A 57671-nucleotide genomic window follows, 5' to 3' on the forward strand; every position below is an offset into this window, starting at 1 on the left:
GCCGGCGTCGGCGAGTTCGCGCGCCGGCCCGATGCCGTCGGCGAGGTCCGCCTCGGTGGTCGGGCACATGACGATCGCGCAGCCGGCCGACCCGAGCGCGGCGATATCCGCCGGCGTCAGGTGCGTCGCATGCACCGCCGACAGCCGCGGCGAGAGCAGGCCGTGGCGCTCGAGCAGGCCGGCGGGCGTGACGCCGTGCGCGGCGAGGCAGGCGGCGTTCTCGGCCGGCTGCTCGGAGAGGTGCACGTGCAGCGGCTCATCCTCCGGCAGCGCACCGGCGATGACCGCGAGCTCGGACGGCGGGACCGCGCGGACCGAGTGGATGGCCGCGCCGAGCGTGAACAGCCCGGTGCCGGCGTCCTCCTCGGCGAGCGCTGCGCGCAGCGACTCGTGCCGGCGCAGCCATCCGGCGGCGTCGCCGTCGCTGAAGCGGGCCTGGGTCTCGTTGAGGTCGAGCTGCCGCCCGTCGGCGTCGAGGCCGCCGGAGAGGTAGCAGGTATCCAGGAGCACGAGGCGGATGCCGGCCGACGCCGCGGCCCGGGCGAGCGCCCGCTCCATGTCGTGGTCCGGGTAGCGTTCTCCGCCGGGGCGGTGGTGCAGGTAGTGGAACTCGCCGACGGCGGTCCACCCGGAGACGACCATCTCCGCGAACAGCGCGGTGGCGAGCTGCTCGTAGCCGTCCGGGTCCAGGGACTCGGCTGCGGCGTACATCTGCTCGCGCCAGGTCCAGAAGTCGCCGGCTCCCCCGGCCGCACCCTCGTGGGTGCGCCCGCGCAGGATGCGGTGGAAGGCGTGGGAGTGGGCGTTGACCGGCCCCGGGACCTCGACCGTCGCGCCGCTCACAGCAGGTCCCCCAGCGCATCGGCGAGGGCGGCCGTGCCGGTGGCGGCGTCATCGTCCTCGACGTACTCCTCCGGCGAGTGGCTGATACCGGAGGGGTTGCGGACGAACAGCATGCCGGTGGGCACCTCGGAGGCGAGGACGCCGGCGTCGTGCCCGGCGCCGGTGGCCAGGGCCGGGGTCCCCGGCACGGTGCGGGCCGCGGAGGCCGTCAGGGCCCGGGTCAGCGAGGCGTCGAAGTGCACGGTGGCCGACAGCGACTCCTCGGTCAGCTCGGCGGCGCAGCCCTCGAGGGCTGCGATCTGCTGCGCCTGCTCGAGGATCCGCGTCACGAGGGCGGCGGTGACCGCGTCGTCCGGGTGGCGGACGTCGATCCAGAGGTCGACGCGCGAGGCGATGACGTTGGTTCCGCCGGGCACGGGCTCGAGCCGGCCGACCGTGGCGCGGGCGCCCGGCTGGGCGGCGCCGATCGACCTGATCGCGAGGACCGCCTGCGAGGCGGCGATCATGGGGTCGGCGCGGTCGGTCATCAGCGTGGTGCCGGCGTGGTTGCCCTGCCCGGTGAAGGACAGGCGCCAGCGGCCGTGCCCGAGGATCGACGACGCGACGGCGACGGCGGGACCGCGCCCGGCGGCATCCGTGTAGTCCTCGGTGTTCAGGCCGCGGCCCTGTTCGACGTGCAGCTCGACGAAGTCCCCGATGCGGGACAGTGCCAGCTCGTCGCGGCCCATCGCGTCCGGGTCGAGCCCGTGGGCGCGGGAGGCGTCGGCGAAGGTCGTGCCGCGCTCGTCCGTCAGGTTCAGGGCGCGCACCGGGTCGATCGCCCCGGTCAGCAGGCGGGAGCCCAGGCAGGCCACGCCGAAGGCCGAGCCCTCCTCCTCGGGGAAGACGGCGATCGCGAACGCACGCTTGCGCGCCAGCGTGCCGGCGGCCTCGCGCATCTTCAGCACGTCGAAGGCCGCGAGGGCGGAGGCGACGCCGAGCGGGCCGTCGAACGGGCCGCCGCCGGGCACCGAGTCCAGGTGCGAACCGGTGACCAGCGCGCCGGCGCGCGGATCCGCACCGGCGGGGGCGCCGCCGTCGTGCCGGTCGGGAAGGTCCCACCAGGCCCAGATGATGCCGTTGGAGTCGCGCTCGACGGCGAGGCCGCGGGCCGTGGCCTCGGCGACGAACCACTCGCGCAGTTCGAGCTCGGCGGTCGAGTAGACGGGGCGCGAGTATCCGCCGCGGCGGGCGTCGCGGCCCGTGCCGGCGATCGCCGACATGAGGGAGTTGACGGTGGCGAAGCGCTGGGCCTCGCCCGTGAGGGGTTCTGTCATGTCGTTACCTTCCAACCATGAGGTAGGCGGCGGGCGTGGCGAGGATGAGGGTCAGGGCCACGCGCTGGGCCCAGATCACCACCATCTGCCACAGCTTGAGCGGGATGCGCGTGGCCAGGATGCAGGGCACGAGCGCGGAGAAGAAGATGATCGCCGAGACGCAGACCACGCCGATCACGAGGCGCAGCAGCTCCGACGGGTGCCCGGCCACGACGGTGGCCGGCAGGAACATCTCGGCGATCCCGACGGCGGAGGCCTTGGCCGCCAGCATGGGGTCCGGCAGCTGCAGGGCCCACGTGATCGGGAAGAAGACGTAGCCGAGCCAGTCGAAGACCGGGGTGTAGCGGGCCAGGACCAGGCCGATCAGGCCCACCGACAGGATCGACGGCAGGATCGCCATCGCCATCAGGACGCCGTCCTTGAAGTTGTCCCAGACGTTGCGGCCGAGGCCGGGCGCCTTGGCCAGCACGCCGCGGGCCTCGGACCAGGCGGCCGCGAAGCGACGCGTCGTCACCTGCTTCTCCGGCTTCGGCTCGGCGCCCTCGAAGCAGTCGTCGGGGATGCGGCTGAGCGGCGGGATCCGGACCGTGATCGCGGTGACCGCGAAGGTCACGGCGAACGTCAGCAGGAAGTACGGCAGCCACATGTGCATGAGGTCGAGCGTCTTGGCGACGATCAGCATGAACGTCACCGAAACCGTCGAGAACCCGGTGGCGATGATCGCCGCATCCCGGGCCGTGTAGCGGCCGGACTGGTAGACCCGGTTCGTGATCAGCAGCCCGAGCGAGTAGCTGCCCACGAAGGAGGCCACGGCGTCGATCGCCGAGCGCCCGGGGGTCCGCCACACCGGCCGCATGATCGGCTGCAGCATCACGCCGACGAACTCCATGAGGCCGTAGCCGACCAGGAGCGCCAGGAAGATCGCGCCGATCGGGACGATCAGCCCGACCGGGACCACCAGCTTGTCGAACAGGAACGGCCCCAGATCCGGCTCGAACAGCCACCCCGGGCCGACGCCGAAGACGAGCGCGAGGCCGGCCGCCAGGCCCACGATGTTCAGGAACGAGAACACCCGCTTCAGCGGCGACTCGCGCCAGCGGCCCGTCGCGAACGGGTACACGGTGCCCGCCGCGATGAGGGCGAGCGCCACGTACTTCACGGCCCCGCCCAGCAGCGTCGCCACGAGCGTGACCAGGTGGTCGAGCGGAATGGTCTTCGTCCAGGCGATGGTGACGGGGACGAAGAACATGAACAGGCCGATCGCGCTGTAGAGGAAGAAGCGCCAGAGGCCGCGCGTGGCCGCGGGGGCGGACGTCGTCGTCCGGGGTGTCTGCTCCATCGGGATCGCCCTACTCGGCCATCGGGACGCGGACGCCGCGCTCGGCGGCGACCTCGGCGGCCCGGTCGTAGCCGGCGTCGACGTGGCGGATGACGCCCATGCCCGGGTCGTTGGTCAGCAGGGCCTCGAGCTTGGCGGCGGCGAGCTCGGTGCCGTCGGCGACGGAGACCTGGCCGGCGTGGATGGAGCGGCCGATGCCGACGCCGCCGCCGTGGTGGATCGAGACCCATGTGGCGCCCGAGGAGGCGGCGGTCAGGGCGTTGAGCAGGGGCCAGTCGGCGATCGCGTCGGAGCCGTCGGCCATGGCCTCGGTCTCGCGGTACGGGCTGGCGACGGAGCCGGAGTCGAGGTGGTCGCGGCCGATCACGATCGGCGCGGAGACCTTGCCCTCGGCGACGAGGCGGTTGAACAGGAGGCCGGCCTTGGCGCGGTCGCCGTAGCCGAGCCAGCAGATGCGGGCCGGCAGGCCCTCGAACTCGACGCGCTCGGCGGCGGCGTCGAGCCACTTGTGCAGGTGGGCGTTCTCGGGGAAGAGCTCCTTGAGCGCCTCGTCGGTGACGCGGATGTCCTCCGGGTCGCCGGAGAGGGCCACCCAGCGGAACGGGCCGAGCCCCTCGCAGAACAGGGGGCGGATGTAGGCCGGGACGAAGCCGGGGAACTCGAAGGCGCGGTCGTAGCCGCCCTTGCGGGCCTCGTCGCGGATCGAGTTGCCGTAGTCGAACACCTCGGCGCCGGCGTCCTGGAACTCCACCATGGCCTTGACGTGCTTGGCCATGGACTCCTGCGACTTCGCGGTGAAGCCCTCCGGGTCGGCGGCGGAGGCGGTGTGCCATTCCTCGACGCTGATGCCCTCCGGCAGGTAGGACAGCGGATCGTGCGCGGAGGTCTGGTCGGTGACGACGTCGATCGTCAGCTCCCCGGCGGTGTGGCGGCGCAGCAGCTCGCCGAAGACCTCGGCGGCGTTGCCGACGTAGCCGACGGACCAGCCGCGGCGCTCGGCCTTGGCCTGGTTCACCTTGGCGATGGCGGCGTCGAGGTCCGTCTCGACCTCGTCCAAGTAGCGCTTGCCGACGCGGCGGCGCAGCCGGGTCTCGTCGACGTCGACGATGAGGCAGGCGCCGTCGTTCAGGGTGACGGCGAGCGGCTGGGCGCCGCCCATGCCGCCGCAGCCGCCGGTGAGCGTCAGCGTGCCGGCGAGCGGCCCCTCCTCGCCGGTGGACGCGGCGATGCGGCCCTCGGCCTGGAGCTTGCGGCCGACGGCGGCGAAGGTCTCGTACGTGCCCTGCAGGATGCCCTGGGTGCCGATGTAGATCCAGGACCCGGCCGTCATCTGGCCGTACATCATCAGCTCCTCGGCCTCGAGCTTGCGGAACTCGGGCCAGGTGGCCCAGTCGCCGACGAGGTTGGAGTTGGCGATCAGCACGCGCGGGGCCCACTTGTTGGTGGTGAACACGCCGACGGGCTTGCCGGACTGCACGAGCAGGGTCTCGTTGTCCTCGAGGTTCTCGAGCGTGCGGGTGATGGCGTCGTACGCCTCCCACGAGCGGGCGGCGCGGCCCGTGCCGCCGTAGACCACGAGGTCCTCCGGCCGCTCGGCGACCTCGGGGTCGAGGTTGTTCATCAGCATGCGCAGCGGCGCCTCGGTCTGCCACGACTTGGCGGTGATCTCCGTCCCGCGCGCGGCGCGGATGCTGCGGGAGGGGTCGTGCTGGGTGAAGGTGCTCATGCGGTGTTCTCCTTGGTCGCGGCGTCAGCGGCGCTGGCCGGGGTCTGTTCTGTCGTGAGTAGGTGTGCGGCCTCGTGCGCCACGCGGGCGCCGATCGAGGCGGTGATCTCTTCGGTGATGCGGTAGGTCGGAACGACGACGGACAGGGCCGCGACGACGCGGTCGTCCCCCGCCGTTCCCACCGTGACGGGCGCGGCGATCGCCGTGACGTCCTTCTCGACGCCGCGGTCGACGACGACGTAGCCGGCCGCCGGGGTGGCCCCGCGCAAGACGGCTCCGACGGCGGTCCGGTCCAGCGGGATGCTGCGACCGACCCAGGAGGCGTGGCGCACCGAGTGGGTGCCCTCCTCGACCGCGATGTAGATGCTGTGCTCCTCGGCGGTCCCGCCGGCGGCGGGGACGCTGAGGTACGCCGACTCCCCCGTTGTCGCGACGAGCCGGCGCAGCGGCTCGACCGCGAGCGAGACGAGCGATTCGTGGCTGAGCGCCTGGGCGCCCAGCTGGACGATGCGCATCCCCGGCCGGTAGCCGGCATCGTCCTGCCGGCGGACGAATCCGCTGGCCTCCAGGGTGCGCAGCAGGCGCAGGGCGGTGGAGGCGGAGAGGCCCGTCTCGCGGGCGGCCTCGGCAAGGCTGAGGTTCCCGGAGTCGCAGACGGCGCCGAGCAGCGCGAGCGCCCGATCAACGGTGCGGGTCCCGGATTCAGCCATGGTGCGTCCTCGTTCTCGTCGTGCGAAAGTGGTCCGTAGAACCGCCCGGTCTTGCCACCGGGCGAAATCTACGTTTCACTTATTGAAACGTGAATCTCGCCACTTGGCAAGACTTGGACGTCGACGCCCCACCCGAAAGGACCCATGATGACCGCATCGATCCCCCTGACTCCCGCACCGCTCTCCCCCGAGGACGTCGTGGCGGTCGCCCGTCACGGCGCGAAGATCGAGATCTCCGCAGAGTCCTCGGCCGCGATGTCCGCCTCGCGCCAGGTCATCGACGACCTCGCGCACGACACCCGCCCGCACTACGGCGTCTCCACCGGCTTCGGCGCCCTGGCCACCAAGCAGATCCCGGGCGAGCTGCGCGCCCAGCTGCAGCGCTCCCTCATCCGCTCCCACGCGGCCTCGTCGGGGGCCGAGGTCGACCGCGAGATCGTGCGCGGGCTCATGCTCAACCGCCTGCACACCATGGCCACCGGCCGCACGGGCGTCCGCCCCGAGGTCGCCCAGGCCTACGCCGCCGTGCTGAACGCGGGCATCACACCCGTCGTCGGCGAGTACGGGTCGCTCGGCTGCTCGGGGGACCTGGCACCGCTCTCGCACTGCGCTCTCGCCGTCATGGGCGAGGGGAAGGTGCGCAACGCCGCCGGCGAGCTCGTCGACGCCGCCGACGCGCTGTCCGCGGCCGGCATCACCCCGGTGGTCCTGGCCGAGAAGGAGGGCCTGGCCCTGATCAACGGCACCGACGGGATGCTCGGAATGCTCCTGCTCGCCGCCGAGGACCTGCACCGCCTCGTCTCGACGGCCGACCTGGCCGGCGCGATGAGCGTCGAGGGCCTGCTCGGCACGGACGGCGTCTTCGCCGAGGACCTGCACGCCCTGCGCCCGCAGCCCGGACAGCTCGATTCCGCGGCCAACATGCGCGCCGTCCTGGCCGGTTCGCCCCTCATCAAGGAGCAGAAGGACGGCGCCCACGCCTTCACCCGCGTCCAGGACGCGTACTCGCTGCGCTGCGCCCCGCAGGTCCACGGCGCCGTGCGCGCGACACTGGCGCACGCGGAGTCGGTCGCCGGGTACGAGCTCTCCTCCGCCGTCGACAACCCGGTGGTCACCGCGGACGGCCGCGTCGAGTCCAACGGCAACTTCCACGGCGCCCCGGTCGGCTACGTCCTCGACTTCCTGGCCATCGCGACGGCGGACCTCGCCTCGATCTCCGAGCGCCGCACCGACCGCTTCCTGGACAAGGCCCGCAGCCACGGCCTCAACGCCTTCCTCGCCGACGACCCGGGAGTCGACTCCGGCCACATGATCGCCCAGTACACGCAGGCCGGCATCGTCTCCGAGCTCAAGCGCCTGGCCAACCCGGCCTCCGTCGACTCGATCCCGAGCTCGGCCATGCAGGAGGACCACGTGTCCATGGGCTGGGCCGCCGGGATGAAGCTGCGCCGCAGCATCGACGGGCTCACGCGCGTTCTCGCGATCGAGCTGCTCACGAGCGCCCGCGCCCTCGACATGCGCGACGGCGGCGTCGCCACGAGCGGGTCCTCCCCGGTCATCACCGCGGTGCGGACCGCCATCCGCCAGGTGGTCGAGGGCCCGGGCACGGACCGCTACCTCGCGCCGGAGATCGAGGCGGTCCGCCGCCTCGTCGACGACGGGACCCTGCTGGCCGCGGCGAACTCGGCGGCGCCGGCACCCCTGATCTGACCGGAGGGCCTTCCGGCACCGCGTCGCGGATATACTCGGCGGTAGTTCATCTGATGAACGTCCCCGCATCCACGATCGGAAGACGACTCCGTTGCAGTTTCTCGCACGCCTGAGCCTCAAGAACCGCGCGGTGGTCGCGCTCCTCACCCTCGTGGTCGCCGCCGGCGGCCTGTTCTCGATGGCCTCCCTCAAGCAGGAGCTCATCCCCGACATCGAGTTCCCGCAGACCACGGTCATGACCACGTCGCCGGGCGCGAGCCCGGCGGTGGTGGACGAGCAGATCGCCCAGCCGCTCGCCGGCGCCTTCGAGAACGTCTCCGGGGTCGAGTCCGTGACGAGCTCGTCCTCGCCGTCGCTGGCGATGATCACCGTCGCCTCGGAGTACGGCGAGGACCAGTCGCGCATCGAGGCCGACCTGCGCAAGGCGATCGACTCGGTCGCCGAGGAGCTGCCGGAGGGGGCGGAGCCGCAACTGATGGCCGGGTCGGTCGCCGACATCCCGGCCGTCATGCTGACGGTCTCCTCCGAGGCGGGCGCCGAGGACCTCTCCCGCGAGCTGCACGACTCGTTCGTGCCGGAGCTGTCGCAGCTCGACGGCGTCCGGGAGGTCTCCGTCTCCGGCGGCGCGACCGAGCGCATCACCATCACCCCGGACGACGGCGCGCTCGCCGCCGCCGGCCTGTCCGCGCAGGCGTTCTCCGACGCGCTGGAGGCCAACGGCCAGGCCCTGCCCGCGGGCTCCGTGCTCATCGACGACGAGAACGTCTCGGTCACCGCCGGGCAGGCGGTCGAGACCCTCGACGCGCTGCGTTCCCTGCCGCTCATGCCCTCGGCGGAGTCCCCCGGGGCCCCGCCGGCGCCGGGCCCGGCCGTGACCATCGACGACGTCGCCGACGTGGCGATCGACACCGAGGCCGCCGAGTCCATCACGCGCACCAACGGCGAGCCCAGCATCTCGGTGACGATCACGAAGACGCCGGACGCCGACGTCGTGCGCCTCTCCCACGCGGTCTCCGAGGCGCTGCCGGGGGCCACCGCGGCGCTCGAGGCCGGCCTGGAGGCCGAGGCCGAGTCGACCGTCATCTTCGACCAGGCGCCCTTCGTCGAGGAGTCGATCGAGCACCTGGCGCTCGAGGGCGCGCTGGGGCTCCTGTTCGCCGTCGTGGTGATCATGCTGTTCCTCTTCTCGCTGCGGGCGACGATCGTCACCGCCATCTCCATCCCGCTCTCCGTGCTGGTCACGTTCGCGGGCCTCTACATCAGCAACTACACGCTGAACATGCTCACGCTCGGCGCGCTGACCATCTCGGTCGGCCGCGTGGTCGACGACTCGATCGTGGTCATCGAGAACATCAAGCGGCACCTCTCCTACGGCGAGCGGAAGTCGGCCGCGATCTTCACGGCCGTGCGCGAGGTGGCCGGCGCGATCACGTCCTCGACGCTGGCGACCGTCGTCGTGTTCCTGCCGATCGTGTTCGTCTCCGACGCCGTCGGCGAGCTGTTCCGGCCGTTCTCGCTCACCGTGACCATCGCGATGCTCTCCTCGCTGCTGGTCGCGCTGACCATCGTCCCGGTGCTCGCCTACTGGTTCATGAAGGCCCCGACGGGCGAGATCGACGCGGACGCGGTCCGCCGCGAGGCCGAGGCGAAGGAGTCCGGCTCGCGGCTCCAGCGCGCGTACGTCCCGCTGCTGCGCCGCACCCAGCGCCACCCCGTGATCACCTTGATCGCGGCGGTCGTCATCCTCATCGGCACCGGCGCCATGGTCCCGGCCCTGAAGGTCGACTTCCTCGGCAGCACCGGCTCGAACTCCGTCATGGTCAACCAGGACTTCGAGGCCTCCGCCTCCCTGGAGGCCATCTCCGACGAAGCCGAGGCGACCGAGCACGCCCTGCTCGGGGTCGACGGCGTCGAGTCCGTCCTGTTGACGGTCGGCGGCGACGGCTTCAGCCGCGACTCCTCGTCGGGGCTGTTCATGGTCACCACCGACGCCGGACGGGACCAGGCCGCGGTCCGCGACGCGCTCGAGGCATCGGTCTCCGACCTGGAATCGGCGGACGCGATCAGCTTCGGCGAGAGCACCTCGGTCGGGGCGACCACGGTAGACGTGGAGCTGACCTCCGGCGACGGCGAGGCCCTCGCCGAGGCGTCGGGCACCGTGCTCGACGCGCTCGAGGGGACGCCGCACGCGGACGCGCCGGTGTCCGACCTGGCGGCCACTCAGCCCTCGCTCGTGGTCGAGGTGGACCGCGGCGCCGCCGCCGAGGCGGGCCTGACGGAGATGCAGGTTGCCGGGCTAGTGGCCGCCGCGGGCAACGAGCGCTCGATCGGCGAGCTGCGCATCAGCGACCGCAACCTCTCCGTCTACGTCGCCGGCGGCGAGACCTACGGCTCGCCCGAGGAGCTGCGCGAGCTCCGGATCCCGACGGCGGCCGGCCTGCTCGCGCTCGACGACGTCGCCGACGTCGAGACCGTCGACGTGCAGGACACGATCACCCGCGCCGGCGCCGACCGGGTCGCCACGGTCTCCCTCTCCCCCGAGGAAGGCCAGTTGGGCGCCGTGACGGCGGAGATCACCGAGCGTCTGGAGTCCGCTGATCTGCCGGCCGACGTCGACTTCGAGATCGGCGGAGCCTCCGCCCAGCAGGCGGACTCCTTCCAGCAGCTGGGCCTGGCGATGCTCGCGGCGATCGCGATCGTCTACATCCTGCTGGTCGCGACCTTCAAGTCGCTCATGCAGCCGCTCATCCTGCTCATCTCGGTACCGTTCGCCGCGACGGGCGCAGTCCTGCTCATGCTGCTCACGGGGCGCCCGCTCGCGGTCGCCTCGCTGATCGGCATGCTGATGCTCATCGGCATCGTGGTGACGAACGCGATCGTGCTGATCGACCTGGTCAACCAGTACCGCCGCGACGGGCAGCCCCTCGCCGACGCCGTCGAGAACGGCGCCCGCCAGCGCCTGCGCCCGATCCTCATGACGGCGCTGGCGACGATCTGCGCGCTCCTGCCGATGGCGCTCGGCGTCACCGGATCGAGCGGGTTCATCTCCCGGGACCTGGCGATCGTGGTCATCGGCGGCCTGGTCTCCTCGACGGTGCTTACGCTGATCCTGGTCCCGGTGTTCTACCGCCTCTTCGAGGCGCGCAAGGAGCGCAGGCGCCCCGCCGCCGACCGCGAACCGGAGACCGGCCTGATCGACCTCATCGCCGCCGGCCAGCCGCTGCCGAGCCGCCGGGCGCTGCGCGCGCAGCGGGAGGGCGACGCGTAACGCGCGCGGGCCGTCGTCGCCCGCGGCGACGGCGTGGGCACGGGTAGTCTGTGGGCATGCCGTCCGTCGAATCCCTGGCCGCCTTCTCGCTGGCCTCGCTGCTGCTGATCCTGCTGCCCGGCCCGTCCGTCCTGTTCGTGATCGGCCGCTCGCTGGCGCACGGCCACCGCGGCGGGCTGCTCAGCGTCCTCGGCAACGAGCTCGGCGCCCTCCCGCTCCTCGTCGCGGTGGCCTTCGGCCTCGGTGCGATCGTGGCCGAATCGGTCCTGCTCTTCACGATCGTCAAGCTGCTCGGCGCCGCCTACCTCGTCTACCTCGGGATCCAGACCATCCGCCACCGCGGCGCGGGTCTCGGCCAGTCGGCCGGCGGCGCCGTCCACGAGGACGCGGCGCCCTGGGTGACGCTCCGTCAGGGGTTCGTCGTGGGCGTCTCCAACCCGAAGACCACCGTGTTCTTCGTGGCGGTGCTCCCCCAGTTCGTGAATTTCCACGCGGGCAGCGTCCCGCTCCAGATGCTCGTGCTCGGGCTCGCCTTCGTGGTCATCGCCCTGGTCTGCGACAGCACGTGGGCGATCGCCGCCGGCGCCGCGCGCCACTGGTTCGCCTCCTCGCCGAAGCGCCTGTCCGCCATCCGCGCCAGCGGCGGCGGGATGATGGTCGGCCTGGGCGGCGCGCTCGCCCTCACCGGCTCAAAGGCCTGAGACCGCGACGTCGTCCCACACGCGGCGCCACTTGTCCGCGAGCGAATCGATGGTCTCGTGGGCGTTCAGTCCGCTGGGCTGCGGCACCACCCACAGCACGACGCCGGGCGGCCACCCGACAAGCATCTTCGTGTCCTGGCGCCCCAACGTGGCCCGCGGCTGGCCGAACGCGGCGCGAAACGCGGTGATCCCCGCGATCGCGACGACGCGTGGCCGCAGCTGACTCACCCGTTCGACCAGGCGCCGCCCCGCCGCCTGCAGCTCATCGCGGGTGAGCTCGTCGGCCCGCACGGTCGCGCGCCCCACGAGGTTGGTCAGGCCGATGCCGCGCCCCAGCAGCTGGTCCTCGTCGCCGGCGGAGAGCCCGCGCGAGGCGTCGACCACGTCGTCGGTCAGGCCTGCGCGGTGCAGGGACGGCCAGAACCGGTTGCCGGGCCGGGCGAAGGGCGCGTTCACGGCCGCGGTCCACAGGCCGGGATTGATGCCGACGATCAGCAGGCGCAGGCCGGCGGGATCCGCCGGCAGGATGTCGTCGAGCACGTCCGGGGCGCCGGTGGCGAACCCGGCGAGCTCGTCCCGTCGCGGCCGTCGGCCGCCGAGGGGCGAGGGGCGGCGCGGCTTTCCCCGCGTCGATTCGGACATGGTTGGCCCCTCCGTTCCCTGTCATCCAGCTACGCCCTCATGGTAGCGGCGGTGGCCCCGCCGGCGTCGTCTGCCGTCAATTTCGCCTAGTACGGCTCGGCGCAATTAGTGAAAGCTGACGGCGGTTCTGGTTAGCCCAGAACCGCCTCCCGGGAGGCGACGAACGCGGCCACCGCTGCGTCGATGTCCTCGCGCGAATGCGCGGCGGAGAGCTGCACCCGGATGCGGGCGGTGTCCTTGGGCACGACCGGGAAGCTGAACGCGGTGACGAAGATGCCGCGCTCGAGCATCTCGGCGGCGATCCTCGAGGCCACGACGGCGTCGCCGAACATGACCGGGACGATCGCGTGCTCGCCGTCGAGGAGGTCGAAGCCGGCCCCGCCCATCTGCGCCCGGAAGTAGGCGGCGTTGTCGAAGAGGCGCGTGCGCAGCTCGCCCGACTCCTTCACGAGGTCCAGGGCGGTCATCGTCGCGGCCACGATCGACGGCGCCAGCGAGTTGGAGAACAGATACGGCCGCGCCTTCTGCCGCAGCATCGCCACGATCTCGCCGCGGCCGGAGACGTAGCCGCCCGACGCGCCGCCGAGGGCTTTACCGAACGTCCCCGTGTAGATGTCCACCCGCTCGGAGACGCCGGCGTGCTCGGGCGTCCCGGCACCGGTCTCCCCCATGAAGCCGACGGCGTGCGAGTCGTCCACCATGACCAGCGCGCCGTACTGCTCGGCGAGGTCGCAGATCCCCTCGAGCGGCGCCAGGTAGCCGTCCATGGAGAAGACGCCGTCGGTGACGACGACGGAGCGGCGGGGGCCGGCGCCGTCGTTCATCGCCGCGGCGGCCTGCAACTGGGCCTCGAGGTCGGCGAGGTCCTGGTTCTTGTAGCGGAAGCGGGACGCCTTCGACAGGCGGATGCCGTCGATGATCGAGGCGTGGTTCAGCGCGTCGGAGATGATCGCGTCGGCCGGGCCGAACAGCGACTCGAAGACGCCGCCGTTGGCGTCGAAACAGCTCGAGAAGAGGATGGTGTCCTCGGTGCCGAGGAACGCGGAGACCTTGGCCTCCAGCTCGAAGTGGGCGTCCTGCGCGCCGCAGATGAAGCGCACCGAGGCCATGCCGAAGCCGCGTTCGTCCAGCGCGGTCTTCGCCGCCTCGATGATCCGCGGGTCGTCGGCGAGGCCGAGGTAGTTGTTGGCGCAGAAGTTCACGACGTCGGCCGCCACCCCGCCCAGCGGGCCGGCCTTGATGCGGGCGGACTGGGGCGAGTCGATGTGGCGCTCGTGCTTGTATAGCCCGGCCGTCTCGATCTCTGCGAGTTCGGCGGCGAGCTGGTCTTTCAGATCGGTGTACATGTATCCCTCTTGAGTAGTTCTTAGACGTTGCGCCAGTCGAGGACGACCTTGCCGCTGAGGCCGTCGCGGGCGATGGCGAAGCCGCGCTCCCAGTCGGCGGCCGGCACGACGTCGGTCACCACCCCGGCGATCGACTCCCGCAGGCGCGGGTTGGAGTCGAGCATGGCGCTCATGGCGTACCAGGTCTCGTACATCTCGCGGCCGTAGATGCCCTTGAGCGTGAGCATGTGGGTGACGACCTTGCCCCAGTCGATGTCGATCGAGGCGCTGGGCAGCCCGAGCATCGCGATCTGGCCGCCGTGGTTCATGTTGTCGATCATCTCCGGCAGCGCGGACGGGTGCCCGGAGATCTCGAGCCCGACGTCGAAGCCCTCGACGAGTCCGAGCTCGTCCTGTGCGGCGGCGATGCGGGTGTCTGCGACGTTGATGGCCAGGTCTGCCCCGGCCGCGCGGGCCAGGTCGAGCCGCGGCTCCGAGACGTCGGTGATGACCACCCGGCGGGCCCCGGCGTGCTTGGCGACGCCGATGGCCATGAGCCCGATCGGCCCGGCGCCGGTGATCAGGACGTCCTCGCCGACGATCGGGAAGGACAACGCCGTGTGGACGGCGTTGCCGAAGGGGTCGAAGATCGCGCCCAGCTCCGGCGTGACGGCGTCGGACTTGTGGACCCACACGTTGGTCTCCGGGATCACGACGTACTCGGCGAAGGCCCCGTCGCGCTGGACGCCCACCGACGAGGTGTTGATGCACATCTGCCGGCGGCCGGCGCGGCAGTTCCGGCACATCCCGCACACCACGTGGCCCTCGCCGGAGACGCGGTCGCCAACGGCGACGTGCGTGGTCAGGTCGCCGACCTCGACGACCTCGCCGTAGAACTCGTGCCCGGGGATCATGGGGGCGGCGATCATGGCGGCCGCGGCGTCGTCGTACGCCTGGATGTGCAGGTCGGTGCCGCAGATGCCGGTGGTCATCACGCGGATCTTGACGTCGTGCGCGCCGGTGACCGGTTCGGGCCGGTCGACGAAGTCGAACCCGGCCTGCGGGCCGGATTTGTACAGTGCTTTCATCCTGGCTGTCGTCCTCACTCGAGCACGCCTGTGCGGCGCGCATCGTCACGATGTCGATTCAAGTGTTGCAGTGAAACGCACAGATCGACACATTAGAAATCCTGCTATCTCCTCAAGCGATGATTTAGCATCTACTTCATGGACCTGCATCAACTGCGCATTCTGCGCGAGCTCGGAGATCTCGGCTCCGTCAACGCCGTCGCCCGCGAGATGTTCGTCTCGCCCTCGGCGATCTCGCAGCATTTGTCGCAGCTGCAGCGGTCCGTCGACGTGCCGCTGACGAGAAAAGACGGACGGTCGCTCGCCCTGACCGACGAGGGCCGGGTCCTTGCTGATGCCGGTGCCGAGATCGCCGCGGTTCTGGCGAGAGCCCGCGGCGAGATCTCGGACGGCAGCGCCGCGCACAGGGCGCCCGTGCGCGTGGCCGGCTTCCACTCGATCGGACAGACCGTGTTCGCTCCCCTGCTCACGCAGGAGGAGCGGGACCTGCCGGAGCTGCACTTCTTCGACGAGGACGTCTCACAGCAGCAGTTCCCCGCCCTGGCCGCGCGGTACGACCTCGTGCTGGCGCACCGCATGCGGCACACGAGCCCGTGGCCCGAGGGCCAGGTGGCCGTCGTCCCCCTGGCCTTCGAACCGCTGGACATCGCCCTGCGCACCGACCACGAGCTGGCCCGGTTCGAGAGCCTCGACGCGTCCCAGGTCATCGCCGAACCGTGGGTCGTCTCGCGTTCGGGCTACTCCCCTGACGACGTGCTGCAGACCATCGCGGCCACCGCAGGGCGGGCGCCGACGGTCCGGCACCGGGTCAACGACTACGCCACGGTCGCCGCGCTGGTCCGGGCCGGCGGCTGCCTCGGCATCCTGCCGCGCTACACGACCCGCCATGCGATCCCGGAGACGGTGACGCTCCGGCCGATCCGCGGCCTCACCGCGGGCCGCCAGATCGACCTGCTGGTCCGCGCCGAGCACCTGCACCGCGCCTCGATCCGCGACGTCGTCGAGGCCATCCGCGACACGGTGCGCCGCATCGTCGCCGCCGCGCCGCCGTCCGAATCGCCCGGCTAGGCCAGCTCGCCCAGGAGCGTCGCGACCGCGTGTCGTCCGACGCCGTGCAGCGGTTCAGAGGGATCCTGCAGGATCGCGATCAGCGCGTAGTGCACGCCCCAGCCCCGCGCCCTGCGCCACAGCGCGTCCGCGGCCTCCGGTGCGACGCCGGCCGCGTCGTCGTACGCCGAGCGGAATTCCGCCCGCCCCGCGGGCGTGAAGTGCAGCCAGGCCATGCCGAGGTCGCCGGCCGGGTCGCCGCTGGTCAGATCCCCGAAGTCGACGACGGCCGCCAGCGTCCCGTCCGGGCCGAAGACCACGTTGTGCGGATGGGGGTCGCCGTGCAGCCACAGCGGGACGCCCGGGTGGACATCGGCGGCCAGACCGTCGGCGAAGATTCGGCGCAGGACCTCCACGCTGCCCGGACCGAAGCCCTCGCTGGCCGCAGGTGAGAACAGTCCATTGCCGAACTCGGCCAGCCGGTGCTCGACGGCGGCCTGGCGCAGCGCGAGACCGGTGCCCCGGAAGACGCTCGTCGGCGCGCGGCCGGCGGCCTCGGCGTGCATGGCGGCCAGGAACCGCCCCAGTTCGGCGGCGTACCCGTCGCGCTCGGCGGGCTCGGCGAGGGCCGCGCTCCGGCCGGGGAACCACGGCACGACGGCCCACTCGTACGGGTAGCCGTACCCGGGTCGCCCCGTCCGCAGGACGGCCGGCACCGGCAGGGGCAGGTTCGGCGCGAGTGCGGGCAGGTGCTCGATCTCGTGGCGGAGCAGCTCCGCGGCCGAGCGCCGGCGCGGCAGGCGGACCGCGTACTCCTCGCCGAGCCGGTAGACCACGTTGTCCCAGCCGGTGGCCGCACGCGCCGCCGGCAGGTGTGCGAGGTCGGGGTGCTGGCCCGCCAGCAGCAGACCGACGAGGTCGTCGGTGATCTCGACGTCGGCCGGCGGAAGACTCATCTCTCCACCCTAGTGGTTCCGCGCGTTGCGGCTCCTACTGCTCTACGACGACGCGGACCATGAGCGGGCGTCCGTCCGCCTCCTCCGGCACGTCGACGATGTGCTCGGTGCCGACGTAGTCCATGGTGCAGGCCTGGTTGCCGTAGTCGGAATCGAAGTACACCGTCAGCTCGTCGGCGGCGGTGGCTTCCACCCTTTCCAGCCGGGCCGGGCAACTCGAGCTGCCGAAGGTCTGGACGCGGATCTGCGAGTCCCCGACCCAGTCGGCGGGGCGGGGTTCGCCGTCGCCCGGCTGGCCGCCGGGTTCGGGCAGTCCTTCGGTGGGCAGGGCGCTCGGCCCGCCCGGCGATTCGGCGCCGGCGGAGGGGGACACGGGTGAGACCTGGGCGGACGACGGCGGTGCTCCGGTCGGTTCCGGGGCCGGGGCCGGCGAACGGGGCATCATCACGGTGAAGGCGAGGGCTATCAGCGCGCCCACCACGAACACGCCGACGGCGACGTACACGGCCACGACCCAGCGCGACCTGGCGTGCTTGCGCGTCTCCGGGCTGTATCCCATGCGGACATTGTCTCGCAATACGTCCCCGCAGGCGACACCTGTTCGCGGCGTATTGTTTCGAGCGCCCTTGGTTGGACCAGGTTCCTCGGGCTCCTCCCACTGGCGCCGAACACGCTCGGTGTCGCCACCTGGGACGGCACCGAGTACAGGTTCGTGCCGGCCGGGCGGAAGAACTGGAAGAGCGTCCTCGACGGGGTCATCTCCTCCTGGACCCCTCCGGATCCGGCACGGCGATGGCCGCCTGGAAGGAATCCAGGCGGCCATTCGAATCGGGGCGTCGTCCCGAGGCGTGCAGTGGGCGGGTCAGCCCTCGACGCCGAGCTTCTCCAGCACGATCTCGCGGACGCGGCCGGCGTCGGCCTGCCCGCGCGTTGCCTTCATGACCGGGCCGATCAGCGCGCCGACGGCCTGCAGCTTGCCGCCCTTGATCTTCTCGACGACACCGGGCATCTCGGCCATGGCGTCGTCGATGGCGGCACCCAGTGCGGAGTCGTCGTTCACGACGGCGAGGCCGCGCTTGTCGACGATCTCGCTCGGCGAGCCCTCACCGGCGATCACGTACTCGAGCACCTGACGGGCGATCTTGTCGTTGATCTTCTTGCCCTCGATCAGCGAGTTCAGCTCGATGATCGTCGCCGGGGTCGCCCCCAGCTCGGTCGGCTCGACGTCGGCGTTCTTGGCCAGGCGGGAGATCTCGCCCATCCACCACTTGCGGGCCACGGCCGCGGACGCGCCGGCGGCGATGGTCTCCTCGATGGCGTCCACCAGGCCGGCGTTGACGACGTCGCGGAACTCCGCGTCCGCGTAGCCCCAGTCGGCCTGCAGGCGCTTGCGGCGCTCGGCCGGCGGCTCCGGAAGTCGGGAACGCAGCTCCTCGATCCAGGCCTCGGTGGTGACGATCGGGACGAGGTCCGGCTCCGGGAAGTAGCGGTAGTCGTCGGCGTCGGACTTCGGGCGGCCCGACGTCGTCGTGCGCGTGTCCTCGTGCCAGTGCCGGGTCTCCTGGACGACCTTGTTCCCGGCGTTGAGCACGCCCGCCTGGCGGGAGATCTCGAAGCGCACGGCGTGGTCGACCGCGCGCAACGAGTTCACGTTCTTGGTCTCGGTGCGCGTGCCGAACTCGGTGGCGTCCTTGGCCATGAGGGAGACGTTGGCGTCGCAGCGGACGTTGCCGCGCTCCATGCGGGCGTCGGAGACGCCGAGGTTCTTCACGATCTCGCGGATCGCCGCGACGTACGCCTTGGCGAGCTCGGGGGCCCGCTTGCCGGCGCCGACGATCGGCTTCGTGACGATCTCGACCAGCGGGACGCCGGCGCGGTTGTAGTCCACCAGGGAGAAGTCGGCGCCCTGGATGCGGCCGGCCGCGCCGCCCATGTGGGTCAGCTTGCCGGCGTCCTCCTCCATGTGGGCGCGCTCGATCTCCACGCGGAAGACCTCGCCGTCCTCGAGCTCGATGTCGAGGTACCCGTCGAAGGCGATCGGGTCGTCGTACTGCGACGTCTGGAAGTTCTTCGGGGTGTCCGGGTAGAAGTAGTTCTTGCGGGCGAAGCCGCACGTCTCGGCGATCTGGCAGTTCAGCGCGAGGCCGATCAGGATCGCGTACTCGACGCCGGACTTGTTGACCACCGGGAGGACGCCCGGCAGGCCGAGGTCGACCTCGTTGACGTTGGTGTTCGGCTCGTCGCCGAAGGCGTTCGGTGCCGAGGAGAACATCTTCGTCTTGGTGTTCAGCTCGACGTGGACCTCGAACCCGAGGACCGGATCATAGGTGTCCAGCGCCTCGTCGTAGTCGACCAGGGTCTCGGTTGCAGCGCTCATTCAGGCAGCACCTTCCTCGATTGCGGCGGCCAGCTGAGGCGCCTGGTTGATCAGGGGCGACCCCCACTTGTCCTCGAGCAGTTTCTCCAGGGCCGCTCCGGCACGGTAGACGCGGGCGTCCTCGCGGGCCGGGGCCAGGAACTGGATGCCCACCGGCAGGCCCTCGGACAGGCCGCCCGGGACGGAGATGCCCGGGACGCCGGCGAGGTTGGCCGGGATGGTGGCGACGTCGTTGAGGTACATCGCCAGCGGGTCGTCGGACTTGGAGCCGAACTCGAAGGCGACGTTGGGGCTCGTCGGGGAGACCAGCACGTCGGCCTGTTCGAACGCGGCGTCGAAGTCCCGCTGCACGAGCGTGCGGACCTTCTGCGCCGAGCCGTAGTAGGCGTCGTAGTAGCCGGCCGAGAGGGCGTAGGTGCCCAGGATGATGCGGCGCTTGACCTCGTCGCCGAATCCGGCGGCGCGGGTCGAGCCCATGACGCGTTCGATGGTCATCGGCCCGTCCTCGGGCAGGACGCGCTTCCCGTAGCGGACGCCGTCGAACTTGGCGAGGTTGGAGGAGACCTCACTCGGCATGATCAGGTAGTAGGCGCCAAGCGCGTACTTGAAGTTCGGGCAGTGCACCTCGACGATCTCCGCGCCGGCGGCCTTCATGAGCTCGAGCGACTCGTCGAAGCGTGCCTGGACGCCGGCCTCGTAGCCCTCGCCGGTCAGCTCCTTGATGACGCCGACGCGCACGCCGGTCAGGTCGCCCGTGGCGCCCTTGCGCGCCGCTTCGGCGAGAGCCGGAACGGGGTCGGCCAGCGAGGTGGAGTCGCGCTCGTCGTGGCCGCCGATGAGCTCGTGCAGGATCGCGGAGTCGAGCACGGTGCGGGTGACCGGGCCGATCTGGTCCAGCGACGAGGCCATGGCGATCGCGCCGTAGCGCGAGACCGAGCCGTAGGTCGGCTTCACGCCGACGGTGCCGGTGACGGCGCCGGGCTGGCGGATCGAGCCGCCGGTGTCGGTGCCGAGGGCCAGCGGCGCCTCGAACGCGGCGACGGCGGCGGCGGACCCGCCCCCGGAGCCGCCCGGGATGCGGCCCAGGTCCCACGGGTTGCGGGTGTTGCCGTACGCGGAGTGCTCGGTGGAGGAGCCCATGGCGAACTCGTCCAGGTTGGTCTTGCCGAGCATCGGCAGCTTCGCGGCGCGGATCTTCTCGATCACGGTCGCATCGTACGGGCTCATCCACCCCTCGAGCATCTTCGAGCCCGCCGTGGTCGGCTGCCCCACGGTGACGATGAGGTCCTTCACCGCGATCGGAACGCCGGCCAGCGGGTGCAGGGCCTCGGCCTCGGCGCCGCCGGCCGCGCGGATGGCGTCGACCTCGGCGGCCACAGCGAGGGCCTCCTCGGCGTTGACGTGCAGGAAGGCGTTAACTCCGCGCTCGCCTCCGTCGACGGCCGCGATGCGGTCGAGGTGGGCCTGCACGGCCTCGACGGACGTGGTCTCGCCGGCGCGCAGCTTCTCGGCGAGCGCGGAGGCGGACAGTTCGATGATCTCGCTCATTGTTTACTCCCCATCCAGGATCGCCGGGACCTTGAAGCGGTTCTCGTCCGCGTCCGGTGCGTTCTGCAGTGCCTGTTCGGGCGTCAGGGTCTTGCCCACGACGTCCTCGCGCAGGACGTTCTGCAGCGGGATCGGGTGGCTGGTGGCCGGGACGTCGTCCCCGGCGGCTTCGCTGACGGCTGCGATGGAGTCGACGATCACGGCGAGTTCGCCGGTCATCTTGTCCAGCTCCGCATCGTTCATCTCGATGTGCGCAAGCCGGGCCAGGTGGACTACGTCCTCACGGCTGATGGCAGACATGTAGCTCCCAGAGTGGTTGGGTCGGTGGTTCGCGTTTCATTCTATTCCAGCGCCGGTCCGCTCGTTGCACGCGCCGGTCCGAGAAGCCGGCACGACGGCGGGGCGCGGCGTGCGCTCTAGCGGCGCCCGGCGCGGGCCTCGACCAGGGCGCGGGCGCGCGGCCGGTCCGTGGCGACGAAGGTCTCGGTGTCCGTGACGAGCGTCGGGACCGTCTCGTTGCCCTTGTTGATGCTGCGCACCCGGGCGGCGGCGTCGTCGTCCTTCCAGATGTTCACCCAGTAGACGTCGCCCAGGCGGGCGCGCAGCGTCCACATCAGCCGGAGGCAGAAGGTGCAGCCCGGCCGCCAGAAGACCACCACTCCCCCGCGCTCGACGTGCTCGTCGACGCCGGCGTCCGGCTGCGATCCGGCGAGCAGCGAGATGCCCGTGAAGACCCCGAATCCGACGAGCGCCACACTGAAGACGACGGCGACCGCGTCGACGCTGTCGCCGGAGACCGCGCGGGCAAGGATGACGGCCGCGAGCAGGATGACGAGAACGGTCAGGACCCAGGCATTGGCGAAGATTCGACGCATGGCCCCACCCTATCCGTCCGCCGGGGCCGCGGGCGGGCATGTCGGATTCTTGGCGATCGTCAGCGGTCGATCTAGCATGGAGGCGTGGCCGATCCTTCCAAGACACTTCCGAAATTCACCGTCGACCGGGCGCAGCCGTCGACGGCCAGCGTGCTGCGGACCGTCGAGTGGGTCGACACGGACGCCTCCGGCCACCAGCACAACTCGGCGGTTATCCGCTGGGTCGAGGCGGCCGAGGCCAAGCTGTTCCGCGAGCTCGAGCTCCCGGAGTACTTCCCGTCGGCCCCCCGCGTGCAGCAGGTCGTCAACTTCACCTCGAAGCTGTGGTTCGGCCAGCAGGTGACCGCGACGGCGACCGTGCAGCGGATCGGCCGCACCTCGCTCACGCTGGCCTTCGAGGTCGTCGGGCATGCGCACGAGCAGCGGCCGGAGACGGTGGCCGCCCACGGGACCATCGTCGTCGCACACGTCCCCGCGGGCGCCGCGAGCGCCCGGCCGTGGCCGGACGCGGTGCGCGCCGCCGTCAGCCCCGCCGAGGGCGGACCTCGATGATCGAGATCCCGGCTCCGCCGATCCGGCACCAGCAGTTGATCCTCACGATCTACGGACTGTACGGCCGAGAGGGCACCGGCGCGCTGCCCGTCTCGACGCTGATCCAGCTGCTCGGGGACCTCGGCCACGAGGCCCCCGGCGTCCGCTCCGCCGTCTCGCGCATGAAGTCGAAGGGCGTCCTGACGAGCGAGAAGCAGGGCGGTGCCGCCACGTACAGCCTGTCGGCGGGCACGCTCGAGATCATCGAGGAGGGCGACGCGAGGATCTTCGCGCCGTACCGCGCCAGCACCCACGGGCAGTGGGTGCTGGCGATCTTCTCCGTCCCCGAGTCCAAGCGCGACCGCCGCCACCAGCTGCGCACCGAGCTGACGCGCCTCGGATTCGGCGCCATGGCCTCGGGCACGTGGATCGCCCCCGCGAACGTCCTGCCGGGCGCGAAGCGGCGGCTCGAAGCCCGCGGCCTGACCGAGTACGTGGAGTTCTTCACGGGAGCCTACGACGGCGAGGAGCTCGCGGCCGGACGCATGCGGGAGAAGGTCTCCGAATGGTGGGATCTGGAAACGCTCTCCGGGCAGGTCGACGAGTTCATGGAGTACTACGGCAGCGGGCTCGCCGACTGGCGGGCCCTGCTGGAGCAGCCGTCCGGCGCGTCCGCGGAGGAGACCGGCCTGCTGCGTCGCGCCGCCTTCCGGTACTACATCCCCATGCTGACCCTCTGGCGGCGACTGCCGTACCGCGACCCCGGCCTGCCGCTCGAGTACCTCCCGAGCGGATGGCGGGGGCCGCAGGCACGCGAGATCTTCTTCGGCGTGCACGACCTGATCTCCCCTCTGGCCTCCGAGCACGCGCACACCCTGCTCGAGTAGGGACCACGCGCGAACGCCCGGGGCGGACCGGCCAGTCTGCCGGCCCGCTCCGGGCGTTCGCCGCCGAACCGGTCAGCGCTCGGGGATGACCGCGATGCCCTGGACCTCGATCAGCGCCTCCTTCTGCCACAGGCGGCTGACGCCGATGCCCGCCATCGCGGGATACTCCGTCCCCGCCATCTTCCTCCAGATCCGCCCGATCTCGCGGCCGTTGGCCATGTAGTCGTCGACGTCCGTGAGGTAGATCGTCACGCTGACCAGGTCCTCCGGGCGGCCGCCCGCCTCCGTCAGCGTCGTCAGGACGTTGGAGAACGCCTGCGTGAACTGCTCGACGATGCCGCCGGGGACGATGTTCATGTCCTGGTCCAGTGCGGTCTGCCCGGCCAGGAAGACCGTGTTCGCGGCGAGGACGCCATGGGAGAAGCCGGACGGCTTCGCCATCGATGCCGGGTTGATGAGGACGTTTCCTTCAGTCATGTCTTGCTCCTGTTCGATGGGATCGGATCTGGAATGAAAAATCTTCGCCCGGACTCTGGTCCTGAAATGTGAGCCGTGCTACGTTGAGCATATGTGACGACCGTAAAAAAGTCGACACACACGAATCGATCGACTCACCGGAGGTCCGCGCAGCATGAAACTCACCACCCTCTCCATCGCGGGGACGACGACGGCCGCCGTCGGCGTCGGCCACGGGGCGTTCGTGCCGTTGGACGCTCCGGACCTGGGTGCGCTGCTGGCCGGGAGCGACTGGCGCCAAAGGGTCGACGTGGCCCGCGCCTCCGGTGCGGCGCCGGTCCGCCTGGACGAGGACGGCGTGCGGATCGGCCCGCTCGTACCCCGCGCCGGCAAGGTGATCTGCTGCGGATTGAACTACGCCGACCACATCACCGAGATGGGCCGCGACCTGCCCGAGTACCCGACGCTGTTCGCCAAGTTCGCCGACACGCTGACGGGACCGGCCGACGACATCGCCGTCTCGGCGAGCGCCCAGGTGGACTGGGAGGCGGAGCTGGGCGTCGTCGTCGGGCGCACCCTCACGGACGCCGACGAGACCGAGGCCGAGGCCGCCATCGCCGGCTACACCGTCGCCAACGACATCTCGATGCGCGACTGGCAGCGCCGCACGCTCCAGTGGTTCCAAGGCAAGGCGTTCGATGCGACGACACCGGTGGGGCCGGTCATGGTGACGCCCGAGGAGGTCGAATCCACGCGGTTCGCCGGCGACGGCTTCACCGTCCGCGGCTACGTCAACGGCGACCTCGTGCAGGAGGGCCGGACGCGGACGCTCGTCTTCGGGCCCGCCAGGCTGCTCTCCTACATCAGCCGCTTCACGACGCTCCGGCCGGGCGACCTCGTCCTGACCGGGACCCCCGGCGGCGTCGGCATGGGCATGGAACCGCCCCGCTTCCTGCGCGACGGCGACGTCGTCGCCACCGAAATCGACGGCATCGGACGCCTCGAGAACCGCGTCCGCCTGACCTGACCACCACCCGGGCGTCGCCCGGCCCACCCCTTCCGATGAAAGGACAGAACATGAGCAGCGAGACCACCGAGTACATCTACGAGGGCGACAACTCCATCTACGCCGGCGAGGACGGCAACGTCGTCCCGGTCGTGACCCGCGCCGGCGAGGAGGACACGAACACGATGCAGTCCGGCGACTGCGTGCGCGTCTCCGGCGTCAGCATCCAGCACACCCCGGCCACGAAGATCTGGTTCGGCCAGGTCTCCAACACCCCCGGCTACCGCTCGCTCCCGCACCACCACGCGGAGGCCGAGACCGGAGGCTACGTCCTGAGCGGGCACGGCCGCATCTACTTCGGCGAAGACTATGCGCAATACCAGGACATGAAGGCCGGCGACTGGGTGTTCGTCCCGCCGTTCATGCCGCACGTCGAGGCCAACATGTCCGTCACCGAGGACCTCGTGTGGCTGACGGCGCGGACGCCGGAGAACCTCGTCGTCAACCTCGACGACGTCCCGGACGAGACGCTGGAAGGCTACCGCCGCGCATGAACCAGGTGACCAGCCCCCTGACATCGGACACGTTCGTCGCCGCCACCGCGCTCCGTGAAGTCGGCGCCGAGGTCTACGACCTCGCCTTCGAGGCCACGACGCAGTACGTGCCGTGGCCCAAGGCCTACGGCGGCGACATGGTCGCCCAGGGCACGACGGCGATGATGCGTTCGGTGGGATCCGACCGCACCCTGCACTCGATGCACAGCTACTTCATGCGCCCCGTCGACATCGGCGCACCCGTCCGCTACGAGGTCGAGAAGCTGCGCGACGGGCGCGGCTACTCGACCCGCCACGTCCGCGCGTTCCAGAACGGCAAGCCGGTCTACGTCTCGATGGGCTCGTTCCACGTGCCGGAGGACGGCCCGGAATTCGCGTCGACCGCCCCCGCAGCGGTCGACGGCCTCGCCCCGGAGTCGGTCCGCAGCGCCGCCGAGGCGCTCGACGGGGTCGACACCGACGCCGCCCGCTACTGGTCGGCGGGCCGCAGCTTCGACATGCGGCACGTCCCCTCGCCCGTCTACCTCGAGGTCGACGGGGAGCAGGTCGGGCACCAGGCCGTCTGGATCAAGGCCTTCACACCGCTGGACGACGACGCCGTCGCCGGCCTGGGTGCCGACGACGCCCACCGCGTGGCCCTGGCGTACGTCTGCGACTACACGATCCTCGAGTCGATCCTCCGGGCGCACGGCGCTCCCTGGGCGACGGAGGGTCTGGCGACGGCGAGCCTGGACCACTCGATGTGGTTCCACCGGCCCGGCCGTCTGGACGACTGGGTGCTGTACGCCCAGGAGGCCGTCTCCAGCCAGAACAACCGCGGACTCGCGACCGGCCGGTTCTTCGACCGCTCCGGCCGGCTCCTCGCGACCGTCGCCCAAGAGGGCATGGTCCGCCTCCCGCACTGAACCCTCCGCCCCTCGATGAGGAGGGGCACGGAATGAAAGGCACCGTCATGGAGCTGTCACCCTCGGCGCACGTCGACACGTTCGCCCGCGACAACCTGCCGCCCGCCGACCAGTGGCCCGCATTGGAGTTCACGATCGAGGACGTGCAGTACCCCGAGAAGATGAACGCCGCGACCGTCCTGATCGACGACGCGGTCGCGTCCTTCGGGGCGGACCGCCCCGCCCTGCACACGCCCTCCGGACCGTCGTGGTCGTACGGCGACCTGCTCCGGCGCGCCAACCAGGTCGCCCGGGTCCTCACCGAGGACCTCGGGATCGTCCCGGGCAACCGGGTGCTGCTGCGCGGCCCCAACAACCCGTGGATCGTGGCCGCGTGGCTCGGCGTGCTCAAGACCGGCGCCGTCGTCGTGACGACCATGCCGATCCTGCGCGGCGCCGAAGTCGCCAAGATCGCGACCCTCACCAAGCCCTCCCTGGTGCTCTCGGACCACCGGTTCGTCGCCGACGTCCCCGAGTCCATCGGAGACATCCCCCTGATCGCCTACGGCGGCGACGACGAGGCGGACCTGACCCGGCGCTGCGAGGGCAAGGACGGCACGTTCGAAAACGTGGAGACGGCCGCGGACGACGTCGCCCTGCTGGGGCCGACCTCGGGCACGACGGGCGTCCCGAAGATCACGATGCACTTCCACCGCGACATCCTCGCCAACGCGGACACGTTCGCCAAGCACATCCTCGCCCCGCGCCCGGACGACGTGATGGCCGGGTCCCCGCCGTTCGCCTTCACGTTCGGCCTCGGCGGCCTGGTGGTGTTCCCGCTGCGGTTCGGCGCGTCGTCGCTGCTGACCGAGCGGGCGACCCCGATGGAGCTCGCCGAGCTCGTGCACGAACGGGGCGCGACCGTCCTCTACACGGCGCCGACCGCCTACCGGGCGATCCTGAAGGAGGGCGGCGGCCACCTGCTGCGCGGCCTGCGCGTCGGCGTCTCGGCCGGGGAGCACCTGCCGAGCCAGACGTGGGAGGCCGTCAAGGAGGCGACCGGAATCGAGCTGGTCAACGGGATCGGCGCCACCGAGATGCTGCACGTGTTCATCTCGGCCGCGGGCGACGACATCCGGCCCGGCGCCACGGGCGTGGCCGTCCCCGGATTCCGCGCCAAGATCATCGACGCCGAGGGCGGAGACGCCCCGCCGAACACCCCCGGCCGGCTCGCCGTGATCGGTCCGACGGGCTGCCGCTATCTGGACGACGACCGCCAGCTGGCCTACGTCATCGACGGCTGGAACGTCACCGGGGACACGTTCCTCATGGACGAGGACGGGTACTTCTTCTACCAGGCCCGTTCCGACGACATGATCATCTCCTCGGGCTACAACATCGGCGCGCCCGAGGTCGAGGCCGCCGTCAATCAGCACGACGACGTCATCGAGAGCGCCGTCGTCGGCCGGCCCCATCCCGAGCGCGGATCCATCGTCTGCGCGTTCGTCGTCCTCCGCGACGGCGCCACCGCCGACGGGGCGAAGGCCAAGGAGCTGCAGGACTTCGTCAAGTCCCGCATCGCCCCGTACAAGTACCCGCGCGAGGTGCGGTTCGTCGACGAGCTCCCCCACAACCCGTCGGGCAAGCTCCAGCACTTCAAACTCCGCCAGCTCGTCGAGAAAGAAGACGTATCAGCCGACCTGTCCCCCGCCGGGGCGACCGGGCACTAGCCGAAGGAAGAACCATGAAAATCGCAGTCGTAGGTGGTGGCCCGGGCGGCCTGTACTTCTCCGCGCTCATGAAACAGCTCGACCCGTCCCACGAGGTGACGGTCTTCGAACGCAACGCCGCGAGCGACACGTTCGGCTTCGGCGTCGTGTTCTCCGACGAGACGCTGGGCGGGATCGGCAACGCCGACCCCGTGGTCGCGGACTACATGAGCCGGCGGTTCGCCCGCTGGGCGGACATCGACATCCACTTCAAGGACGAGGTGATCACCGTCGGCGGCCAGGGGTTCGCCGCGATGAGCCGCAAGGAACTGCTGCAGCTGCTGCAGCACCGGACCGTCGAGCTCGGCGTCGACGTCCGGTTCTCCACGCTGGCTCCCCCCGTGGAGGAGCTGGAGGCAGAGTACGACCTCGTGCTCGCCGCGGACGGCCTGAACTCGCAGATCCGCACCAAGTACGCGGACGCGTTCGGCCCGAGCCTGGACCCCCGCCCCAACAAGTACATGTGGCTCGGCACGGACCAGGTGTTCGAGGCGTTCAAGTTCTTCGTCAAGGATACGGAATTCGGCACGATGCAGATCCACGGCTACCCGTACTCCGAGGACGGTTCGACGTTCATCGTGGAGATGTCCGACGACGTGTGGCGCGCGGCCGGCTTCGACGAGACCGAGAACGACTTCTTCGCCCCCGGCGTCTCCGACGAGAAGGCCGTCGCCAAGGTCCGCGAGATCTTCGCCGACGAGCTGGCCGGCTACGAGGTGCTGACCAACAACTCGAAGTGGCTGAACTTCACCACGGTGCGCAACCGCAACTGGCGACACGGCAACGTGGTCCTGCTCGGCGACGCCGCCCACACCGCGCACTTCTCGATCGGCTCGGGCACCAAGCTGGCCATGGAGGACTCCCTGGCCCTCGCGGCCTGCCTTCACGAGCACGCGAGCCTCGAGGACGCCCTCGCGGCCTACGAGACCGAGCGGCGCCCCGTCGTCGAATCGACGCAGCGCGCGGCGCAGGCCTCGCTCGAGTGGTTCGAGTCGATCGGCCAGTACAAGGACCAGTCGTCGACGCAGTTCGCGTTCAACCTGCTCACGCGCAGCCGCCGCATCACGCAGGAGAACCTGCGCCTGCGCGACCCGGAGTTCGCCCACGAGGCCGAGGCCGCCTTCGCCTCGTCCCAGGGGCTGGACGAGGTCGCGCCGGCGATGTTCCAGCCGCACCGGATCGGAGGGCTGGAGCTGCGGAACCGCATCGTGGTCTCGCCCATGGACATGTACTCGGCGGTCGACGGCGTCCCCGGCGACTTCCACAAGGTGCATCTGGGTTCGAAGGCCCTCGGCGGCGCCGGCCTGGTCATGACGGAGATGGTGTGCGTCTCCGCAGCCGGGCGCATCACCCCGGGCTGCACGGGCCTCTACGACGACGGGCACACCGGCGCGTGGAGGTCCATCACGGACTTCGTGCACGCGGAGTCCCCCGCCCGCATCGGCGCCCAGATCGGCCACTCCGGCCGCAAGGGGTCGACGCGGCTGATGTGGGAGGGCATCGACGAACCGCTGGAGTCCGGCAACTGGGAGGTCATGGGCCCGTCGGCGAAGCCGTACGGCCCGACCAGCCAGGTCCCGCGCGAGATGACGCGCGCCGACATGGACCAGGTCGTCGCCGAGTTCGCTGCGGCCGCACGGCGCGCGGAGGACGCCGGCTTCGACCTGATCGAGGTGCATGCGGCCCACGGCTACCTGCTCTCCTCCTTCCTCTCCCCCGTCTCCAACGAGCGCACGGACGAGTACGGCGGATCCCTCGAGAACCGTCTGCGCTTCCCCCTCGAGGTCTTCGACGCCGTCCGGGATGCCGTCTCCGCATCCATCCCGGTCACGGTCCGCCTCTCGGCGACGGACTGGATCGAGGGCGGCAACACCGGCGACGACTCGGTCGAGATCGCCCGGGCCTTCGTCGACCACGGGGCCGCCGCCCTGGACGTCTCCACCGGCCAGGTCGGCAAGGAGGAGCAGCCGGCCTTCGGCCGCAGCTACCAGACGCCGTATGCGGACCGGATCCGCCAGGAGGTCGCCGGACCCGCCGGGGTCTCCGTCATCGCCGTCGGCGCCATCTCCACGTACGACGACGCCAACTCGATCCTGCTGGCCGGCCGCGCGGACCTCATCGCGCTCGGCAGGACCCATCTCTACGACCCGCAGTGGACGCTCCACGCCGCCGCGGAGCAGGAGTACAAGGGCGCCGGGGCGGAGTGGATCCCGCAGTACAAGGCCGGCCGCCGCAAGCCGCCGAGCGCTCGGACGGATGCGGTCCGGCCGCGCCTGTCGCTGCTGCGCGACGTCGAGGCGAACGAGCCGGATCCGCACCTGCGCTGGCAGCCGCGCAAGCAGGGTGCCGCCGTGGGCTCGTAGCCGCCGGACCCACGGAAGGGCCGCCGCCTCATCTCGAGGCGGCGGCCCTTCCGCTGTTGCTGTCAGCGATCGATGATCAGTGCCCGGCGAAGGCCTCGTGCAGCCACCAGGCGCCGCCGTCGGAGGCGATCTTGGCATCGATGACGATCGGCCCCTGCGGGTCCTCCAGCCATGCGGCCACGGCGTCGAGGTCGTCCACGCCCCGCACGGTCACCCCGGTCGCGCCGAACCCTCGGGCCAGGGCCGCGACATCGGTCTCCGGGAAGGTCACGGCTCCCATGTCGACGCCGTCGCCCGCCTGGCCGAAGTGGTGCACCTCGGCGCCGTAGGCGGCGTCATTGTAGACCACGACCACGAGCGGCGTGGCCGTGCGCACGGCCGTCTCCAGCTCGCTGACGGCCATGAGGAAGCCGCCGTCGCCGGTGCCGAGCACGGGGAGCCGGCCCGGCTGCGCCGCCGCGGCCCCGAGAGCGGTCGCCAGTCCCAGCCCGATCGACTGGAACGCCTGCGTGAAGCAGAAGCCGAACTCGTCCGGCACCGAGAGGTAGGCGCTCGGGTAGCCCATGAAGTTTCCGGAGTCCACGGAGACGATCCGTTCCGCCGGCAGCAGCTCGTCCAGCCGAGCGCTGAGCACGCGCGGGTCGATCCGGGCGTCGTCTCCACCGGTCGAGAGGTCCGGGGTGTCGGTGTCGCGCCAGCGGGACCGCGACGCGATCCTCTGGCGGAGCGCGTCGGAGCGGTATCCGGTCCGCGGCCCGGACGCCGCCAGGGCCTCGGTCACCGCCCGCGCGGCGGCCGCGCTGTCGCCCAGGACGCCGAACGTGATGTCCCGGTGGGCGCCGAGTGCCGCGTCCTCCACGTCGACCTGCACTACGACGGCATCCGCGCCGATCAGCCGCCCGTGCCGCATGGTCCACATGTTCAGCGCGCACCCGAAGCCGACGATCAGGTCGGCGCCGCCGATGAGCTCGGCGGTCAGCGGGGACGAGAAGCCGCCGGAGATTCCAATGTTGAATTCGTCCCCGGCGAAGAGCCCGTTGGCGACGGCCGACGTCGCGAGCAGCGCCCCGGAAGCGGCTCCCAGCGCGAGCAGCTCCTCACCGGCGGCGCGCCCGCCGCGTCCCGCCACGATCACGGGCCTCTCCGCCCGCGCGAAGGCGTCGGCCAGGCGGGCGACGGCCGCGTCGCCGGGCTTCGCGGGCAACACCGCCTCCGGCTCCGCGACGTCGTCGAGCAGGCTCTCCGGCACGCGCTGGGACTGGACGTTCAACGGCAGGTTCAGCAGGACCGTGCGGCGGCCGTCGCGGGCGGTGCGGAAGGCCCGCACCACGTCGTCCCGGGCGCTGTCGGCTCCGTTGACCCGTTCGGGGACGGCGCCGACGCTGCGGGCGAGCCCCGGCTGGTCCATGGCGAAGTTGTTGGTCACCGCGGCGCCGGCCGTCTCGGCCGCGAGCACGAGTAGCGGCGTGCGGCTCTTCGCCGCCTCGCCGATGCCCGTGGTCGCGTTCGTCAGGCCGCACCCCTGATGGACGGAGAGCAGGCCCACCCTGCCCGACATGCGCGCGTAGGCGTCGGCCATGGTGGCCGCACCGCCCTCGTGCCGGGCCGCGGTGAAGGGCACGCCGGCGCCCCTGAGGGCGTTGGTGACCTCGAAGTTCCCGCTGCCGACGACGCCGAAGCAGTGGCCGGCCCCCAGCGTGGCGAGGGCGCGGCCGACGAACTCGGCGACGCTTATCAGTGGTCCGGATTCGTCGGGCATGCGGTTCCTCCTGTGTGAGCGGATGCCAGAACCGTCGCGGTGGTCCCGGCGAAGTCAGACAGCGCGGGCCCTCGGGATCAGCGCGACCATGAACGCCCCGAGGAGGCCGATGGCCGCGAAGATGATGAAGTTCCAGGCGAAGTCCATGTTCGCGGCGGCGACGGCGCCGCCGAGCATCGGGCCGGCGATGGCACCGACACGTGCGAACGCCAGCGCCCATCCTGTGGCGGTGCCGCGTGCGAACGAGGGGTAGTAGTCGGGAACCCAGCCGGTGAGCACCAGCGACGTCGAGATGGAGCCGATGCCCGCGATCGCGACGAAGATGTAGCTGACGAAGAGGTTCGCCGGAACCATGAGCATGACGATCCCGACGGCCCCGAGGGCGTAGAAGCTGACCAGCATGATCTTCTTGCCGTACTTGTCGGCCAGCCGGCCGATCACGAGGCCGCCTACGGCCGAGGAGAGGGCGAAGACCAGCAGGAACCCGATCGACGGACCGAGATCGTAGCCGGCTTCGCGCATGATGCTCGGCAGCCACGTGTTCAGCCCGTAGACCAGCAGCAGGCCGCAGAAGAGTGCCACCCAGAAGCAGATGGTGGCGAAGATGTACCGCGCGCTGAAGAGGAGGGTCAACGCCTGGTACCACTTCAGGTTTCCGCCGCCCTCGCCCTCGCCGGGGGTATGCGCCCAGTCGGCGACGACGAAGGGCTCGACGCCGAGACGAGCCGCCTGCGCCTCGGCGCGGTCGGCCTTGCCCGTGGCGACCAGGTACTCCAGCGACTCCGGGACGGCCTTCATGATGAAGGGCAGCAGCAGGATCGGCAGGGCGCCGAAACCCACCACCCAGCGCCAGCCGAGCGACTCGAGCGTGGCCATCGCGACGATCGCCGCCATGACGATGCCGAGCGAGTACCCGGAGAACATGACACCGTAGTTGAACGACCGCTTCTTCGGCTCCGAGTACTCGATCGTCAGGGCGGCGGCCACGGGGATGATGCCGCCCATGCCGAGTCCGCCGAGCAGGCGGAAGACGCCGAAGACCTCGGGCGTCGGGGCGAAGGCGGCACCGAGCTGCGTGAGGGTGAAGATGACCATCGAGAGCGCCAGCATCCGCCGCCGCCCGTAGCGGTCCGACAGCGTGCCGATGAAGAGCGCGCCGATCAGCATGCCGACGAGAGCGTACGATCCGAGCACACCCAGGGCGAGCGGATCGAGCCCCCAGTCCGCATACTCCTTCAACGCGGGCATGACGGCGCCGAGGACACCGACGTCGTATCCCTCGGCCAGGATGGCCAGCCAGCAGCAGAACAGAACGCGCGTGGTCACACGCTGGGGCACGGGCCACCGAGTCGTACCGCCGGCGCCCACCGCCGTAGTCGACGTCGTCATGTTTCCTCCAGGTTCGCAGTGTGATCTAGAACACCGTGAGCCTATGCGGGGGTCATGACGATCGTCAATGGATCAACATATATTTCCTGGAGCGGGGTCTTCGAGCAGGCGCCGGCGGGCTCGGCGCACGGAGCGCGTCAGAGCACGCGCTCCGGGCGGGCCAGGATGCCGGGCACGAGCCGGGCCGCCAGGAACAGTGCCCCGCGGATGAGCAGGAATCCGGCGGCGAACACGAGCACCACGGTGACGACGGCGAGCGGCTGCATGAAGAGGGCCATCCCGATGAGCGGGGCGACCAGCAGCAGGGCGCAGAGCGCGGATCCGCCGGAGACGACCCACAACGCGCTCATCATCGCCCGGGCCGTCGCCGCGCTCATGGTCTTCCGCGGCATCCCGAGCCGGTCCATCGACACGAGCACCGGCCCGCGGTCCAGGGTCGCGGCCGCCTGGTTCAAGCCCGCCGAGCACGCCACCATGAGGAACGATCCGGCCAGCGTGACCAGCACGCCGGTGGAGATGTCGACCATCAGGTACTGCTCCCCGGCGCCCGGCTCGCCTGAGGCCATGGCCTGCGAGAAGGCGAGGCCGGCGGCGGCGAACACGCCCACGAAACTGGTGACGGCCACGCCGCCCACCTGGCGCCACACGGCCTTCGGGTCGTCCAGAATCGTTCGCGCGGCGACGAGCGATTCCACGTCCTTCGCCCGCCGGTGCTGGACGCGCGCGGCGACGCGGAGGACCCATGGCCCGATCAGGTCCAGCGCCAGCAGCCCGGCGCCGAAGGCCGTGCCGAGGGCCAGCATCATCATGATCACGCCGCCGGCCTCGCCGAAGGCGGGCACCAGCTGGACCAGGATCACCGCGAGGACGACGACGCCGAGCCCGAGCAGCAGCCGCAACCACGGCGACTTGGCCGCGCGCTGGCGGGTGCGCACGCCCAGCGGGGTGACGTTGACGGCGCGCAGCCCGGCGAGAGCGCTGAGCGCGCCGAGGAGGACCACAGCCGCCGCGATCAGCGGCGCCCACCACCACGGCATCCACATGCCGGCGCCCAGCGCCTCGCCGCGGAAGGCCAGCAGGCCGACGGCCGGGGCGGCCGCCGCGTAGAGGACGACGCCGCCGAGGGCACCCAGCGCGGACAGGGTCACGGCCTCGATGAGCGTCAGCGCCCCGAGCGTCGCCTTGGAGGCTCCGAGCAGGCGCAACGAGGAGAGGCGGTCGTCGCGCCGGCGGGCGGCCATCTTCGCGGCCGAGGCGCCGACGGTCGCCAGCGGGACCACGAGCAGCGCCAGCGCGATCACGGCCAGCATCTGGTAAGTCGACGCCAACTCGTCGTCCCAGGAGAAGAACACGCGGGCGCCGGCGATGACGAGCAGGAGCAGAGCGGTGACCACCGCGAAGGAGGCGACCGGCAACAGTGCCGCGGCGCCCGGGCGCTGCGCGCCGCCGGAGCGAAACAGCGGGGCCAGGCGCAGCGCCGTCGTCATGGCGGTCATGCGTTGGCCGCCGCGACATCGGAGACGATGCTTCCGTCGCGCAGGGTCACCACCCGCTGGCAGCGGGCGGCGACGTCGGGGTCGTGGGTCACGACGACGAGGGTCCGTCCCTGCGTGACCGAGTGGAGCAGCAGATCGAGGACCTCGGTGGAGGTCGTGGAGTCGAGGGCGCCGGTCGGCTCGTCGGCGAAGATCAGCTGCGCCCCGGTGACGTGGGCGCGGGCGATGGCCACGCGCTGGACCTGTCCGCCGGAGAGCTCGCCGAGCCGGCGGTCCTCGAGCCCGGCGAGCCCGAGGTCGGCCAGCCAGCCGGCGGCGGCCGCCTCCGCGTCGCGGCGGGTGGAACCAGAGAGCATGAGGGCGACCGCGACGTTCTCCAGGGCCGAGAGCTCGCTGAGCAGCAGCCCCTGCTGGAACACGAAGCCGAGCTCCTCGCGGCGCAGCTTCGCCCGCTCGTCGTCGTTCAGCGTGTCTACCTGCACAGGGCCGGTCGACGCGTGGAAGAGCACGTGGCCGGCGCTCGGGGCGATGATCCCGGCGAGCGCGTGCAGGAGGGTGGACTTGCCGGACCCGGAGGCCCCCATGATGGCAACGGATTCGCCGCGGGAGATCTCGAGGTCGACGGAGTGCAGGGCTGGTGCGTGGGCGCCCGGGTAGGTGTGCCCGAGGCCCCGCACGGAGAGAAGATTGGTCATGATGTAATTCTGGCCCGCGGGGTCGCGGCCGCGCGTCGCCCCGGCGGCTGAAATGCGGCGGCGCGGGCCTCCGCCCTGGGGATGAGGAGTCGGGAGGATCGCCGGAGCGTCTCGCCTATCCGCTCAGCAACTGGAGTCGATTGCGGACGAAGCGCTTGAGCTTGTGGATCCTCCGCGCCTCGAAGGGCAGGGTGTCCACCGAGTCCAGCCAGGATCCGGCGGCATCCACGGTCGTGTCGATGACCCGGGCCGCTGCTCCGGGCCGCACGCCGACAGCCTCGGCGAGGGCCACGAACCGCCCCCTCGTCAGATCGGTCGTCCTCGCGCCGTCGATGCTCATCGCCATCGTGGAGTCGCCGTACAGATACGTGCACGGCAGATCGTAGGCGGGTGCGGGGCGGAACCGGCCGTCGGGGCCGGCCACTACGGAGAAGTTCTTGGCGTGGGCATCGCCGTTGCCGGAGACGTAGGCGAACACGACCTGGCGCAGGAACTCCATCGCAGCCGGCACCGGGGCTTCGCAGAGGGCAGCCAGCCCGGCGACGACCTCCTCGGTGCTCACCCGGTATTTGGCCTCCGGGTGCAGACCGAGCGCCTGGCACCCGTCCTCCACGGCGTAGGAGCGCACGGCATCGCCGCTCACCTGGCGGTCGAAGCGTTCGACGGCGAGGCCGTTGACCCCGTCCGCGTCCACCACGACTTCGGCTCGCACGGCGCGAACTCGGCTGGCACGGGCGGCGTCGAGGAAGAAGGCCTCGTTCTCGACGATGCGGGGGTACTCGGGCGGGTCGAGCTTCAGGATGTACTCGCTCGTCGTGCCGTGAACCGGCAGGGAGAGCATCTTCAGGCTCGCTTTGTCCTGCACCCCGGGCAAAGCCACCAGGTCGATGTCGATGTCGTAGTCGGCGAGGACCTCGGAGAAGCGGGTGCTCGAGAAGTCGCCGGCGTCGACTGCGATACGGGCCGCGGCCCGCTCCGGCTCCGCACCGGACGGCACCACCTGGACGTCGCCGACGGGATCGGCCCCCACCGCGAGAAGGAGGCTGAGCTCGTCATCTGCGCTGGTCTTGACGGCCCGGGTCAGGGCGCCGAGGCGCCTGCCCTCCGGCAGGAGACCGGCAAAGAAGGCCGGCACGGCGCCCGCGGTCGTGACCACCGGCTCGGTAGTGACGTCAAGGGTGCTTGCCACGGGGCCACCACCTGCCCGGACCCACTCTCCGGTGTACCGGAACTCGATGCCGACCGGGGTACGCGTGAGCTGCGCGGCCAACCGGCCTCCCTTGTAGACATCCGCCCGCTCCGTCGCGACCAGGCCCGGCAGATTCCCGGTGCTCACTCCGCGCTCCCGTCGAGCCGGGTGCGCAGCCCTGGTTCGATGCCTACCGACTCGGCGGCGCCGGACGCGACGGTCAGGTGGAGGCCGAGTACGGCGAGGACATCGAGCACCTTGCCCAGCTGTACCGTGGGCTTGCCGCGCTCGAGGGCGTGGATGAACCCGACGGAGCACCCGGCGAGGTCCGCCAGCTCCTCCTGACGAAGGCTCAACTCCTCGCGTCGCGCGGCGACGGCTCCAGCCAGTTCCCCGTACTGATCCACACGCTCTTGTAGATCAAGGCGGCTTCTGCGCAGTTTCATGCCGTTCACCTCACTAATCTTCACGCTTGCGTAGATTAATGAGGCTACGCGCTCCGGAACGCACAATCAAGCACTAATCCCCACTGTCATGAAGATCAGGGCGTTGAGGAGCCCTCAGCAACGGATCGCCTACCCGCGCAGCAGAAAAGCCTGAGCTGCAGACATGAGCCGGAGAGAGATCTCAGGCTCAGGTCATTGGCCCAGGCTTTTTCGGTGGCGCGAGGCGCGACTCACACCTCCTTGGTGTACACCACCAGCGGTGCGCCGTTGCTCGGGACGAACCAGTCGCGCTCCGGCACGTGCGCGAACCCCTCGGACTCGTACAGCGCGCGGGCCGGCTTCCACACGCCTCCCGTGGTCAGCGCCACCTTGCCCACGCCGTCGAGCGACTCGGCGTGCTCGACCACGGCGCGCACCAGCGTGCGGCCGGCGCCCGTGCGCTGCGTCTCGGGGTCGACGGCGAGCATCCGCATCTCGAGCTCGTCCTCGCGGCAGATGTCCGCGTACTTCGTCCCGAACCGGATCATCGTCACGGCGGCGACGACCGTCCCGTCGCGCTCGGCCACCAGCAGCTCGGAGTGCGCGGCGCGGTCGCCGGTGTCGGCGATGAAGTCGAAGTAGGTCGAATCGGGGTCGAAGTACCCGGTCGCCCGGTAGGACGCGACGGTCACGCGCGAGATCTCGGCGTGGTCGGCGGCGGTGGCGGTGCGGACGGACGTCTCAGTCGGCAATGTGCTGTGCTCTTACTCTGTCGAAGTTGATGAATCCGGCGGCGGCCCACGCCGGATAGGTGTCCGGGCGCAACACGGGGACGCCCGCTTCTTCGGCGATGAGCATCGCAGCGGACCAGTCGTGGAGGTGGGTGCCGAATTCGGCGTAGGCATCTAGGGTACCGTCCGCCACCATGCAGACGTCCAACGCGGCCGACCCCAGCCGGCGCATGTTCGCGAACCCGGGCATCAGGGCGCCGAGCGCCGCGACCTGGCCCACGTGCCGCTTGGGCGTGTAGCCGAAGCCGGTGCCGATCAGCGGACCGTCGGTCCCCCGGTCGGGCCCGGTGAGGCGGACGTGCTCGCCGGAACCGGTCGCCTTCCACGCGCCCTCGCCGCGGCCCGCGTAGTACTCGACGTCGAGCGCGGGCGCGACGACGGCGCCGGCCAGCCAGGTGCCGTCGTCGTCGCGGACCGCCACGGACGTGGCGTAGTAGACGATGCCGCGGACGAAGTTCGTGGTCCCGTCGAGCGGGTCGATGGACCACTCCGTGCCGGAGGGGTGCTCCGGCTCGGTCCGGCCGTACTCCTCACCCGTGATGACGTCGTGCGGCCGGGCAGCCGTGATGACCTCGCGCACGGCCTCCTCGGCGCGGCGGTCGAAGTCCGTCACCCAGTCGCCGCCGTCGGACTTGGTGTCCGTGGCGGGGCGCCCGGCCCGCTCGGCCAGCACGGCGGCCCCTGCCGCGGCGGCGCGGCGGGTGAGGGCCAGGAAATCGGTCTCGGCTGCGTTGCTCATTCGGCGCTCCCATCGTTGGTGATCAGCAGTTCGTCTCCCACGCCGTCGGGGCCGCCTGCGAGCAGGGCGCGGAAGCCCTCCTCCCCCAGGACCGGCACGCCGAGCGAGAGGGCCTTGTCGAGCTTCGAGCCGGCGGCCTCGCCGGCGACCAGGTAGGAGGTCTTCTTCGAGACCGACCCCGAGGCCTTGCCGCCACGGACGATGATGGCCTCCTTGGCCTCGTCGCGGCTGAAGTTCGGCAGGGTTCCGGTGACGACGACGGTCAGGGATTCGAGCGTCTTGGCCATGGACTCGTCCTGCTCGTCCTCCATCTTCACCCCGGCCGCCTGCCAGGAGTCGACGACGTTGCGGTGCCAGTCGACGTTGAACCAGTCGACCAGCGCGTTCGCGATGATCGAGCCGACGCCGTCCACCTCGGCCAGGTCTTCGCGGGCCGTCTCGGCGGCGACGGCGGCGCGGATCGCGTCCATCGAGCCGTACCGCGTGGCCAGGGCGCGGGAGGCGGTGGGACCGACGTGCCGGATGGAGAGCCCGACGAGCACGCGCCACAGCGGCCGGGTCTTGGCCTTCTCGAGCTCGCGGAACAGGTTGAGGGTGTTCTTGCTCGGGGCGGACGGCTTGGCCTTGGTGCCCTTGGTGTAGAAGTACGGGGCCAGTTCCCAGACGCCCGTGCCCTCGCCCTTCGAGCGCTTCTCCCGCCACACCTTCACGTCGGCGAGCGCGGCGCGCAGCGTGTCGTCGTCGTGCCCCTCGGCCAGATCGAAGATCTGCGCCTCGTTGGTGATCACACCGGCGCCGGAGGGCCGGACCACGCCGTCGTTCTCCGCCGGGTCCGGGCCGGGCCCCGCGGTGAGCGCCTGCGCGGCCTCATCGCCGAGGGCCTCGATGTCGAAGGCGCCGCGGCCGGCCAGGTGGGCGACGCGCTCGGTCAGCTGGGCCGGGCACGTCTCCGCGTTGGGGCAGCGGATGTCGACGTCGCCCTCCTTGGCTGGCCGCAGGCCCGTGCCGCAGGCCGGGCACTCGGTCGGCATCACGAAATCGCGCAGCTCGTCCTCGCGGCCCTCGCGCAGGGGCAGGACCGGGCCGAGCACCTCGGGGATGACGTCGCCGGCCTTGCGCAGGATGACCGTGTCGCCGATCTTGACGTTCTTGGCCTTCACGACGTCCTGGTTGTGCAGGGTCGCGCGGGAGACCGTCGAACCCGCCACGAACACGGGTTCCATCACAGCGTAGGGGGTGACCCGGCCGGTGCGTCCGACGTCGACCTTGATGTCGAGCAGCCGGGTGTGGACCTCCTCCGGAGGGTACTTGTAGGCGACGGCCCACCGGGGAACGCGCGATGTGTAGCCGAGGGAGCGCTGGATCGCGAAGGCATCGGCTTTGACCACGATGCCGTCGATCTCGTGGATCAGCTCGTGACGGGAGGCTCCGAACCGTCCGATGTAGTCGAGGACCTCATCCTCGGTGTCGAGCAGCTCCGAGTACGGGGAGACGGGGAGGCCCCAGGCGGCCAGCAGGTCGTAGGTCTCGTGCTGGCTGGCGGCGACGAGTCCCTCGCGGACTCCGATGCCGTGCACGAACATGCTCAGCGGGCGCTTGGCGGTCTCCGCCGGGTCCTTCTGCCGGATCGAGCCGGCGGCCGCGTTGCGGGGGTTGGCCAGCGGCGCCTTGCCCTGGGCGACGAGGTTCTCGTTGTAGGCGGCGAACTCCGCCGAGCTGATGAAGATCTCGCCGCGGACCTCGACCTCGGCGGGCCACCCGGACCCGGCGAGCTCGGTCGGGATCGACTTGATCGTGAGCACGTTGTGGGTGACGTCCTCACCGGTGGTGCCGTCGCCGCGCGTGGCGGCCCGGACCAGCCTGCCGTCCCGGTAGAGCAGGTTGACGGCGAGGCCGTCGATCTTGACCTCGCACAGCCACCGCAGCCGCTCGTGCGGGGCCTGGGTCGCGGCGTTGGTCCCCGCGCGCTCCAGCCAGACGCTCAGCTCGGACGTGCTGAAGACGTCCTCGAGCGAGTACATGCGGCTGAGGTGCTCCACCGGGGAGAACGCCGCGGAGACGTCGCCGCCGACCTCCTGGGTGGGCGAATCGTTCGAGACGAGCTCCGGGTGCAGCGCCTCGATCTCCTCGAGCCGGCCGAAGAGGCGGTCGAATTCGGCGTCGGAGACGAGGGGTGCGTCCTCGTTGTAGTACGCGAAGCGGTACCGCCGCACATCGTCAGCCAGCTGTTCGTATTCGGAGCGCAGTGAATCGTTCACGCCTACCATCCTGCCTCATCCTCGCCGTTCAGTCGTCGGCGGCGACTGTGGTGTCCAGCATCGCGAGGTCCCCGTGCGTGACCAGATGGGAGCTCACTGCGTGCTCGACGAGCCGGGCCTTCCGGTTGGTCGCGAGCTTGCCGGCCCCGCCGCGGAGCCCGGCGATGCCCGCCTTGTCGAGCTTGTCGCACACGTTGTCGAGCTTGCGGTTGAACTTCGTGATCGGCCAGCCGAGCCGCTCGGCCGCCTTGGCGCTCGAGGGGACGGAGCTCAGGCCGGTGCCGTCGCGGCGGAGCATCGGCTCGGCGAGCGCGACGACGAGCGCGCGCTGGGCATCGGTCAGGGTGACGGGGCCGATCGTGGTGGCGCCGTCGGGGTCGTCGGCGCTCCACTCCTGCCGGAACGCCGGCTGCGCCACGTGCACGCCGACCTCGTACGTCGTCGGCCCGGCCGTGAACACGACCGACGTCTGGCTGAACACGAGCGGCAGCCGGGATCCGGGCGACAACCACGCCTGCAGGCCGCCGGTCTTGTCGGCGATGGTCGCGGTCAGCCGCTTGCCGACGTTGGAGAGCCACCAGATGCCGTCGTACTGCGCCACGGTGAGGAACTTGCGGTGCAGGTACGGGTTGTCGTCGATCTCGAGGTCGCCCTCGCGGCCGATCGTGAACACGTGGTCCTCGACCACGGGGAACCACTCGCCGCAGAATTCGACGTGCACGTCATCCGCCACCGGTCGCCCCCTCCGTCTCCTGCTCGTCGCCCGTGCAGAACCGCGCCGGGTCCGAGACGTCCCCGGTGTCGCGCACGAGTTTGACCTCGATGCAGGTCTCGCCGCCGGAGCGCCGGGCCGTCGTGGCGCTCGCGGCGTCACTCTGCTCGACCTCGCCGGCCTCGGTCGCGGTGATGGTCGACCACCGGTAGAAGTCCCCGTCCTGCGGCTGGGGGTTCTCCCACGTGAACGTGACGTTCTCCCCCACCGTCGAGTACTCGAAGTTCTCGACCTGCGGCACCGTTCCTCCGATGATCGCGTCTGCCGGGTCCTGGCTCCCGCCCAGTGAGGGTGCGGCCTCACGCGGGTCCTCCTCCTGCGACAGCAGGCTCATCCCGATCGCCCCGCCGACGATGACCACGAGCCCCACCACCACGGCCACCAGGGCCTTGGGGAACTTCTGCCGCTCCACGCCCGGTTCGGCGTCCGGGAGCCGTTCGAAGCCGCCCAGCTGCTGGTCGGCGCGGGCCGGCGACGGGGACGACGACGGCGCCTCCTCAGCCTGCGCCCCGGCCTCCGCCGCGGGTGCCGCCGGCCGCACGGTGTGCTCGGGGCGCCGCCCCGGCGTCGTGCCGAAGACCGGCCCGGGGCCGGGGGTCTGGGCGCCGTCGATGGACTGGACGCTGCGCACCCGGGTGGCCTCGCCGTCGTCGTCGTGGCCGTGGTCGGCGTCGAAGGAGGAGTCGTCGAGGACCTCGAACGGCGTGACGGCGAGGCCCAGCTCGGCCTGGATCCGCTGCAGGGCGCGGGCCAGCTCCGCCGCCGAGCCGAAGCGGGACGTCGGCGACTTGGACATCGACACCGCGAGGGCCTGGTTCAGCGACGCGGGGATGTCCTGCCGGGTCAACGGTTCGAGCCGCGAGTTCGTGATGCGGTGGATCAGCTTGCTCTGGGTGTTGTCCCCGCCGCGGCGCACGAACGGCGAGTGCCCGGCCAGCAGGGTGTAGACGGTCGCGCCGAGCGAGTACACGTCCATGCGGACGCCGTCGGGGCTGCCGCCGGCGAACGCCTCGGGGGCGGACCACGGGATCGACAGGCCGGAGTCGTCGGCGGCCTCGCCCGCGGTGCCGGAGATGCCGAAGTCGGTCAGCGCCGGCCGGTTGTAGTCCGTGGTCAGCACGTTGGCCGGCTTGATGTCGCGGTGGACGATGCCCGCGCGGTGGGCCGTCTCGACGGCCGAGCAGATCTGGACGCCGAGGGCGAGGGCCTCGTCCACGCCGAGCGTGCTGCGGCGGTAGCGCGCATCGAGGCCGGGCCGCGAGCAGTACTCCATCGCGAGGTAGGAGCGGCCGTCGTCCGTGATCTCGGCCTGGTAGATCGTCACGATGTAGGGGTGGCTCGAGAGCTGGGCCATGAGGTTCGCCTCGGACTCGAAGCGGCGGCGCGCGTCCTCCCCCGTCACGTCCGCGAGCAGGACCTTGACCGCCACCCGGCGGCGGGGCCGGTCCTGCTCGTAGAGGTAGACGTCGGAGAAGCCGCCGGATCCCAGCGGGTTGAGGTAGGTGAACCCGGGGATCTCCGGGGCGGGCGCCGGCGGGCGCTTGGAGCTCATGGCAGGTCCTCGAAGCGCAGGCTCACGCCGTCGCCCAGGTCGGCGACGTCGCCGCCGAGCAGCAGGACCGCCTCGGACTTGCCGAGCCGGCGGGGCGCCTGTCCCGGCCGGATCAGGACGGTCCCGTTCGTGGCGCCGAGGTCGACGAGCTCGACGTGCCAGCCGTCGATGCGCACCTGCAGGTGCGAGCGGGAGATGTCGCCGCTCGGGCTCGAGACCTGCATCAGCCGCGGCTGCCGGTCGCCCGTGAAGCTGCGGGCGCTCGGCTGGCGGCCGAGGACGATCGACCGCGTCAGCTCGTGCTCGGACTCCCGCTGGCCGCCGCCGTCGGAGACGATCATGCGGCCGAGCGCGGGCCGCATCATCTGGTGGGCGTCACCCGTCAGCACGTCGCCGCAGACCATGCACGACGACGACGTGGGCGGGTTGGCGTGCCCCTCGCCGCATGCGCGGCCCAGGACGAATTCGCCTGCCGTCGCGCCCGGCGTCGTGTTGTGGCTGGTCAGGGTCAGCGCGTCGTCCGGCTCGCCGGAGGCCGGGCCGGAGGGCGCCGGCGCTGCCGGCTCCTCGGGCGGCAGGGCGCTGCGCATGACGGTGTGCCCGTCGTGGTCGCCGTCGCCCGTCTCGGAGGGTCGTCCCTGGATCACCGGCGGGGCCGGCTGCTGCGGCGGGGTCGGCGGCGAGGGCGGAGCCGATCGCGGTCGCTCGGGGTTCGTCCGCCACGGCACCGAGTCGATCATCTCCGAATCCGCGGGGCTCGCGGCGGGTCCGGGATCGGCCGGCGCGGGCGCCGGCGGTTCCGGCGCGGACGGACCGGCGGCGGGGCGGGACACCAGGATGGTGTCGGCGTCGTCCGCATCCTCGGCGGCGGGCTCGTCACCGGCCTCGTCGGCGGGCTCGACCGCGGGGGCCTGGGCGTCGTGGCCGCCGGTGTCGGCCTCGCGACGGCCGAGCAGCTCGCCGGCCAGCGAGATCTGCTCGAGGGAGATCGAGTCGGCGTCGCGGTCCTGGTCGTCCTCCGGACCGGATGCCGACTCCCCGGCATCGGGTGACGACGTCGGCTCCGCGACCGCCTCGGGCGCGGGGTCGGGCTCCGGCGCGGGCGCGGCGGGCTCCCGTTCGGGAGCGGGTGCCGGCTCGGCTGGAACGGGTTCCGGATCGTCTTCCGGCGCGGAGGATGACGGCGCCGCGGCAGCCGCGGGCGTCGTCGTCCCGGCGCCCGGCCGTCCGTCGCGACCGCTGGAGAGGGCGTCCACACGGACGATCCCCTCGCCGATGGGCAGCCAGTCCCCGCCGTCGCCGGCACCGCCGACGCTGACATCCCAGCTCTCGGCCGCCTGGAAACGCCGCTCCTGCCACGTCGCGACGCCGTCTCCGCTCGCCCGCTCCGGACCGTCCGGCCCCGTGGCGGTGACGGTGGCGGAGCCCCGGACCACCACGTGCGGCGCGGGATCCCGCGAGACGATCGCGAACGGCGGCAGCGAGCTGATCTTCATGTCGGCCGCACCGAGGATGTCCGAGAGCAGCGACTCGACGGTCGCGGACGCGCCCATCTCCTCCCACAGCCGGGCGACGTCCTCGCCCGGCACATCGCCCGGCAGGAGGATGACGTGCCCGGGCCGGACCAGCGCGAACCAGTCCCCCGGAAGGTAGCGCAGGCCGGTCATGACTTCTCCTCCCCGGTTGTCGTATCCCCGCCGGGGGCGGCGACCGGCTCGGTCTCGACCGCGTCCTCGGCCGCACCCGGACGCGGCATGGTGTCGGCCAGGTCGTCGTCGACGTGCCCGCGCACCGCGTCGGCCACGACGACGGTGATGTTGTCGCGGCCGCCCGTGCGCAGCGCGGCCTGGATGAGCTCGTCCACGGCGGTTTGCGGATCCGCGAAACGGGTGGCGATGTCCTTGATGTCCTCGTCGCGCAGCTCTCCGCTGAGACCGTCGGAGCAGATCAGGAGGCGGTCGCCGTGCTGGATCGGCAGGAGCCAGAAGTCGGCGCGGCTGTCGTCGCCCGTCCCGAGGGCCCGGGTGATGACGTGGCGGCGGGGATGCCACACGGCCTCGCCGGCCGTGATCTCGCCGCGGTCCATCATCAGCTGGACCTCGGAGTGGTCGACGCTAATCTGTTCGAGTTCCCCGCCGGCCAGGCGGTAGGTGCGCGAGTCCCCGACGTTGAACACCAGCCAGTACGGCTGGTCCTCCTGGTAGACGACGGCGGCGCCGGTCAGGGTCGTTCCCGCCCGCTCGGACGCGGCGACCCGGATCGCGTTGTCGGCCTCGCGCATCAGGTTCTGGATCTGCTCGGCGTTGAGCTGGCCCCCCGCCTGCCGGTAGCCCTCGGAGAGCGTCTCGACGCAGACCCGGCTGGCGACCTCTCCCGCCTCGTGTCCGCCCATCCCGTCAGCTACCGCGAAGAGCGTCTCGGTGGAGAGGAACGCGTCCTCGTTCAGCTCGCGCCGCAGTCCGCGGTCGGTTGCCTGACCGCGGTTGATGTCCACCGAGGTTTCCGGCATGCCGCCGCTCACGCGCGCTCGACTTTGAAGTAGCGATCGCCCATGTAGACAGTCTCCCCCATGCTCGCCTGCACCGGCTGGCCCGGGACCAGGTCGCGGCTGTTCCCTGCGGCGTCGGTCACCGAAGATCCGTTCGTCGAGTTGCGGTCGGTCACCCAGATCCCGCTCGTGCTGGCCTGCACCAGCAGGTGCGTCTTCGACATCGACCGGCCGATGTCGGCCAGGCTGAGCAGGTCGTCGACGGTCTCCCCGTCGACCGCCGACGGATTACGGCCGATCAGCAGGGACTCGTCCAGGACGTGCGTCTGGCCGTCGTCGAACACGAGGCGCGCCCGCGTCGCGGCGACCTCGCGGAACTGGGTGTGCCCCAGTTCGTCGTCCGGGTGCGCTTCGGGGCCGGCCGGAAGCGGCGACTGGGCGGCGGCCGGCTCGGTCGCCCGGGGTTCGGCGACCGGTTCCTCCGGGGCGGGCACGGCCGGCGCCGGCTCGGGCGCCGCCTGTGGTGCTGCGACCGGCTGGCTCTCGGCGACCGGTTGCGGGGGGTCCACCGGCGCGGGGGCAGCCGGCTGCGGCGCCCCCGGCTGCCCCGGGACCGAGTTGATGACACCGGTGAAGGCGGCATCCGTCCCGTGCTCCGCCGCCTGGGCGGCCGGCATGCTCGGAACGTGCGTCGGAGCGAAGGCCTCCGGGCCGAAGAGCCCGCCCGTGGTCAACGGGTCGCGCCCGGCGCCCACGTCCATCACGAGCGTGCGGGCGACCTTGTCGTGCCAGCCCTGGCGCTGGTGGTTCGCATCCCACAGGTTGGAGACGACCATCAGGACCGGGCCCACCACGGGGACGATGCCTGCGACGCCGACGAGCAGCCGGCGCACGATGACCCGGCCCCAGCCGGGGGCGAACCCGTCCTCGTCAGCCGTGCGCAGGCTGAGGACGACGTTGCCGATGGTCTTGCCCTGCGTGGCCTCCCACCACCACAGGAACACCCCGTAGGCCAGGGCGATCACGCTGAAGAGCACGGACGTGCCCGCGATCTGGGACAGGATCTCCGGCGCGGTCGCCGCCTGCACGAGGCGCGGGCCCATGACGGAGCCGAAGATCGCGCCCAGAATCGCGAGGGGGACCATGTCCAGCAGCCATCCGGCCAGCCTCTTTCCCGCTGAGGCGTTGACCAGGTTCATTGCTTTGGCCACTGGTTACTCCTTTGGTGGTGTTGCGTTTACTTTACGGATGGCACGTGCGTTCCCGCTAGGACGTTTACGCGCGGCCGCCATTTTCGACCAGATGGGCTCCCGGTCACCGGGCTCCCTCGCCGCGTTGCGCGCGGCCAGCGAACCGACGACGTCGTGCACCAGCGAGCGCGGCGAGTACTTCGCGCGCTGCCGCTGCCAGAACGAAGCCGAGGACTTCATAGCCTCCGACTGCTCGTCGACGGCCGCCCAATAGTCTGCCACCTCCTGCTCGTCCGGGGAGTGCGTGGAGAACGTGGAGCGGTCGGCCGAGTCGGCGAGCGCCATCGCCGACAGGCCCGCATCGGGGAAACCGTCCACGAGGTTGCGGGCGTTCTCCCGCCGGGTGGCGCCGGCACGGGAGACGACCCCGTAGTCCGTGGCCTGGCTGAGCACCTCCTGCCAGCCGCCGCTGACGCGGTCGCCCGCCGTGCCGAGCTGGGCACGCCGACGACGACGGCGCAGCTTGAGCGCGAGGACCAGCAGGAACGGCGACAGCAGGAGCAGCACCGATCCGAGGGAGATGCCGACCGTGATGATCAGCGGTCCCCACAGCTCCCAGAAGGTCTTCTGCTCCTCCTCGGTCTCCTGCGGTTCAGGCGCGGTCTCCGGGGGCAGGTCCGCCTCCTCCTGGGCGGGAGGCGGCGGTTGCAGCACCTGCGGCTGCGGCACGGCCTTGGGCTCCTGCTCGGGCGGAGTCGGCTGCTCGTCGTCGTCGGGGGTCGGGTTGAACGCCACCCATCCGACGTTCTCGAACGCGATCTCGACCCACGCGTGCACATCCGCGCCGGTCAGCTCGATGGCCCGCTCGGGCGCGTATCCGTCCTCTTCGGGATAGAACCCCATGACGACCCGGGCCGGGATCCCCTGCTCGCGGGCCATGAGGGCCATCGCGACCGCGTACTGCTCGTCGTCGCCGATCAGGTCGTCGGCGTCGAGCAGACTCGTAATGCGGCCCGCCCCGTGGCCCGAGAGCGACGGCACCTGGCCCTCGGCGCCGTTGGAGAAGTACCCGCTGGTGCTCAGGACCGTCTCCAGGCTGCGGGCGCGGTCGAGCGACCCCTGCGACGACCCGATGAACTCGACGGCCTTGGCGGCCGCCATGGGGGGCACGTTGGCCAGGTCCGGCATGCGCAGCTGCGCGAATCCCTTCTCGGCCAGCTCCTCGTCACCCGCCCGCACCGGGAACTGGACGTGGGCCGTGTAGGAGTCGCCGCTGCTCAGCCCGATCGAGCTCAGCGCGGTCTCGGCCTCGTCGCTGTAGAACAGCGAGCGCGCGAGCTCGTCCTCCCGGGCACCCGTCACCTCGACCCCGGTGAGCCGGCCGCCGGCCGGCAACCAGACGCCGTCGTACTCCCCGATCTCGATCTCGAGCTCGCCCGCGACCCGGCCCTCGCCCGAACCGGTGGTGCGGATGTCGGAGGAGTCGCCGACGGGCGCGAAGTTGCCGCCCGACTTGGGGTCGACGTTGAAGACCATGCCGTTGTAGGAATCGAGGGCGGCCAGACGGACGCGCTCCCCCTCGGGCAGGCCCTTGACGGTCAGCAGGGTCTCGTCGGCCATGTCCTTGACGTACTTGCGGAAACTGGTGAGCGGGCTCGGATAGCTGTAGAGGTCCACCGGCGGCTCGATCGCCTGGCGCAGGACCTGGCGCGGGGCCTGCGGACTGATCAAGGGGGCTGCGGCGGCCGTCACGCCGCTGGCCGCGACCAGCACGACGGCGCCGATCGCCACCCGCCGGACCAGCCCGTCCCGCATCCCGCGGGCGTCCTCGTCTGCATGGTTCAGCGAGCGGAACCCGTCCTTGACGACGCGTCCCACGTAGCGCCGCCAGGCGAGCCAGGCGACGAGCACCGCGATGAACACGCCGCCGCGCAGCAGGGGCAGCGGCACGTCCTGGGTTCCGAAGATGATGCCGACGACGAACATCGTCAACAGCGGCAGCAGCGTGAAGAACGGCGAGCGCAGCCACCACGCGGTCAAGCCGGCGACGAGCGCCGTGAGCATCGCCGAGAGGAAGACGACGACGAGCACGCCGCCGAAGGCCCCGACGGGCGGCGAGACGGTGAGCATGTCCTTCCAGGACAGCACGACGCCGGCCAGCAGGGTGCGCAGGGATTCCAGGGTCGGGACCGCCCCGTAGAGCGCCTCGCGCGGCGTCGCCAGCGGGGTCCCGAGGAGGAGGTAGAGCGCCGCGAAGACCGCGATGGTCCGCCAGGTCCCCAACCGGAACCAGACGTTCGCCCAGGCCAGCCCCAGGCCGGCGACGATCCCGCCGATTCCCGCGAGCAGGAAGTGGGCGCTGCCGCCGTAGGCGTCCCAGAGCCCGAGGACCCCGAGGAACAGTGCCAGGCCGAGGCAGGCGGCGTCGACGCCGTAGCGCCAGAGGGGAAGCTTCTCTCTCACGCGGCGGCCCTCCTCAGCATCAGCCCCAGTTCGTCGAGGTTGCCCAGCGTCAGGACCGTCAGGTCCCCGATGTTCGCGCGGGCCGCGGTCAGGCCGTGGCCGCAGCGGATCGCGATGGCGCGCACGCCGAGGGGGACGTGCATGCTGGCCGCGCGCAGCTGGCGGGCCGTGGTGCCCGCGCCCGTGAGGATGAAGACCACGGACGCGTTCGGGACCGTGTCGGCGGTGGTCCGAACGACGTCGACGACGCTCCTGCGCATCGAGGGGCGCCCCTCGACGCGGGTGAGCCCGTCCATCATGTTGCGGCCGGTGTCGGTCCGCACCGGCCCGGCCTGCGTCATGACCGAGAGCTTGCGCTGCTCGGCGGCCGCCTGCAGGCCGATCGAGGCCGCGGCCGAGACCGCGAGCTCGAAGTCATCACCCGCTTCCTCGCCGTACTCGGCCAGGTTCAACGACAGGGCGATCGCGAGGTGGGATCGCCGCGTCTCCTCGAACTGCCGCACCATCAGCTGGCCGGTCCGGGCGGAGGACTTCCAGTGGATGTGCCGGCGGTCGTCGCCGGCCTCGTAGTCGCGCAGGGCGTGGAAGGAGACGTCGGAGTTGGACAGGTCGCTGGTCGGCATGCCCTCCAGATCGCGGATGAAGCCGGCGCTGGAACCGTCGAGCGCCGTCGTTCTGGGATGGACGAAGAGATCGTACTCGTCGGTCCAGCGGACCTGGCGGCGCAGCAGCCCGAACGGATCCTGCCGCACGGAGCGGACCGGGCCGACGGCCAGAACGGCACGGCGCCGGGTCGGGATCGTGAAAAGGTCCTCGTGCTTCGCGGCGGGCTGCAGGCGCGGGACCCGGAAGGCGGCGACGGCGGCGCCGACGGGCAACTCCATGGTCGCGCCGAACGAGGGGCGCTTGGAGACGTTCTCCACCACCATGGCGCCCACCGCGCGGTCGCCCACGGCGACGCGCGTGCGGTTCAGGTCCAGGCCGACGTCGTAGTCGGTTCGCCCCAGGATGAACAGCAGGGCGATGACGAGCAGCAGGCCTGCCATGAACGCCCCGACCACGGCCTCCTGCCAGCCGAAGACGACGCCGAGGATCCACAGCAGCACCGCGGTGCCGGCCACGACGAAGCCGAGCGGCGAGACGATGCGGCTCGCCGGCTCGCCGAACCGCCCGCCGAATTCGCGCAGCCGATCGACGAGGGGCCCGGTGTATTCGCGCACGATGACGAGAGCCTCCCCCACCGCGGAGGCCGACCGGTTGGCCGTCTCCCGGAGGGCCTGGCCGCGTCCGGGTCGCCCGGTGGCGCGGGGTGCGCGCCGTGTCGCCCGAGGGCTCATGCCTGACCAGCGTCCCGTCGCTTCACGACGGTCGCGTCGTCGTCGGCGTCGGTGCCCATGCGGTCGGAGGCGTACTGCTCGTCGGCGTGCGACCCGGTCGCCGTGACGGCGGCCGGCACGGAGCGCTCCCGGGCGGCAGAGTCCTCGTCCTGCGCGGCGAGCGCGGCGGTGCCGCGCTGGGTCGGCGCCGGGACGGAGCGCACGACGGCGGAGACCACCTGCTCGGCCGTCGCACCGGTGAATTCGGCCTCGGGGTCGAGGACGATCCGGTGCGTCCAGACGTGCGGGGCGAGCTCCTTGACGTCGTCGGGCAGGACGTAGTTCCGGCCCTCGGACGCCGCCCAGATCTTGGCCGCCCGGACCATCGCCAGGGCGCCGCGGACGGAGACGCCGAGCCGGGACTCGTCCGCTTCGCGCGTGGCCTCGCACAGCTGGGCGACGTACTCCAGGACTGCCTCGTCGACGTGGACCGTCGTGGCGAGGTCCGCCATGTCCGCGATGGCCTCGGTGGTGATGACCGGTTTAAGTGCGGTGGAGCGGTCCTTCTGCGAGGACCCGGAGAGCAGCTCGACGGTCGCCGCGCGGTTCGGGTAGCCGATCGACGTCTTGATCAGGAAGCGGTCCAGCTGGGCCTCGGGCAGCCGATAGGTGCCGGCCTGCTCGATCGGGTTCTGGGTCGCGATGACCATGAACGGCCGCTGCTGCGGGTAGGTCACGCCGTCGATGGTCACGCGCCCCTCTTCCATGACCTCGAGCAGCGCCGACTGGGTCTTCGGCGAGGCGCGGTTGATCTCGTCGGCCAGGACCAGGTTCGCGAAGATCGGTCCGCGGTGGAACTCGAACTTCTGCGTCTTCTGGTCGTAGATCGTGATGCCCGTGACGTCCGACGGCAGCAGGTCGGGCGTGAACTGGATGCGCGAGTTCGTGCCCTTGACGGTGGCGGCAAGCGAGCGGGCCAGCATGGTCTTGCCCGTTCCGGGGGCGTCCTCGAGGAGGACGTGGCCCTCCGCGAGCATCGCGGTCAGAACGAGGCGCACGACGTCGTCCTTGCCCAGGACGGACTTGCCCACGTTGGCCACCAGTTTTCCGAAGGTCTCGGAAAACCAGGCGGCCTGCTCGTTGGTCATGGTCATTCAGTTGACTCCATTTCCGTTAAACGCTTTTCAACGATGAGAATTGACGATTCAAATATTCTTCTTGTCCAACCGGCATGAAGAAGAAGTCGATCTGAAGGCGACCCTCGAAGGACTACCAGTAGTGCCTTTCAGATTCGACACCACCTACAGTCGCGTAGACGGGGTTCGCGTAGCCGGCCTGGTTTACACAACTAACCGTCTTAGTTGCCGTTCCGCTACTGCCGATATCAATCGTGTGCTGGTAATTGTTGATTTTTCCGTTCGCGTTGTAGCAGTTGACCGGATACGTGCCAGGGCTAAAGTACTTCGCTGTTACCTTGAACTGGACGCAATTCGTCCTGCACGTACCTGGAAGGTTGTTGTTAATACTTCCCTTTGCCAGGTCCACATCACGTTCAGGCTTTCCATTTGTGGTCGCCTTCTTCGTCCATTGGCGCTTCTGCCCCTCCGAATCCGTCGCGACGACCTTGAGCTTGACCTCGGTCGAGTATCCGAGGCCGGTCACTTTCTGGACGCCGTCGTTCGCCGTCTTCTTGCCGTCGATGGTCACGGTCTGCGTCACCTTGCGGCCGTTGTACTCTCCGGCATTGGTGTTCCACGTGAACTTGACCCAGTCATCACCGTGCGATGCCCCGAGCTTGCCGTTGTTACGCAGCGGGCCGTACGCGCTGGTGCTGTTGCTCGGCGCACTCGCCTTGGCCGGTCCTGCCGCGTTCACCGCCCGGACGCGCCAGGTGTGCGGATCGCCGTTGGAACCGGTGTCGATGGTCGCTCCGGGACCGCCGAAGGACCGCCAGCGTCCGCCGTCGGTCGAGTACTGGTAGCCGGTGATCCGTGCTCCGTTCGCTCCGGGCGCCTTGAAGTTGAGCTTGACCATGCGGTTCGCGCCCGTCGCCTCGGCGTTGACGTTCCCGATCGTCTTCGGGCGCCCGTACGGCGTCACCGCAGTGGACTTCGGGCTCTGCGCCGAGTCGCCCACCCCGTTGGTCGCCATGATCGTGAACCGGTACGACTTGCTGGTGCTCAGCCCGGTGACGGTCTGGTTCAGCTGATTCGCCGGGATGTCGCGGATGGTTCTGACAACGGAACCGCTGTTGAAGACGCGGAGGGTGTAGTTCCGGATGGCCGCACCGTTGGCGCCGGGCGCCTTCCACGCGACGTTGACGACACCGCCGTCGATCGCCGATTCCTTGCGCACGGCGGTCGGCGCGTTCGGCTGGAAGGGGGCGCCGGCCGGGGTCACCGCACCAGAGTAGGGACTCCACTGCGACGGCTTGGACGCCTTGTTCACCGCGCGAACCCGGACCTGGTAGGCGGTACCGTTCTTCAGTCCCTCCCACGTGTAGGACGTACCGGTGATGCCCGTGACCTGGGCGACGCCGTTGGCCGGGGCAGGCGAGATCTCGAGCGTGTAGCTCTGGATCGCCGATCCGCGGCTGACGGGAGCCGTCCAGTTGAACGCCGCCTGCTGATCGCCGCGCTTGCCCGTCGGGGCCGCCGGCTGCTCGGGTTCGACGTCCGGACGCGCGTCGGCCGACTCCGGGGATGTCGGTGATTCTCCGATCGCGTTCGTCGCGGTCACCGTGAAGTTGTAGACCTGGTCGTTCGTCAAGGGTTCGATGGTGCACGTCGTCGCGGCGCACTGCTGCGTGTGCCCGCCACCTGAAACCGTGTAGTGGGTGATGGGCGAGCCGTTGTTCGCCGGCGGATCCCACGTCAGGACCGCCTTGCGGTCGCCGGTGGATTCCACACGGGGCAGCGAGGGGGCAGCCGGCGCCCCCTTGACGTTGAGCGTCACCATTCCGGAGACGTTGCGCTCCGGATCCTGCGTGACGTCGCCGATGACGTATTCGACCCGCATGGTGCCGACGAAATCTTCGTCCGGAGTGATCGCGACCTTGTCGCCGCGGACGTCGGCGTCGCCGACCTCCTCCAGCTCCCGGGCGCTGATCAGCCGCAGGTCGCCCTCGTCCGCGTACGGGTTGTGGTCGTTGGCGAGGACGTCGACGATCTCCGTCTGCCCCTGCGCGGCCTCCGGCACGTTGTCCGCGACGGCCACGGGGAGCTCGCGGGTCGAGCCCGTCACCGTGACCGCCATCGCGGCCGAGACCGGCGGGTTGACGCCGTCGCTGACGGAGACGCCCACCGTCCCCCGGGTGCCCTTCGGCGTGTCGGCCGGTGCGGTGATGCGCAGGTTGTGGCCGTCGACGATCTCCGCGTCGACACCCTGGATGTCTACCGCTCCGAGGGAGAACGTCAGATTCGGGATGTCGTCCTCGTTGGGATCGTTCGCGGCCATCCGCAGGTCCATGACGGCGGGCTCCTCGCCCTGGCCGACGGTCAACGAGTTGGCCTGCAGCGTCGGCGGGAAGTTCTCCGGATCCGGCTGCTCCTCTTCCTCCTCCTCGGGATCGCCCTCGGGCCCCTGGCCCTCCTCTTCCTCATCCGGGTCGTTGCCCGGGCTCGGCAGCACGTTGACCGGGGCCGTCAGGACGGACGTGAGGCCGCGTTCGTCGTCGGGCCCGGACCCGTCGGTGACCTCGAAGGTCACCGTGGCCGAGCCGGAGAAGTCCTCGGGGGCGCGGAACGTCAGTTCCGTGGCCGACTCCACCAGGGAGCCGTCGTTCTCCGGCATCGAGCTGACGCTGTCCTCGGTCGTCAGCCGCGGCGTGCGGCCGTCGCGCACCAGGACGATGTCCTCGAGGTCGATCGGCAGCGCCTCGCCTGCTGTGACTTCCAGGGCCAGGTCGCTGCGCAGGATCGGGCGCGCCTCCCCCGTACCGGGCACGTGGACGAACGCCGTCGACGTAAGTCCATCGGGATCGGTCAAGGTGTAGGCGACGATCTGGGGAGCGGCACCGATCGCCACGACCAGCCCCTCGTCCGTCATCGTCGCCGACTCCGGATCGTCAGGCAGCGACACGGCGAGCTCGTCGGGGCTCCCGTCGGGGTCCTCGTCGTTGCGGAGGATGTCCACGGTCACCTCCTCGACGTCGATGATCTCCTCGAGGGAGACCCGGTCGTCGCGGGCGATCGGTGCGAGCAGCTTGGCCTCGGGGTCCGACTTCACGGTCAGCGTGGCCGCCGCCGTACCGCCGCGGCCGTCGGAGATCTGGTAGCGGACGGAGGTCGTGCCGTCGTCGGGCGGGGAAACCAGCGTGACGCGCCCGTCGACGACCTCCACCTCGGTGCTGGTCTCCGAGCTGGCCTCCGGCATGAGCCCCAACGGGTCCCCGTCCGGATCCGTGTCGTTGCTCATGACGTCGACCGCGACCGGGCGCTCAGGGCGGACGGTGATGAAGTCGTTGACGGCCACCGGCGAGTTGTTGGCCTCCGCCAGTGGCGCGATGCCGATCTTGATCGTGGCGGTCGCCCGGCCGCCGAGCCGGTCCTCCACGACGTAGGTGAACTCGTCCGTGCCGCTGGCGTCCTCGTTGGCCGTGTAGTCGATCGACGCCCCACGGATCTTGGCCGTGCCGAGCCGCGGCGACGAGCCGAACTGGACCAGGGAGACGGAGTCGCCGTCCGGGTCGATGGCGTCGAGCGGGACTTGGACGTTGGTGCTGCTGCCGGCGAACACGCGGCCTTCGACGGGCTCCGGGTTCGGCGGCGTGTTCGACTCGAGATCGGCGTCGTCGGCCGCGGGCTTGACGTTGAACGTCACGGTGGCGCTGGTCTCCTGGCCGTCGGGCCCGGCCACCGTGTAGACGGCCGACACCTGGCGCGGCTTGCCGCCGAAGTCGCCGGCGCGGAACCGGACGGTGTCGTCGGCCACCGAGATCAGGGACCCTTCGCCGAGATCGTCGGTCTCCCCGAGCCCGGGCAGCAGGGTCAGGTCCCCGCCGTTGGGATGGATGTCGTTCTCGAGGACCTTCACGGTCGCCACGTCGTGTTCGCGTACGACGACGGAGTCCGGGTTGGCCTGCGGCGGGTCCATGCGCGGCGGTGCCGGGATCGGCACGATCCGGATCTCGCCGGTGGACTCGCCGTTGCCGTTCGCGACGGTGTAGTTGATGGTGGCCGGCTCGGTCAGGCCACGGACGTCCGTGATCCGGACGAACGTGTTCCGTTCGACACTCGTTGCGAACGGGGCCTCCGGATCGTTCTCGGCGCCGGTGACGACCAGCACCCCGCCCGCCGGGTCGGTGTCATTGCCGAGGACGTCGACCAGGACGTCCTGGCCCGCCGGCAGCAGCGCCACGTCGCGCACCGCGACGGGCGGTTCCTCCTCCTCGGCCGGCTCCTCGATGTCGATGCGCACGAGCCCCGGCGCGCTGGCCGGGCCGTTGGTGGCCACGTACTTGGCGTAGAAGGTGCCCGCGCGTTCGCCCTCGACGGTGACGATGCCCGTCTCCGTGTTGGTGCTGATCTCCAGGCCGTTGACGTCGTCGACGCTGGCCAGCCGGAGGCCGTCGCCCGACGGGTCGCGGTCGTTGACCAGCGGCTCGAACGTCACCGGCTCGTCCACCTGGGCGACGACGTGGTCGGTGGCCGTGACCGGCGGGACGGTCGATTCGGCGAGCACCTCGACCAGGACGCGGCCCTTGGTGCTCTCCCGGCCGTCGGAGACCTGGATCGCGACTTCCTTCTGACCGATCCGCTTGCCGTCGTCCTGGAACGTCAGTGTTCCGTCGGGCCGCGCGCGGATGATGTCGTCGCCGTCGCTCGTGCCGCCGAGCAGCTGCAGGTCGTCGCCCTCGGGGTCGGTCCAGTCGGGGAGCAGGTTCTGGCTCACGGATTCGCCCTGCTGGACACGCAGCACGGTCACACGCTCCTGCTCGGGAGCCTCGTTGGTGGCCTCGTCCACGATGTTCACCTGGACGGACGCCGAATCCGTGCCGCCGCGCCCGTCGGAGGCGGTATAGGTGAACGTGGCCGCCCCCGAGGCGTCGTCGGGAACGGTGATCTGGAATCCGGTGCCGTTGTGGACGGGCTGCAGCTCGCCGTTCGACGGGCCGGACCCCTCGACCTCGGCGGTGAGGAGGTCGCCGTCCGGGTCCACGTCGTTGTAGAGGACCGGCAGCATCGTGGTTCGTCCGGGGCGCACGCTGTACGTGTCGTCCTCGGCGATGGGCTCCTCGTTCTCCTCGGTGCGGTTCGGCAGCTCGACCGCGTCGGTGATCTCCTTGGTCTCCTCCTCCTTGGCCTCGCCCTCTCCCGCCGGCGGCTCGAGGTCGCTCCAGTTGCTGACGATCTCCATGCCCTCGTTCGTCAGCCACACCTGCCCGGAGGCGATGTCGTTGAGCACGACGACGTCCCGGTTCACCCGGAACACCAGTTCGGCGCCCTCCGGCATGTCGGGGACGAGCACGTTCTGGTTCTGCCCGGGGTCGTCGCAGTGCCGCAGGTACTGGCCACTGGTCTGCCAGGCCGCGTAGGTGCAGGTGCCGACCCGTACCGGCTCGATGGGGGTTCCCGCAGTCTCGACCTGCTCGTAGTTGATGTCCCGGCCGTCGAGGCCGACCGTCGCCAGAGAGTTGTCGAGGGCGATGGCGACGCCGTCGTTCTCCGGGCCCGGCGCCTGGACCCGGGCGTTGGCGGGGTTCTCGACAGTCGCCCGGCCGCCGTCGGACGTGAAGACGTCGCCGGAGGCGGTGTCGAAGACGACCCCCGTCTCCCCCACCGCGGTCAGCTGCGGTTCGGAGAGCTGCGCCAGGTCGGCGATCTCGATCTCCTCGTCGGGTTGCGCAACGCCCTCGTCGTCGATCGTGAAGCTCGCCATGATGCCGGCCTCGTAGTCGACGGTCCAGACCGTGTCGTCCGCGCCGACGACGGCGTCCACCTCGCCCTTCGACTCGATGAGGGGTTCGGCGGCGTCACCGGAGAAATCGGAGAGGCGGTCGACGGTCGTCGCCTGCACCGTGCCGTGCTCGTCGTCGGTGACCGCGACGACGGACGAACCGAAGGAGAAGGAGGAGTTGGCGGGCAGGTTGTTGTCACCGGCGAACTGGACCATGGCGGGGTCGATAGTCGTCAGCGACGCCTGCTCGAGGTTGCGGACGAAGACCCGCTCGGCGTCCTGGACCAGGTCGTAGTTCGACAGCGGTGTGACCACTCCGCCATCGATGACA

43 protein-coding genes and 1 pseudogene (2 of these 44 only partly in view) are annotated in these 57671 nt (G+C 70.9%); 11 read left to right on the forward strand and 33 right to left on the reverse strand.

The genetic code is table 11. The features are described 5' to 3' along the window. The 5 genes in view from IE069_RS09605 to IE069_RS09625 are tightly spaced (at most 10 nt apart) and all read right to left on the reverse strand, a layout consistent with a single transcriptional unit that may run on beyond the window. A protein-coding gene (locus tag IE069_RS09605) for a formimidoylglutamate deiminase (RefSeq protein ID WP_189349912.1) crosses the window boundary here: on the reverse strand, positions 1-843 show its 5' portion. 378 nt of this gene lie to the left of the window's left edge; only the first 843 of its 1221 coding nucleotides appear in the window; it begins with the start codon at positions 841-843; the stop codon falls past the left edge of the window. Then, complete coding sequence (locus IE069_RS09610; RefSeq protein WP_189349913.1) at positions 840-2159, reverse strand: allantoate amidohydrolase; 1320 nt, start codon at positions 2157-2159, stop codon at positions 840-842. Before IE069_RS09610 ends, IE069_RS09605 begins: the two co-directional genes overlap by 4 nt. A 4-nt stretch (positions 2160-2163) precedes the next feature. Continuing rightward, complete coding sequence (locus IE069_RS09615) at positions 2164-3498, reverse strand: YjiH family protein (RefSeq protein WP_189349914.1); 1335 nt, start codon at positions 3496-3498, stop codon at positions 2164-2166. A gap of 10 nt (positions 3499-3508) precedes the next feature. Then, positions 3509-5224: a urocanate hydratase gene (gene hutU, locus IE069_RS09620; protein WP_189349915.1), complete on the reverse strand. Its 1716-nt coding sequence runs from the start codon at positions 5222-5224 to the stop codon at positions 3509-3511. Then, entirely contained in the window at positions 5221-5934 is a 714-nt protein-coding gene (locus IE069_RS09625; protein ID WP_189349916.1) for an IclR family transcriptional regulator, read from the reverse strand. The genes hutU and IE069_RS09625 overlap by 4 nt, the downstream gene beginning before the upstream one ends. Positions 5935-6078: 144 nt before the next feature. Between IE069_RS09625 and hutH the strand changes: the two genes are divergently transcribed. The 3 genes from hutH to IE069_RS09640 all read left to right on the forward strand — a co-directional run bounded on the left by hutH (position 6079) and on the right by IE069_RS09640 (position 11613). After that, positions 6079-7644, forward strand: a complete 1566-nt coding sequence (hutH, locus tag IE069_RS09630) for a histidine ammonia-lyase (RefSeq protein ID WP_373287809.1) — start codon at positions 6079-6081, stop codon at positions 7642-7644. Positions 7645-7735: 91 nt separating this feature from the next. Beyond that, a complete protein-coding gene (locus IE069_RS09635; protein WP_189349919.1) occupies positions 7736-10912 on the forward strand; it encodes an efflux RND transporter permease subunit in 3177 nt (1058 codons plus the stop codon). 56 nt (positions 10913-10968) lie between these two features. Then, complete coding sequence (locus tag IE069_RS09640) at positions 10969-11613, forward strand: LysE family translocator (protein ID WP_189349921.1); 645 nt, start codon at positions 10969-10971, stop codon at positions 11611-11613. Here IE069_RS09640 and IE069_RS09645 read toward each other — a convergent pair. The 3 genes from IE069_RS09645 to tdh form a co-directional block, all read right to left on the reverse strand. Continuing rightward, on the reverse strand, positions 11602-12255 hold the full coding sequence (locus IE069_RS09645; RefSeq protein WP_189349923.1) for a mismatch-specific DNA-glycosylase: 654 nt from the start codon (positions 12253-12255) through the stop codon (positions 11602-11604). The genes IE069_RS09640 and IE069_RS09645 overlap by 12 nt on opposite strands. A 131-nt stretch (positions 12256-12386) precedes the next feature. Further along, complete coding sequence (locus tag IE069_RS09650; RefSeq protein ID WP_189349925.1) at positions 12387-13601, reverse strand: glycine C-acetyltransferase; 1215 nt, start codon at positions 13599-13601, stop codon at positions 12387-12389. A 20-nt stretch (positions 13602-13621) separates the two neighbouring features. Further along, a complete protein-coding gene (gene tdh, locus IE069_RS09655; RefSeq protein ID WP_189349926.1) occupies positions 13622-14668 on the reverse strand; it encodes an L-threonine 3-dehydrogenase in 1047 nt (348 codons plus the stop codon). Between the two features lie 138 nt (positions 14669-14806). Here tdh and IE069_RS09660 point away from each other — a divergent pair, with 138 nt between their 5' ends. After that, positions 14807-15736: a LysR family transcriptional regulator gene (locus IE069_RS09660; protein WP_189349928.1), complete on the forward strand. Its 930-nt coding sequence runs from the start codon at positions 14807-14809 to the stop codon at positions 15734-15736. Here IE069_RS09660 and IE069_RS09665 read toward each other — a convergent pair. From IE069_RS09665 to IE069_RS09690, 6 genes are all read right to left on the reverse strand, one after another. After that, a complete protein-coding gene (locus tag IE069_RS09665) occupies positions 15733-16671 on the reverse strand; it encodes an aminoglycoside phosphotransferase family protein (RefSeq protein ID WP_189349930.1) in 939 nt (312 codons plus the stop codon). The genes IE069_RS09660 and IE069_RS09665 overlap by 4 nt on opposite strands. Positions 16672-16705: 34 nt before the next feature. After that, a complete protein-coding gene (locus tag IE069_RS09670; protein ID WP_189349932.1) occupies positions 16706-17230 on the reverse strand; it encodes a hypothetical protein in 525 nt (174 codons plus the stop codon). A gap of 303 nt (positions 17231-17533) precedes the next feature. Further along, the gene (gatB, locus tag IE069_RS09675) at positions 17534-19048 is read right to left on the reverse strand and encodes an Asp-tRNA(Asn)/Glu-tRNA(Gln) amidotransferase subunit GatB (protein WP_189349934.1); all 1515 of its coding nucleotides are present in this window, start codon (positions 19046-19048) and stop codon (positions 17534-17536) included. Then, positions 19049-20596: an Asp-tRNA(Asn)/Glu-tRNA(Gln) amidotransferase subunit GatA gene (gatA, locus tag IE069_RS09680; RefSeq protein WP_189349936.1), complete on the reverse strand. Its 1548-nt coding sequence runs from the start codon at positions 20594-20596 to the stop codon at positions 19049-19051. 3 nt (positions 20597-20599) lie between these two features. Next, positions 20600-20896, reverse strand: a complete 297-nt coding sequence (gene gatC, locus IE069_RS09685) for an Asp-tRNA(Asn)/Glu-tRNA(Gln) amidotransferase subunit GatC (RefSeq protein WP_189349938.1) — start codon at positions 20894-20896, stop codon at positions 20600-20602. Between the two features lie 116 nt (positions 20897-21012). Continuing rightward, entirely contained in the window at positions 21013-21471 is a 459-nt protein-coding gene (locus IE069_RS09690) for a glutaredoxin domain-containing protein (RefSeq protein ID WP_189349940.1), read from the reverse strand. Between the two features lie 84 nt (positions 21472-21555). On the opposite strand from IE069_RS09690, the gene IE069_RS09695 reads away from it, so the two are divergent. Beyond that, entirely contained in the window at positions 21556-22023 is a 468-nt protein-coding gene (locus IE069_RS09695) for an acyl-CoA thioesterase (RefSeq protein ID WP_229791059.1), read from the forward strand. Then, positions 22020-22889 carry a PaaX family transcriptional regulator gene (locus tag IE069_RS09700; protein WP_189349942.1) on the forward strand — a complete coding sequence of 290 codons (870 nt, stop codon included), beginning with the start codon at positions 22020-22022 and terminating at the stop codon, positions 22887-22889. The genes IE069_RS09695 and IE069_RS09700 overlap by 4 nt, the downstream gene beginning before the upstream one ends. A 72-nt stretch (positions 22890-22961) precedes the next feature. On the opposite strand, the gene IE069_RS09705 is transcribed toward IE069_RS09700, so the two are convergent. After that, entirely contained in the window at positions 22962-23366 is a 405-nt protein-coding gene (locus IE069_RS09705; RefSeq protein WP_189349944.1) for a RidA family protein, read from the reverse strand. 154 nt (positions 23367-23520) lie between these two features. Between IE069_RS09705 and IE069_RS09710 the strand changes: the two genes are divergently transcribed. The 5 genes from IE069_RS09710 to IE069_RS09730 are packed head-to-tail and all read left to right on the forward strand — an operon-like array spanning position 23521 to position 29921. Further along, the gene (locus tag IE069_RS09710) at positions 23521-24372 is read left to right on the forward strand and encodes a fumarylacetoacetate hydrolase family protein (protein WP_189349946.1); all 852 of its coding nucleotides are present in this window, start codon (positions 23521-23523) and stop codon (positions 24370-24372) included. A gap of 50 nt (positions 24373-24422) precedes the next feature. After that, a complete protein-coding gene (locus IE069_RS09715; RefSeq protein WP_189349948.1) occupies positions 24423-24905 on the forward strand; it encodes a cupin domain-containing protein in 483 nt (160 codons plus the stop codon). After that, positions 24902-25810, forward strand: a complete 909-nt coding sequence (locus IE069_RS09720; RefSeq protein WP_189349950.1) for an acyl-CoA thioesterase — start codon at positions 24902-24904, stop codon at positions 25808-25810. The genes IE069_RS09715 and IE069_RS09720 overlap by 4 nt, the downstream gene beginning before the upstream one ends. Positions 25811-25857: 47 nt before the next feature. Beyond that, positions 25858-27519, forward strand: a complete 1662-nt coding sequence (locus IE069_RS09725; protein ID WP_189349952.1) for an AMP-binding protein — start codon at positions 25858-25860, stop codon at positions 27517-27519. A 14-nt stretch (positions 27520-27533) separates the two neighbouring features. Next, positions 27534-29921, forward strand: a complete 2388-nt coding sequence (locus tag IE069_RS09730; RefSeq protein ID WP_189349954.1) for a bifunctional salicylyl-CoA 5-hydroxylase/oxidoreductase — start codon at positions 27534-27536, stop codon at positions 29919-29921. A 76-nt stretch (positions 29922-29997) separates the two neighbouring features. On the opposite strand, the gene IE069_RS09735 is transcribed toward IE069_RS09730, so the two are convergent. The 18 genes and pseudogenes from IE069_RS09735 to IE069_RS09820 all read right to left on the reverse strand — a co-directional run. Beyond that, positions 29998-31680 (reverse strand): thiamine pyrophosphate-binding protein, encoded by a 1683-nt coding sequence (locus tag IE069_RS09735; RefSeq protein ID WP_189349956.1) that lies wholly within the window; start codon positions 31678-31680, stop codon positions 29998-30000. Positions 31681-31734: 54 nt separating this feature from the next. Continuing rightward, positions 31735-33069 (reverse strand): MFS transporter, encoded by a 1335-nt coding sequence (locus tag IE069_RS09740; RefSeq protein WP_189349958.1) that lies wholly within the window; start codon positions 33067-33069, stop codon positions 31735-31737. 137 nt (positions 33070-33206) lie between these two features. Beyond that, on the reverse strand, positions 33207-34565 hold the full coding sequence (locus tag IE069_RS09745) for an FtsX-like permease family protein (RefSeq protein WP_189349960.1): 1359 nt from the start codon (positions 34563-34565) through the stop codon (positions 33207-33209). Then, positions 34562-35260, reverse strand: coding sequence for an ABC transporter ATP-binding protein (locus tag IE069_RS09750; protein WP_189349963.1), 699 nt, complete (start codon positions 35258-35260; stop codon positions 34562-34564). The genes IE069_RS09745 and IE069_RS09750 overlap by 4 nt, the downstream gene beginning before the upstream one ends. A 115-nt stretch (positions 35261-35375) precedes the next feature. After that, a complete protein-coding gene (locus IE069_RS09755) occupies positions 35376-36596 on the reverse strand; it encodes a type II toxin-antitoxin system HipA family toxin (RefSeq protein ID WP_189349965.1) in 1221 nt (406 codons plus the stop codon). Next, positions 36593-36856, reverse strand: coding sequence for a helix-turn-helix domain-containing protein (locus IE069_RS09760; protein ID WP_229791060.1), 264 nt, complete (start codon positions 36854-36856; stop codon positions 36593-36595). Before IE069_RS09760 ends, IE069_RS09755 begins: the two co-directional genes overlap by 4 nt. 269 nt (positions 36857-37125) lie before the next feature. Then, on the reverse strand, positions 37126-37626 hold the full coding sequence (locus IE069_RS09765; protein WP_189349969.1) for a GNAT family N-acetyltransferase: 501 nt from the start codon (positions 37624-37626) through the stop codon (positions 37126-37128). Then, the gene (locus tag IE069_RS09770; RefSeq protein WP_189349971.1) at positions 37616-38404 is read right to left on the reverse strand and encodes an inositol monophosphatase family protein; all 789 of its coding nucleotides are present in this window, start codon (positions 38402-38404) and stop codon (positions 37616-37618) included. Before IE069_RS09770 ends, IE069_RS09765 begins: the two co-directional genes overlap by 11 nt. Continuing rightward, on the reverse strand, positions 38401-40671 hold the full coding sequence (ligA, locus tag IE069_RS09775) for an NAD-dependent DNA ligase LigA (RefSeq protein ID WP_189349973.1): 2271 nt from the start codon (positions 40669-40671) through the stop codon (positions 38401-38403). The genes IE069_RS09770 and ligA overlap by 4 nt, the downstream gene beginning before the upstream one ends. Positions 40672-40690: 19 nt before the next feature. Further along, positions 40691-41395 (reverse strand): hypothetical protein, encoded by a 705-nt coding sequence (locus IE069_RS09780; RefSeq protein WP_189349975.1) that lies wholly within the window; start codon positions 41393-41395, stop codon positions 40691-40693. Next, a complete protein-coding gene (locus IE069_RS09785) occupies positions 41385-42986 on the reverse strand; it encodes a serine/threonine-protein kinase (protein WP_189349977.1) in 1602 nt (533 codons plus the stop codon). Before IE069_RS09785 ends, IE069_RS09780 begins: the two co-directional genes overlap by 11 nt. Then, complete coding sequence (locus IE069_RS09790) at positions 42983-44653, reverse strand: FHA domain-containing protein (RefSeq protein WP_189349978.1); 1671 nt, start codon at positions 44651-44653, stop codon at positions 42983-42985. Before IE069_RS09790 ends, IE069_RS09785 begins: the two co-directional genes overlap by 4 nt. Continuing rightward, entirely contained in the window at positions 44650-45495 is an 846-nt protein-coding gene (locus tag IE069_RS09795; protein WP_189349980.1) for a PP2C family protein-serine/threonine phosphatase, read from the reverse strand. The genes IE069_RS09790 and IE069_RS09795 overlap by 4 nt, the downstream gene beginning before the upstream one ends. A gap of 8 nt (positions 45496-45503) precedes the next feature. Next, entirely contained in the window at positions 45504-46685 is a 1182-nt protein-coding gene (locus IE069_RS09800) for an RDD family protein (RefSeq protein WP_189349982.1), read from the reverse strand. Between the two features lie 3 nt (positions 46686-46688). Next, positions 46689-49127: a transglutaminase-like domain-containing protein gene (locus tag IE069_RS09805; RefSeq protein WP_189349984.1), complete on the reverse strand. Its 2439-nt coding sequence runs from the start codon at positions 49125-49127 to the stop codon at positions 46689-46691. Then, on the reverse strand, positions 49124-50464 hold the full coding sequence (locus IE069_RS09810) for a DUF58 domain-containing protein (RefSeq protein ID WP_189349986.1): 1341 nt from the start codon (positions 50462-50464) through the stop codon (positions 49124-49126). Before IE069_RS09810 ends, IE069_RS09805 begins: the two co-directional genes overlap by 4 nt. 164 nt (positions 50465-50628) lie before the next feature. Further along, a pseudogene (locus IE069_RS09815) lies at positions 50629-51597 on the reverse strand (AAA family ATPase); the annotation flags it as partial. Between the two features lie 115 nt (positions 51598-51712). Then, a protein-coding gene (locus IE069_RS09820; RefSeq protein ID WP_229791062.1) for an Ig-like domain-containing protein crosses the window boundary here: on the reverse strand, positions 51713-57671 show its 3' portion. Its footprint extends 173 nt past the window's final position; only the last 5959 of its 6132 coding nucleotides appear in the window; its start codon lies beyond the right edge, outside the window — the gene reads right to left on this strand; its stop codon occupies positions 51713-51715.

The organism is Zhihengliuella salsuginis, assembly GCF_014651715.1.
Taxonomy (GTDB): Bacteria; Actinomycetota; Actinomycetes; order Actinomycetales; family Micrococcaceae; genus Zhihengliuella; species Zhihengliuella salsuginis.

Excerpts from the sequence above, each read along its gene's own strand:
- IE069_RS09610 (WP_189349913.1), bottom strand. The coding sequence starts at position 2,159 with ATGACAGAACCCCTCACGGGCGAGGCCCAGCGCTTCGCCACCGTCAAC.
- IE069_RS09615 (WP_189349914.1), bottom strand. The coding sequence starts at position 3,498 with ATGGAGCAGACACCCCGGACGACGACGTCCGCCCCCGCGGCCACGCGC.
- hutU (WP_189349915.1), bottom strand. The coding sequence starts at position 5,224 with ATGAGCACCTTCACCCAGCACGACCCCTCCCGCAGCATCCGCGCCGCG.
- IE069_RS09625 (WP_189349916.1), bottom strand. The coding sequence starts at position 5,934 with ATGGCTGAATCCGGGACCCGCACCGTTGATCGGGCGCTCGCGCTGCTC.
- hutH (WP_373287809.1), top strand. The coding sequence starts at position 6,079 with ATGATGACCGCATCGATCCCCCTGACTCCCGCACCGCTCTCCCCCGAG.
- IE069_RS09640 (WP_189349921.1), top strand. The coding sequence starts at position 10,969 with ATGCCGTCCGTCGAATCCCTGGCCGCCTTCTCGCTGGCCTCGCTGCTG.
- IE069_RS09645 (WP_189349923.1), bottom strand. The coding sequence starts at position 12,255 with ATGTCCGAATCGACGCGGGGAAAGCCGCGCCGCCCCTCGCCCCTCGGC.
- IE069_RS09650 (WP_189349925.1), bottom strand. The coding sequence starts at position 13,601 with ATGTACACCGATCTGAAAGACCAGCTCGCCGCCGAACTCGCAGAGATC.
- tdh (WP_189349926.1), bottom strand. The coding sequence starts at position 14,668 with ATGAAAGCACTGTACAAATCCGGCCCGCAGGCCGGGTTCGACTTCGTC.
- IE069_RS09660 (WP_189349928.1), top strand. The coding sequence starts at position 14,807 with ATGGACCTGCATCAACTGCGCATTCTGCGCGAGCTCGGAGATCTCGGC.
- IE069_RS09665 (WP_189349930.1), bottom strand. The coding sequence starts at position 16,671 with ATGAGTCTTCCGCCGGCCGACGTCGAGATCACCGACGACCTCGTCGGT.
- IE069_RS09670 (WP_189349932.1), bottom strand. The coding sequence starts at position 17,230 with ATGGGATACAGCCCGGAGACGCGCAAGCACGCCAGGTCGCGCTGGGTC.
- gatB (WP_189349934.1), bottom strand. The coding sequence starts at position 19,048 with ATGAGCGCTGCAACCGAGACCCTGGTCGACTACGACGAGGCGCTGGAC.
- gatA (WP_189349936.1), bottom strand. The coding sequence starts at position 20,596 with ATGAGCGAGATCATCGAACTGTCCGCCTCCGCGCTCGCCGAGAAGCTG.
- gatC (WP_189349938.1), bottom strand. The coding sequence starts at position 20,896 with ATGTCTGCCATCAGCCGTGAGGACGTAGTCCACCTGGCCCGGCTTGCG.
- IE069_RS09690 (WP_189349940.1), bottom strand. The coding sequence starts at position 21,471 with ATGCGTCGAATCTTCGCCAATGCCTGGGTCCTGACCGTTCTCGTCATC.
- IE069_RS09700 (WP_189349942.1), top strand. The coding sequence starts at position 22,020 with ATGATCGAGATCCCGGCTCCGCCGATCCGGCACCAGCAGTTGATCCTC.
- IE069_RS09705 (WP_189349944.1), bottom strand. The coding sequence starts at position 23,366 with ATGACTGAAGGAAACGTCCTCATCAACCCGGCATCGATGGCGAAGCCG.
- IE069_RS09710 (WP_189349946.1), top strand. The coding sequence starts at position 23,521 with ATGAAACTCACCACCCTCTCCATCGCGGGGACGACGACGGCCGCCGTC.
- IE069_RS09715 (WP_189349948.1), top strand. The coding sequence starts at position 24,423 with ATGAGCAGCGAGACCACCGAGTACATCTACGAGGGCGACAACTCCATC.
- IE069_RS09720 (WP_189349950.1), top strand. The coding sequence starts at position 24,902 with ATGAACCAGGTGACCAGCCCCCTGACATCGGACACGTTCGTCGCCGCC.
- IE069_RS09725 (WP_189349952.1), top strand. The coding sequence starts at position 25,858 with ATGGAGCTGTCACCCTCGGCGCACGTCGACACGTTCGCCCGCGACAAC.
- IE069_RS09730 (WP_189349954.1), top strand. The coding sequence starts at position 27,534 with ATGAAAATCGCAGTCGTAGGTGGTGGCCCGGGCGGCCTGTACTTCTCC.
- IE069_RS09735 (WP_189349956.1), bottom strand. The coding sequence starts at position 31,680 with ATGCCCGACGAATCCGGACCACTGATAAGCGTCGCCGAGTTCGTCGGC.
- IE069_RS09740 (WP_189349958.1), bottom strand. The coding sequence starts at position 33,069 with ATGACGACGTCGACTACGGCGGTGGGCGCCGGCGGTACGACTCGGTGG.
- IE069_RS09745 (WP_189349960.1), bottom strand. The coding sequence starts at position 34,565 with ATGACCGCCATGACGACGGCGCTGCGCCTGGCCCCGCTGTTTCGCTCC.
- IE069_RS09750 (WP_189349963.1), bottom strand. The coding sequence starts at position 35,260 with ATGACCAATCTTCTCTCCGTGCGGGGCCTCGGGCACACCTACCCGGGC.
- IE069_RS09770 (WP_189349971.1), bottom strand. The coding sequence starts at position 38,404 with ATGAGCAACGCAGCCGAGACCGATTTCCTGGCCCTCACCCGCCGCGCC.
- ligA (WP_189349973.1), bottom strand. The coding sequence starts at position 40,671 with ATGGTAGGCGTGAACGATTCACTGCGCTCCGAATACGAACAGCTGGCT.
- IE069_RS09785 (WP_189349977.1), bottom strand. The coding sequence starts at position 42,986 with ATGAGCTCCAAGCGCCCGCCGGCGCCCGCCCCGGAGATCCCCGGGTTC.
- IE069_RS09790 (WP_189349978.1), bottom strand. The coding sequence starts at position 44,653 with ATGACCGGCCTGCGCTACCTTCCGGGGGACTGGTTCGCGCTGGTCCGG.
- IE069_RS09795 (WP_189349980.1), bottom strand. The coding sequence starts at position 45,495 with ATGCCGGAAACCTCGGTGGACATCAACCGCGGTCAGGCAACCGACCGC.
- IE069_RS09810 (WP_189349986.1), bottom strand. The coding sequence starts at position 50,464 with ATGAGCCCTCGGGCGACACGGCGCGCACCCCGCGCCACCGGGCGACCC.